The 57,671-nt window shown below is 40.3% G+C and carries 50 protein-coding genes (1 of these 50 running past the window's edge); 15 read left to right on the top strand and 35 right to left on the bottom strand.

Annotated elements, in window-relative coordinates:
- The 3 genes in view from ADS77_RS12900 to ADS77_RS12890 are tightly spaced (at most 4 nt apart) and all read right to left on the bottom strand, a layout consistent with a single transcriptional unit that may run on beyond the window.
- Positions 1-484 carry the 5' portion of a type II secretion system protein M gene (locus ADS77_RS12900; RefSeq protein WP_054454794.1) on the bottom strand. The gene continues 203 nt to the left of window position 1, outside the view, so 484 of the gene's 687 nt are visible here — the first part of the coding sequence; the start codon lies at positions 482-484; the stop codon falls past the left edge of the window.
- Complete coding sequence (locus ADS77_RS12895; RefSeq protein ID WP_152960621.1) at positions 481-1,083, bottom strand: PilN domain-containing protein; 603 nt, start codon at positions 1,081-1,083, stop codon at positions 481-483. The genes ADS77_RS12900 and ADS77_RS12895 overlap by 4 nt, the downstream gene beginning before the upstream one ends.
- A 4-nt stretch (positions 1,084-1,087) precedes the next feature.
- Positions 1,088-2,005, bottom strand: coding sequence for a hypothetical protein (locus tag ADS77_RS12890; RefSeq protein ID WP_054204852.1), 918 nt, complete (start codon positions 2,003-2,005; stop codon positions 1,088-1,090).
- Between the two features lie 86 nt (positions 2,006-2,091).
- Here ADS77_RS12890 and ADS77_RS12885 point away from each other — a divergent pair, with 86 nt between their 5' ends.
- Positions 2,092-3,000 carry a 1-aminocyclopropane-1-carboxylate deaminase/D-cysteine desulfhydrase gene (locus ADS77_RS12885; protein ID WP_054204853.1) on the top strand — a complete coding sequence of 303 codons (909 nt, stop codon included), beginning with the start codon at positions 2,092-2,094 and terminating at the stop codon, positions 2,998-3,000.
- A 48-nt stretch (positions 3,001-3,048) separates the two neighbouring features.
- Here ADS77_RS12885 and ADS77_RS12880 read toward each other — a convergent pair whose 3' ends face one another.
- The 3 genes from ADS77_RS12880 to ADS77_RS12870 form a co-directional block, all read right to left on the bottom strand.
- Positions 3,049-4,821, bottom strand: coding sequence for an EAL domain-containing protein (locus tag ADS77_RS12880; RefSeq protein ID WP_152960620.1), 1,773 nt, complete (start codon positions 4,819-4,821; stop codon positions 3,049-3,051).
- Between the two features lie 204 nt (positions 4,822-5,025).
- Entirely contained in the window at positions 5,026-5,745 is a 720-nt protein-coding gene (gene ssb / locus ADS77_RS12875) for a single-stranded DNA-binding protein (protein WP_054454790.1), read from the bottom strand.
- 20 nt (positions 5,746-5,765) lie between these two features.
- Positions 5,766-7,133 (bottom strand): MFS transporter, encoded by a 1,368-nt coding sequence (locus ADS77_RS12870; protein WP_054454788.1) that lies wholly within the window; start codon positions 7,131-7,133, stop codon positions 5,766-5,768.
- 164 nt (positions 7,134-7,297) lie between these two features.
- Here ADS77_RS12870 and uvrA point away from each other — a divergent pair, with 164 nt between their 5' ends.
- Entirely contained in the window at positions 7,298-10,123 is a 2,826-nt protein-coding gene (gene uvrA / locus ADS77_RS12865; RefSeq protein WP_054204865.1) for an excinuclease ABC subunit UvrA, read from the top strand.
- Between the two features lie 201 nt (positions 10,124-10,324).
- On the opposite strand, the gene ADS77_RS12860 is transcribed toward uvrA, so the two are convergent.
- Both ADS77_RS12860 and ADS77_RS12855 read right to left on the bottom strand, forming a co-directional pair.
- The gene (locus ADS77_RS12860) at positions 10,325-10,747 is read right to left on the bottom strand and encodes a hypothetical protein (protein WP_152960619.1); all 423 of its coding nucleotides are present in this window, start codon (positions 10,745-10,747) and stop codon (positions 10,325-10,327) included.
- Positions 10,748-11,170: 423 nt separating this feature from the next.
- On the bottom strand, positions 11,171-13,357 hold the full coding sequence (locus tag ADS77_RS12855; protein WP_054454786.1) for a winged helix-turn-helix domain-containing protein: 2,187 nt from the start codon (positions 13,355-13,357) through the stop codon (positions 11,171-11,173).
- A 274-nt stretch (positions 13,358-13,631) separates the two neighbouring features.
- Between ADS77_RS12855 and ADS77_RS12850 the strand changes: the two genes are divergently transcribed.
- Positions 13,632-13,904, top strand: coding sequence for a hypothetical protein (locus ADS77_RS12850; protein WP_054204868.1), 273 nt, complete (start codon positions 13,632-13,634; stop codon positions 13,902-13,904).
- Between the two features lie 121 nt (positions 13,905-14,025).
- Here the strand turns inward: ADS77_RS12850 and trpS are convergent, their stop codons facing one another.
- From trpS to rpe, 3 genes are read right to left on the bottom strand one after another with little or no spacing between them, the layout of a single operon-like run.
- On the bottom strand, positions 14,026-15,030 hold the full coding sequence (trpS, locus tag ADS77_RS12845) for a tryptophan--tRNA ligase (RefSeq protein WP_054204869.1): 1,005 nt from the start codon (positions 15,028-15,030) through the stop codon (positions 14,026-14,028).
- A 48-nt stretch (positions 15,031-15,078) separates the two neighbouring features.
- On the bottom strand, positions 15,079-15,744 hold the full coding sequence (locus ADS77_RS12840) for a phosphoglycolate phosphatase (RefSeq protein ID WP_054454784.1): 666 nt from the start codon (positions 15,742-15,744) through the stop codon (positions 15,079-15,081).
- Positions 15,744-16,427, bottom strand: coding sequence for a ribulose-phosphate 3-epimerase (rpe, locus tag ADS77_RS12835; protein ID WP_054204950.1), 684 nt, complete (start codon positions 16,425-16,427; stop codon positions 15,744-15,746). Before rpe ends, ADS77_RS12840 begins: the two co-directional genes overlap by 1 nt.
- Before the next feature lie 296 nt (positions 16,428-16,723).
- On the opposite strand from rpe, the gene ADS77_RS12830 reads away from it, so the two are divergent.
- Together ADS77_RS12830 and ADS77_RS21695 are read left to right on the top strand one after the other, a co-directional pair.
- Positions 16,724-17,014 (top strand): hypothetical protein, encoded by a 291-nt coding sequence (locus ADS77_RS12830; protein WP_054204951.1) that lies wholly within the window; start codon positions 16,724-16,726, stop codon positions 17,012-17,014.
- 4 nt (positions 17,015-17,018) lie between these two features.
- Positions 17,019-17,204, top strand: a complete 186-nt coding sequence (locus ADS77_RS21695) for a DUF2970 domain-containing protein (RefSeq protein WP_082355688.1) — start codon at positions 17,019-17,021, stop codon at positions 17,202-17,204.
- Here ADS77_RS21695 and ADS77_RS12825 read toward each other — a convergent pair.
- The 9 genes from ADS77_RS12825 to ADS77_RS12785 form a co-directional block, all read right to left on the bottom strand.
- Complete coding sequence (locus tag ADS77_RS12825; RefSeq protein ID WP_054204871.1) at positions 17,167-18,018, bottom strand: Dam family site-specific DNA-(adenine-N6)-methyltransferase; 852 nt, start codon at positions 18,016-18,018, stop codon at positions 17,167-17,169. The genes ADS77_RS21695 and ADS77_RS12825 overlap by 38 nt on opposite strands.
- A gap of 53 nt (positions 18,019-18,071) precedes the next feature.
- On the bottom strand, positions 18,072-19,451 hold the full coding sequence (locus ADS77_RS12820) for an AAA family ATPase (protein ID WP_054454782.1): 1,380 nt from the start codon (positions 19,449-19,451) through the stop codon (positions 18,072-18,074).
- Positions 19,451-20,521, bottom strand: coding sequence for a 3-dehydroquinate synthase (gene aroB / locus ADS77_RS12815; protein WP_054454780.1), 1,071 nt, complete (start codon positions 20,519-20,521; stop codon positions 19,451-19,453). Before aroB ends, ADS77_RS12820 begins: the two co-directional genes overlap by 1 nt.
- A 25-nt stretch (positions 20,522-20,546) precedes the next feature.
- Positions 20,547-21,065, bottom strand: a complete 519-nt coding sequence (gene aroK / locus ADS77_RS12810) for a shikimate kinase AroK (RefSeq protein ID WP_054204874.1) — start codon at positions 21,063-21,065, stop codon at positions 20,547-20,549.
- Between the two features lie 454 nt (positions 21,066-21,519).
- Positions 21,520-23,571 (bottom strand): type IV pilus secretin PilQ, encoded by a 2,052-nt coding sequence (locus ADS77_RS12805; RefSeq protein ID WP_405633184.1) that lies wholly within the window; start codon positions 23,569-23,571, stop codon positions 21,520-21,522.
- A gap of 22 nt (positions 23,572-23,593) precedes the next feature.
- A complete protein-coding gene (locus ADS77_RS12800; RefSeq protein ID WP_054454778.1) occupies positions 23,594-24,130 on the bottom strand; it encodes a pilus assembly protein PilP in 537 nt (178 codons plus the stop codon).
- On the bottom strand, positions 24,127-24,747 hold the full coding sequence (locus tag ADS77_RS12795) for a type 4a pilus biogenesis protein PilO (protein ID WP_054204877.1): 621 nt from the start codon (positions 24,745-24,747) through the stop codon (positions 24,127-24,129). Before ADS77_RS12795 ends, ADS77_RS12800 begins: the two co-directional genes overlap by 4 nt.
- Positions 24,744-25,310 (bottom strand): PilN domain-containing protein, encoded by a 567-nt coding sequence (locus ADS77_RS12790; protein ID WP_054204878.1) that lies wholly within the window; start codon positions 25,308-25,310, stop codon positions 24,744-24,746. Before ADS77_RS12790 ends, ADS77_RS12795 begins: the two co-directional genes overlap by 4 nt.
- Positions 25,298-26,377, bottom strand: coding sequence for a pilus assembly protein PilM (locus tag ADS77_RS12785; protein WP_054204879.1), 1,080 nt, complete (start codon positions 26,375-26,377; stop codon positions 25,298-25,300). The genes ADS77_RS12790 and ADS77_RS12785 overlap by 13 nt, the downstream gene beginning before the upstream one ends.
- A gap of 132 nt (positions 26,378-26,509) precedes the next feature.
- Between ADS77_RS12785 and ADS77_RS12780 the strand changes: the two genes are divergently transcribed.
- The gene (locus ADS77_RS12780; RefSeq protein ID WP_054454775.1) at positions 26,510-29,026 is read left to right on the top strand and encodes a penicillin-binding protein 1A; all 2,517 of its coding nucleotides are present in this window, start codon (positions 26,510-26,512) and stop codon (positions 29,024-29,026) included.
- 79 nt (positions 29,027-29,105) lie between these two features.
- On the opposite strand, the gene metL is transcribed toward ADS77_RS12780, so the two are convergent.
- Together metL and metB are read right to left on the bottom strand one after the other, a co-directional pair.
- Entirely contained in the window at positions 29,106-31,451 is a 2,346-nt protein-coding gene (metL, locus tag ADS77_RS12775) for a bifunctional aspartate kinase/homoserine dehydrogenase II (RefSeq protein WP_054454774.1), read from the bottom strand.
- Positions 31,452-31,457: 6 nt separating this feature from the next.
- Positions 31,458-32,720, bottom strand: coding sequence for a cystathionine gamma-synthase (gene metB, locus ADS77_RS12770; RefSeq protein ID WP_054204882.1), 1,263 nt, complete (start codon positions 32,718-32,720; stop codon positions 31,458-31,460).
- A 197-nt stretch (positions 32,721-32,917) separates the two neighbouring features.
- Here metB and metJ point away from each other — a divergent pair, with 197 nt between their 5' ends.
- Positions 32,918-33,238, top strand: coding sequence for a met regulon transcriptional regulator MetJ (gene metJ / locus ADS77_RS12765; protein ID WP_054204883.1), 321 nt, complete (start codon positions 32,918-32,920; stop codon positions 33,236-33,238).
- Between the two features lie 100 nt (positions 33,239-33,338).
- Here metJ and ADS77_RS12760 read toward each other — a convergent pair whose 3' ends face one another.
- On the bottom strand, positions 33,339-34,580 hold the full coding sequence (locus ADS77_RS12760; RefSeq protein WP_054204884.1) for a malic enzyme-like NAD(P)-binding protein: 1,242 nt from the start codon (positions 34,578-34,580) through the stop codon (positions 33,339-33,341).
- Positions 34,581-35,444: 864 nt separating this feature from the next.
- Entirely contained in the window at positions 35,445-35,657 is a 213-nt protein-coding gene (gene rpmE / locus ADS77_RS12755; RefSeq protein ID WP_054204885.1) for a 50S ribosomal protein L31, read from the bottom strand.
- Positions 35,658-35,891: 234 nt separating this feature from the next.
- On the opposite strand from rpmE, the gene priA reads away from it, so the two are divergent.
- From priA to ADS77_RS12730, 5 genes are all read left to right on the top strand, one after another.
- Positions 35,892-38,078, top strand: coding sequence for a primosomal protein N' (gene priA / locus ADS77_RS12750; RefSeq protein WP_054454771.1), 2,187 nt, complete (start codon positions 35,892-35,894; stop codon positions 38,076-38,078).
- 18 nt (positions 38,079-38,096) lie between these two features.
- Positions 38,097-38,627, top strand: a complete 531-nt coding sequence (locus ADS77_RS12745; RefSeq protein ID WP_054454770.1) for an SPOR domain-containing protein — start codon at positions 38,097-38,099, stop codon at positions 38,625-38,627.
- Positions 38,628-38,706: 79 nt separating this feature from the next.
- On the top strand, positions 38,707-39,225 hold the full coding sequence (gene hslV / locus ADS77_RS12740; protein WP_054204888.1) for an ATP-dependent protease subunit HslV: 519 nt from the start codon (positions 38,707-38,709) through the stop codon (positions 39,223-39,225).
- Positions 39,226-39,236: 11 nt separating this feature from the next.
- On the top strand, positions 39,237-40,565 hold the full coding sequence (hslU, locus tag ADS77_RS12735; protein ID WP_054204889.1) for an HslU--HslV peptidase ATPase subunit: 1,329 nt from the start codon (positions 39,237-39,239) through the stop codon (positions 40,563-40,565).
- 70 nt (positions 40,566-40,635) lie between these two features.
- The gene (locus ADS77_RS12730) at positions 40,636-41,010 is read left to right on the top strand and encodes a gamma-butyrobetaine hydroxylase-like domain-containing protein (RefSeq protein WP_054454769.1); all 375 of its coding nucleotides are present in this window, start codon (positions 40,636-40,638) and stop codon (positions 41,008-41,010) included.
- A gap of 989 nt (positions 41,011-41,999) precedes the next feature.
- Here ADS77_RS12730 and ADS77_RS12720 read toward each other — a convergent pair.
- From ADS77_RS12720 to ADS77_RS12670, 11 genes are all read right to left on the bottom strand, one after another.
- The gene (locus tag ADS77_RS12720; RefSeq protein WP_082355687.1) at positions 42,000-45,056 is read right to left on the bottom strand and encodes an efflux RND transporter permease subunit; all 3,057 of its coding nucleotides are present in this window, start codon (positions 45,054-45,056) and stop codon (positions 42,000-42,002) included.
- A gap of 73 nt (positions 45,057-45,129) precedes the next feature.
- Positions 45,130-45,753 carry an HlyD family secretion protein gene (locus tag ADS77_RS12715; RefSeq protein WP_054454762.1) on the bottom strand — a complete coding sequence of 208 codons (624 nt, stop codon included), beginning with the start codon at positions 45,751-45,753 and terminating at the stop codon, positions 45,130-45,132.
- Positions 45,754-45,773: 20 nt separating this feature from the next.
- Positions 45,774-46,433 (bottom strand): fumarylacetoacetate hydrolase family protein, encoded by a 660-nt coding sequence (locus ADS77_RS12710; RefSeq protein ID WP_054454756.1) that lies wholly within the window; start codon positions 46,431-46,433, stop codon positions 45,774-45,776.
- Positions 46,434-46,461: 28 nt separating this feature from the next.
- Positions 46,462-47,460, bottom strand: a complete 999-nt coding sequence (locus ADS77_RS12705) for a C-terminal binding protein (protein ID WP_054454754.1) — start codon at positions 47,458-47,460, stop codon at positions 46,462-46,464.
- Positions 47,461-47,481: 21 nt separating this feature from the next.
- Positions 47,482-48,273 carry a 2OG-Fe dioxygenase family protein gene (locus ADS77_RS12700; RefSeq protein WP_054454751.1) on the bottom strand — a complete coding sequence of 264 codons (792 nt, stop codon included), beginning with the start codon at positions 48,271-48,273 and terminating at the stop codon, positions 47,482-47,484.
- Between the two features lie 28 nt (positions 48,274-48,301).
- Positions 48,302-49,525 (bottom strand): acetyl-CoA carboxylase biotin carboxylase subunit family protein, encoded by a 1,224-nt coding sequence (locus tag ADS77_RS12695; protein WP_054454749.1) that lies wholly within the window; start codon positions 49,523-49,525, stop codon positions 48,302-48,304.
- 51 nt (positions 49,526-49,576) lie between these two features.
- A complete protein-coding gene (locus tag ADS77_RS12690; protein WP_054454747.1) occupies positions 49,577-50,782 on the bottom strand; it encodes an MFS transporter in 1,206 nt (401 codons plus the stop codon).
- A complete protein-coding gene (locus ADS77_RS12685) occupies positions 50,779-52,017 on the bottom strand; it encodes an ATP-grasp domain-containing protein (RefSeq protein WP_054454741.1) in 1,239 nt (412 codons plus the stop codon). The genes ADS77_RS12690 and ADS77_RS12685 overlap by 4 nt, the downstream gene beginning before the upstream one ends.
- Positions 52,018-52,086: 69 nt before the next feature.
- The gene (locus ADS77_RS12680; protein WP_054454739.1) at positions 52,087-53,265 is read right to left on the bottom strand and encodes an ATP-grasp domain-containing protein; all 1,179 of its coding nucleotides are present in this window, start codon (positions 53,263-53,265) and stop codon (positions 52,087-52,089) included.
- 146 nt (positions 53,266-53,411) lie between these two features.
- Positions 53,412-54,233 carry a hypothetical protein gene (locus ADS77_RS12675; RefSeq protein WP_054454737.1) on the bottom strand — a complete coding sequence of 274 codons (822 nt, stop codon included), beginning with the start codon at positions 54,231-54,233 and terminating at the stop codon, positions 53,412-53,414.
- 30 nt (positions 54,234-54,263) lie between these two features.
- Positions 54,264-54,443, bottom strand: coding sequence for a hypothetical protein (locus ADS77_RS12670; RefSeq protein WP_054454735.1), 180 nt, complete (start codon positions 54,441-54,443; stop codon positions 54,264-54,266).
- Between the two features lie 212 nt (positions 54,444-54,655).
- Here ADS77_RS12670 and ADS77_RS12665 point away from each other — a divergent pair, with 212 nt between their 5' ends.
- The 3 genes from ADS77_RS12665 (at position 54,656) to tnpB (ending at position 57,660) form a co-directional block, all read left to right on the top strand.
- Positions 54,656-56,662, top strand: coding sequence for a winged helix-turn-helix domain-containing protein (locus tag ADS77_RS12665; protein WP_054454734.1), 2,007 nt, complete (start codon positions 54,656-54,658; stop codon positions 56,660-56,662).
- Positions 56,663-57,016: 354 nt separating this feature from the next.
- Positions 57,017-57,316, top strand: a complete 300-nt coding sequence (gene tnpA, locus ADS77_RS12660) for an IS66 family insertion sequence element accessory protein TnpA (RefSeq protein ID WP_054454733.1) — start codon at positions 57,017-57,019, stop codon at positions 57,314-57,316.
- Positions 57,313-57,660 (top strand): IS66 family insertion sequence element accessory protein TnpB, encoded by a 348-nt coding sequence (tnpB, locus tag ADS77_RS12655; RefSeq protein WP_054206959.1) that lies wholly within the window; start codon positions 57,313-57,315, stop codon positions 57,658-57,660. Before tnpA ends, tnpB begins: the two co-directional genes overlap by 4 nt.
- Positions 57,661-57,671 lie beyond the last annotated feature (11 nt).

Raw genomic sequence — 57,671 nt, 5'->3', positions numbered from 1 at the left:
GCGCATCTTGCTCACCTAGCTTTGCAACATCAATCCCTTTTGCTGGTAGCACTTTAAAGCTCAATACTTTGACATTCGGATGACTTTTTAATAATCCTCTTAACATGTCAGGCACACTCTCAGCAGCTACAAAGCCTTGGCTAAACGCACTCAACCTCTCATCAGTATCTATTAATGCTTGTTCTGCATTGATTATTTGTTGACGAAGCGCTTTTGTATAGTCGGTATTTAACGCCTCCTCTAACATTGCAAACTGAACTTGAGACTGCTGTAACTCAACCTTAATGGCCTTTAACGAGTCTTGCTGTAATTTTGCCGACTCTTGCTGTGGAAGCACTAAAAACCAACAACCTAAATAAATAATCAAAAATAAACCAACAGCTAATACGGCATATTTTTCGCGTAACTGTAGTGCTTCAAATCGTGTTTGATATTTCACCCATAAAGGCCAACTACGTAGACTTTTTTTACTATTCGTCTTCATAGCGAATTCCCTTTAACAACTAACTCAGATGAAACATTAAATTCATTAATGCCATCCTCTTTTTTATTAAACTCCAATACTGAGAATTCTTTCCCTGCAAAGTAAGGTGATTGCTTTAAATTACTTAGCCAAATAGGTAGTTGACTTGATTCGGAGGTTTGCCCTTTGAGGGTAATTTTTTTCCCTGCAAATATCAGTTCAGTTAACCAAATGCTCGGCTCATGGTGACGCGCTAAATCAATCATTATTCGGCTATAATCAGTGCCCGATAATTCGTTAACTACTTTTAAATAACTGAATATTTGCTGCTTATGAGCTATTTCTTGCTCGATTAACTTTAACTTTGTAACTAACCGGTCTTTATTTTGTTTTTCTGCCAGCTTAATTTTTATTGCCTCAAGCTCTACATACAGACTATCTAATCGTTGCTGGCTTCCATCTTTTTCAGTTTTATTATGTTGTGTTTGTAATGTGAAGCCTCCCCAACTAGCTGTCACTATAAAAGCAACAATAGTCCATATAACTAAAACACCTTGGAGTGGCATCAAGTCACGACGCTTTCTTAATGATTTATGATAAAAATTAATCCTATTCTTCACCTGATTAATCCTTATTAGTCATCAATAGAGCCGCACCTAAAGCATAATAGAACTGCTTTTCAACACCTTTAGCCATATCTGAATTAGGTTGAAAGTCGACGACTTTAGTTTGTAATAACTCAGCAAGCTCTGCACGCACCGCTAATGAAGACAAACTGTCACACTGTAATTGCACACTACGGATCGGAGGTTGTTTTAATTGCGATTCAAAGAAATCCATTGAACGCTGTATTTCTAAAGCTAATGCATCAACAACTGCACTATCTTTATCTGTAATACCAATAAAGCCATTTAAGCGCCTAACCAAAACTAACTGACCATCTCGTACAATGAGTATTCTTGGTTCAGTATCTGCGTGTTGAACCACCAACATATGTGCATCTTTGTTTTTACCAAATAAAGCAAGCAGTACCATTTCTTCAGAAGTGAGCGAACGTAATACGGCGTCTGTATCTATAAAACAATTGATAAGCGGTATTATTTGCTGCTTATCAGTTATAAACACATTCATTTTTTTACTTTGCATCGGTAAAGCAATTGGATAATCAATAAAATCGGCGACAATATTTTCTGGGGCGATATTAACTAGATCTTTACTCGTCCACGGCAGTGACTGAATAATCTCTTCATCTGTCAGGTTAGGCTTTTCCATCTGCAAGATTTGATAAAAATAATGTGGTACTACCAAATTAACAGCACATGTTTGGCGACTTACTTCGTTTGTACAGGTAGTAATCGCCGTTGTATAATCACGAAGGTCTGTCACGTATTCTGTATGTGTTTTCTCAATTTGCCACAAGCCTTGTATTTGCTTCAAACAAACTGCATTCACGGTTTTAGCATATGTAGCAACACCTATTATGCAGTTAGGATCTATCCCTTGCTGCAACCATGGAAATAATGAAAAAAGCCTTTTTTTCATATAGCTACTTAAATATTAGTACGATTTTCTAAGTATTGTATATATTTCCTAGGTCGCAAGTATTGCAAAGAAATAAAGAGGCAATAATGTTAAAACTCAGCACGATAAATGAAAACTCACCGTTAAAACAAATAGATGGAGATAACTTAAAAAAAAGAAATTTATTTTTAAGTATTAAGCGTGACGATCTGCTGCACCATTCTATAAATGGCAATAAATGGCGTAAATTAAAATATAATTTATCTGCTATGCAGGCTCAAAAGAAAAACGAATTACTTACATTTGGAGGGGCTTTCTCAAATCATATCCATGCATGCGCAGCAGCTGGGAAGCTTCTAAACTTTAAGACACGCGGAATTATTCGTGGTCCTGAACTCGATCTAAATAACCCTACATTGCAGTTTGCTCAACACTGCGGCATGCAATTACATGCAGTTACCCGCTTAGAATATAAAGAGCGTAATAACACAGATTATATTACCCAACTTCAAAAACAGTTCCCAAACGCCTACATCCTACCGGAAGGAGGAACAAACAAAGCAGCCCTTCAAGGAGGAAAAGAATTGGCACAATCCCTACCAGTGGCCGACTATATTATTTGCCCTACGGGCAGTGGCGGCACTCTAGCGGGGCTCATTGAAGGCAGTAATAAAACCACTAAAGTATTAGGTATTGCGGTGCTAAAACAAGCGGAATATTTAATAAATGAGATAAAAATACTCAGCCAAGCCGCACGAGAACAAAATAACTGGCAATTACTAACTGAGTTTCATGGTGGTGGTTATGGAAAATTCACGCCTGAACTTTGGCAGTTTTGCCAGGCGATGCAAGTGCGGTATCAGCTACCTTTAGAACCAATTTACTCAGGTAAAATGATGTATGCGCTTTGGCAATTAATAGAACAAGATTTTTTCCCCGCAGGCAGTCGAATTATTGCTATACATACTGGTGGACTTCAGGGGTTAAAGGGTTTGCGCTATCGAAAACTCATTTAAATCATTTTTCGAATTGATGTACTTTTAAGGGTGTTCTATAAGTAACACCTAACTAGATGTTACTTGATTAAATTCTTGCAGTGGTTCAGTAAAATAAAAGCCTTGCGCCGCCACTACGCCTAATTTTTTTAATGTATTGAGCTCCAATTGTGTCTCAACTCCCACTCCATATACGGGTAGATTAATACGTGTACTTTGCAAAACAATTTGGCGAACAGCTTTTTGCTGTTTTAGATTACTATCTATATTATGGATCAGCTCAAAACTAAGCTTTAAGCCTTTCACTATTTTATAAGGCTCCAGTAAACCTATTTTATTACTGGTGGTCACATTATCAATTAATACAGTACCACTGATGGCTTTAATAGCGCTCAATGCAGACGTTAGTTTAGGGAGATGTTGGTAAAAATCATCTTCTAAAATCTCGAATTGAAGCTTATTCGAGCCTTTAAAGCTACGCATTTTTTTATCAAACCATAACCAAAATTGACGACTAAACCAATTAAGTGGGTGCACGTTAATACTTACCGTTAACGAGCTAGGCTCAGCTTCCAATAATTTAATTACCTGCTCAACAACCGCCTGATCCAATTGCACTATCGCTGTCTCATTCGTTAACTGTGGGATAAACTGTCGAGCAGATAGCATCCCTAAAGACTTATGTCTAATGCGTATTAAAGCCTCATGCTGTAACATTTCGCCTGTTGCCAAATCAAACAAAGGTTGAAAAAACAACATAAACTTTTTCTTCGTTATGTAATCAGGTAATGTATCCGCACCTTCAGCTAACTCGATTGAACGAGTATAATTAAATGGAATTCGTTGAATATGCTGCCACGCACTTTGTTTAGCCTGCACTAATGCAGATTTAGTTAATTGATAAACAATCGTTTGATCGGCACCATCACGGTAATTACACACACCTACTTTTACATCTTTACGGGACAAGTCACCACGGTATACCAGCGCAGCTTGGAATATTATTTGATGTAAGCGCTTCATATAATTATCAACATCTGTCTGGGAAATATTCTCTAAGGTAATAGCCAAACCGCCTGAAGGCAGAAGTTTTACTGAAATTTTAGACAGTTCTTTAAAGCCTTTTACAATAACGAGCTTAAAGTGGTTTTCTAAATCAATATTATGTGGAAATGGCTGACCACAGTAAAATAACGCAAAAAGATGATTATAATTATTCTGTATAGCATACAAGGTCGTGAGCGCGTTCTCTGGCGGAAGTTGTTTAAGCTCTTGATTACTTTTATCTATATGCGGTTCTTCAATTTTATCTTCAACAGACTTAGCTAATGTAAATGGTAAATCATCTTGAGGTGCACTCAAAACAGGCTTAAGCTTACTTTTAAATAAAACACACCACCAGCGATAACTCCATACAGCGACTCCTATTAATATTAGATTCAATAAGATAAATAAATAACTTTCAACAATCCATGAAGGCCAATGGTATAGCTTTAAGCTCACTGATTTATAACTGAACACCTCGCTTTCCTCTGCCATGAATGCAGAAAAGTGCAGTGGTGCCTCGTGTGGTTCGAGCATAAACCCATGATTTTCAGCAAGCGCTGCTATTACATCCCGTTCAGTAATAACATCTATTTTTAAATCATAAACTTGCTTTGCCAACTGCCCACCTGTGTGGTGAACTTTTTGATGTAAAACTTCCCCTAGCATAATATTAAATATGCCAAGTAACAGCGTAAAAGCAATCACATAGATGCTCAGCATACGCATTTGTGCATTCCTCGATTCAATCACTTTTATTATTTCGCTATTATTTTTAATAGCTAAAGTGTTGTTCAAGATCCTTATTAACACAAGGCTACAGCTGGATTTAAAGAAATTTCCTAGGAGATACTGTGGCAGGTTTATATTGCGGGGTTAAACCACAGTCATGTATTTGGGTTTACGCAAAGTGGAGCTCATACGGTATGACTACTTTCTAATAAAACTAAAAAAAGCCGCTTAATAGCGGCTTTCAATAAAACTTTTCAAGTTAACCATGATTTAGAACGGGATATCGTCGTCAAAATCGATTGGTGGTTCCATCGGATTTGACGCGCCGCCTTGTGGGGCACTTTGTGGTTTAGGTGCAAACCCACCTTGTGGCTGTCCGCCGCCTTGTGGAGCATATCCGCCACCTTGGCCACCTTGATATTGATTACTTTGCTGTGGTGCTGCTGCAGGCGCTGACTGTGGACGAGCCGCAGGTGCTTGCTGTGGAGCAGGTGAGTAGCTTTGTTGTGGTTGTGCTGCTGGTGCGTTTGCTTGTTGGTTATAACCACCTTGTTGTGGTGCATTTTGCTGCTGATAACCACCTTGAGATTGACCACCGCTTTGCTGACCACCTTGATAGCCACCACTTTGTTGGTCGCCGCCACGTGCGCCCAGCATTTGCATTTGGCCAGTGAAACCATCAACAACGATTTCTGTCGTGTATTTTTCCTGGCCTTGTTGATCAGTCCACTTACGTGTTTGAAGTTTACCTTCAACGTAAATTTGCGAACCTTTACGACAGTATTCACCTACAATTTCAGCTAGCTTGCCAAAAAATACTACGCGGTGCCATTCTGTTTTATCAACCATTTGACCGGTATTTTTATCTTTATAGCTATCTGAAGTAGCTAAAGTAATGTTCGCTACACCGTTGCCATTAGGCATATAACGTACTTCTGGATCTTGACCTAAATTACCAACCAAGATTACTTTATTTACACCGCGTGCCATGGACTACTCTCCTATAAACGTTAGATTAAACCAGCCATTTTTCGGGCTTGGTCTAGGTCAAATTTTTTGTCATCAATCTTTAAATAACTGCGATTTTCATCACAAACTACTGTTGCTTCAATTACGCCCGGCAAAGCAACTAAACGAGAAGCGAGGGATTGCGCTTGCTCCTCGTTACTTAATTCTGTCATTAAGCTTATCATTTTACTTTTTGGCGGGACTTGCATATTCCACGCAAGGATAAGCCATATTACCCCAACAACTGCGGCTGCGGCAAACACTGCTTGCGGGGTTGTTGATTGCGCAACGTAACCCCCTAAAATACCACCTAAAAATGCACCAAAAAACTGCCCCGATGAAAATACCCCCATCGCAGATCCTTTTTGATTAGCTGGCGCTAACCGCGAAACCAAGGCGGGCATGGTGGCTTCTAAAAAATTAAACGCAATAAAGTATGCCAACATACATAACGCCATGCCTATTACTGAGTTTACGCCAAACGCCATTGCCAACATGCTCAGTGCCAGTAAGGCGATAGAGCCAATAAACGCTTGTTTTTCTTTTTCTTTACGAATGGCAATAATCATCACTGGCGCCATTAATAAAAATGCTAATATGAGTACGGGAATATACACTTGCCAATGTGATTGTGCAGCTAACCCCTTGGCAATTAGTTGTCCTGGTAATGCAACAAAAATAGTCGTAAGCGTTAAATGTAACAACATAACCCCTAAATCTAAACGAGCTAATTGGGGGTGTTTAATCAATTTTTTAATATCAGTGAAGCTTGCCAATGTATCGCCCTTCGGGGCTTTATTTACGGCTTTTGGGACTAAAAACAGTACGATAAAAATACCCGCAACAGCCAAAATAGCGGTAAGCCAAAATACCCCTGCAATTCCCCAAGAAGCAGCAACCATCGGCCCAAGTAACATGGCTACAGCAAAGCTCATACCAATACTCATACCAATCACAGCCATCACCTTAGGACGTTGTTCATCACGGCTTAAATCGGAGGCAAAGGCAAGTAAAGAACTGGCAATAGCTCCCATACCTTGTAATGCACGACCTACGGTAACCATTTGCATAGAATCAGCCATGGCTGCGATAACAGAGCCCAAAGCAAATACACATAAGCCACCAACAATAACTTTTTTGCGGCCGATTTTATCGGAAAGCCAACCCATGGGAATTTGTAATACAGCCTGCGTTAATCCATACGCGCCAATTGCAAAACCAATCCAAAGCGGTGAAAAACCAGATAAATCTTGCCCATAAATAGCCAGTACTGGCATTAACATAAATAGGCCAAGCATACGAAATGCAAACACGCTCGCTAGGGAAACTGCGGCGCGTTTTTCTCGTGAATTGAGTGAAGATGCTGTCATGATTCGCGTGTTCTTGCTGTCTATTAAAATTCGAGCAGGGATTCTACCACAAGCTCGCTAATAAATAATCGCCTCTAAGCGATGATTTTTCATTGATCAAGGATTAATCTTCTGTCGTATTATGAGATACTCAGTAAATCAATTTGGTAATGAAACGAGATAGCATGGAAAACATTGAAGTCCGAGGCGCCCGAACGCACAATTTAAAAGACATCAGCCTAACCATCCCCCGTGATAAATTAATTGTTATCACTGGCCTATCTGGTTCAGGTAAATCGTCTTTAGCATTTGATACGTTATATGCAGAAGGGCAACGTCGGTATGTTGAATCTTTATCGGCCTACGCCAGACAATTTTTATCTTTAATGGAAAAACCCGATGTTGATCATATTGAAGGCTTATCACCCGCCATTTCAATTGAGCAAAAATCAACGTCGCATAACCCACGCTCAACCGTTGGTACCATTACCGAAATATATGATTACTTACGTTTAATGTTTGCCCGTGTTGGTGAGCCGCGTTGCCCTACACATGATTTACCCCTTGCTGCGCAAACAGTGAGCCAAATGGTCGACACTGTTTTAGCGTTTCCTGAAGGCAGTAAATTAATGTTGCTTGCTCCCGTAGTAAAAGAGCGTAAAGGCGAACACGTAAAATTACTTGAACAGCTTTCGAGCCAAGGTTACATTCGTGCCCGTATTGACGGTGAAGTATGTGACCTATCAGATCCCCCAACTTTAGAATTACATAAAAAGCACACGATAGAAGTTGTGGTTGATCGCTTTAAAGTAAAAGATGGCCTACAACAACGTTTAGCTGAGTCATTTGAAACAGCCTTGGAACTTTCATCAGGCGTTGCAACTATTGCCTCAATGGATGACCCTGATAGCGAAGAGCTGCTTTTATCTGCTAATTTTGCTTGCCCAACGTGTGGCTATGCAATGAGTGAACTTGAACCGCGCCTGTTCTCATTTAACAATCCCGCAGGAGCATGTCAAAGCTGTGATGGTTTAGGCGTTCGTCAGTACTTTGATCCTAATCGCGTTATACAAAACCCGGAACTTAGTTTGTCAGGTGGCGCTATAAAGGGCTGGGATAAACGCAGCTTTTATTATTTCCAAATGCTGCAAGCCGTTGCCGATCACTATAAATTTGATTTAGAAGTCCCTTTTCAAGAACTCACTAAAGATGCTAAAAAAATAATTCTTGAAGGCTCTGGCGATACCAAAATCGCTTTTAACTACCGTAATGACCGTGGTGATTTAATTACCCGTAACCATGAGTTTGAAGGCGTGCTCAATAATATGAACCGCCGCTACCGCGAGACAGAATCAAACTCTGTACGCGAAGAACTAGCAAAATACCAAACAAGCCAAGCATGTCCAAGCTGTAAGGGATCACGCTTGCGCCAAGAAGCGCGTAGCGTATTTATAGGTCAAACTAATTTACCAACCATTACTTCAATGAGTATTGGTGAAGCCATGGCCTTTTTTGAAGGGCTAAGCTTAACGGGTCAAAAAGGCCAGATCGCAGAAAAGATCTTAAAAGAAATTCGCGATCGTTTGTCATTTTTAATCAATGTTGGTTTAAATTACCTCTCACTTGAGCGCAGCGCCGATACCTTATCAGGTGGTGAAGCACAGCGTATTCGCCTAGCGAGCCAAATTGGTGCAGGTCTTGTCGGTGTTATGTACGTACTTGATGAACCTTCAATTGGTTTACATCAACGCGACAACGACCGCCTATTACAAACCCTTATTCACTTACGTGATTTAGGCAATACAGTTATTGTCGTAGAACACGATGAAGATGCTATTCGTGCGGCTGATCATATTATTGATATTGGTCCAGGTGCTGGTGTGCATGGAGGTTATGTTATAGCTGAAGGTACTCGTGATGATATTTTAGCAAGCGAAGAATCTGTCACTGGCCAGTTTTTATCTGGTAAACGTAAAATTGAAGTACCCGCACAACGCCACCTTATTAATGATAAGTGGTTAGAGTTATTTGGCGCTACAGGCAACAATCTTAAAAATGTAGATTTAAAAATTCCATTTGGGTTAATGACCTGTATTACGGGTGTGTCTGGCTCAGGTAAATCAACGCTAATAAACGACACTTTATTTAAGCTTGCACATACTGAGCTCAATGGTGCCACAACCGCAGAAGCCGCTGCATATAAATCAATTAGCGGCCTTGAACACTTTGATAAAGTCATTGATATCGACCAGAGCCCAATTGGCCGTACTCCGCGCTCAAATCCTGCAACTTATACCGGTATATTTACAGGTATTCGTGAGTTGTTTGCCGGCACACAAGAGTCACGTTCTCGTGGTTATAAAGTAGGTCGTTTTAGCTTTAACGTTAAAGGCGGACGCTGTGAAGCTTGCCAAGGTGACGGCGTAATCAAAGTCGAAATGCACTTTTTACCGGATGTTTATGTCCCTTGTGATGTATGTAAAGGGCAGCGTTACAACCGCGAAACTTTAGAAGTACAATACAAAGGCAAAAATATTCATCAAGTACTTGAAATGACTGTTGAAGATGCGCATGACTACTTTGATAAAATACCAGCAATTGCACGCAAACTAAAAACATTGATGGATGTTGGTTTATCGTATATTCGTTTAGGTCAAGCTGCTACCACACTCTCTGGCGGTGAAGCACAGCGAGTTAAACTCGCTCGAGAGTTATCAAAGCGTGATACCGGCAAAACCTTGTATATTCTTGATGAGCCAACCACAGGGCTACACTTTGCCGATATTGAACAACTGCTTGTCGTTTTGCATCGTTTACGTGACCATGGCAATACGATTGTTGTCATTGAGCACAACTTAGATGTGATCAAAACAGCAGATTGGATTGTTGATTTAGGTCCTGAAGGTGGCGCCGGTGGTGGTGAAATTCTCATTGCTGGTACGCCAGAAGAAGTCGCTGAATGTGAGCGCTCACATACGGGCCATTACTTAAAGCCCTTATTATTAAAATAAGGGTTTTAAAAATTGTGGCAGTCTTATTTTGACAGCCCATAAAGCAGGCCACAATAAGAAAAAATCACTCTATGTTTGTAGTAAACTACTTTCTTAAGGTTGGCCAAGTAACCAAATTTGCTTATTTATTTAGAATTGGCGATTGAGAGTTGACCGTCACAGCAAGGCGGTCAAAAAGAACACAACTGTCTATTGTCAAAGTTAAGGCCTATTTGTTTTAGCTTTAATTTCTGTAGCATGTCTTTTTGCTTTGAAAGGCAATGCAGCGACATACATTGATACTTGCAATAAAAGCATAGCAAAAAACACTATTACAAAATTTATTGCCATTTCGATTGGAAACGGCGTTACTTCAAAACCAAACCGCATAAATTTAGCAATTGAATGTGCATTATTGTGTATCAACACATCAAAGTAACTACCAAGTAAAAGCAGGAACAGGCTGATACTTAATGAAAAAAAAGATAAGAAAAATAGCTTTATCATTGACACTTTACTTTTAAGGTGTCGAGCAATCAGATGTATCCATAGCAAAAAAGATAAACTACCTATAAAACATATAGCACCAACGCCAGCACTTAAAACCATGGCAAAAAACCAAACTTGTTTGGACATCTCTTGCAAATTTAAATCATTAGGATCGTAGCTATTTGTGCCAAGAAAGACAAAAATAGCAATATATACAACAAGAGAAATAAGCGAAAAAGGTAAGTGGCCTAATACTTCAAGCCGTTCCTTCTTACGTATTTCTTCGTGCCTTCTGTTTTTTCAGCAAGTTTCTCTAAAGGATCCATAATTATACCAATCTGCATAAATATTTGAACAATTTAAGGAAGTCGTTAGCTATATGTTTCATCCAACCTTAACTACTATACTTTTCAGCTATTTCACATATGAGAAACAAAAGCACAAATCAAAGGGGCAGCCATAAATTTACTTTTGAAAAATACAAACTTTAGAGTGGGTGCCCTCTTCATTCTCTAACGTTATTCAACGGCAATTCCCTCATAGCAGCAAAACACGTAAAAACTGGCTGCAGGCGACGAGCTACCAACTCACTAACTTTATCTGTGTGTCTTTAACATCACGGCGGTTAAATAACAGCTCGTTATTGTCGTTTACGTTAAAAGAAAATGATTTAAAATTAACGTGCACTTCTTCCGTTTCACTATTCGCCAAATTAAATCGAGCCACGCGCGAGATGCCATCGCTTATATATAAATACTCTGTATTAATTGCGTGAAACGAGGTCGCTTGCTGTGCTTTGGGGATCTGCCAACGTTTATTATCTGCTAATCTTACTAATTCTTCATTTGTCACAGCAAAGCTTTTTCCCTGGTTATTATTGATCAAAGTGTAAGGGGCTATATCATTACGTTTATTTAGCTCACGCGTTAGCAGGTTAAACTGCCATAATTGATAGCTTGTAGCCTGCTGCTCAATAAACCATATTTTCTCGCTATTATCTGACCAAGCATAGCTAACAATTTTTAATCCTTTTAACTCCTCTACTGCATGTAGCTTATTAGTCTGAAGGTCGAAAAATGTTAACTCTTTATTGATCTTTAATAGTAAAAACTTGTCGTTCCCTGACATTCGCACAAAGCCAAAGCTAGGCGTGCCATGCTCAACAGTAAAATCACTTAGTTGGGTTTGTTGCCCTTGTGTATCTGACCATAACTGGGCGCTTCCTGAACGACTAGAGACGAATAATGTACTTGCATACCCATCCTTATTAAAGGGAGCCGCATTATAATTATTACCTTGTGATTCATATAACCGCTGTCCTTGCATCTTTTGCGAAAATAAATCGGTTACCTTGAAAATCGAAAATTGCTGTGTTTGTGATGGAGAAAAATAAAAGCTATTTAAAGATTGAGCTGCAATATAATAAGGTGAAATATAAGGTGATATCTTACGAACAGTTGTTTTATTGTCAGCTATATTGACAGTGGTTAATCTGTCATTTTCAGAGATATGTACACTTTCTTCATCAGGTATCCAATCAAATGCGAAGCTAATACTTTTCGCCTCTGCTTGGAACAAGCGTTTAGTCTCTGTTGTCTGCAAATTGTAGGCAAAAAGTGAAAAAGGTTGTCCTTGCGTAGCTTGAATATAGCCTACATATTTACCTGAAGGAGAAATGCGTGGAATCAGCACACCAAACATCACTTCAGAACTTGGCACTAACGTTGTTTCTTGTTTTGAAAAGGTGTTATATCTGTAAAGCCCCGCTCCGCCTTGCTTGTTTTTATATTCAGAATAATATAAAAACTTACCGCTTTCATCAAGCTGTGCATAACCTGTATAGCGTAAATCGCAGTCACGTATAACTTGTTTACTACCTACATTAGGAAACTCATGTAAATCGATTAACACCATTAAACATTGTTGTTCTGCTAATTTAGTCGCTTGTAGCAATACACTGTGCTGCTTATGCTGCCAGGATAATATAGACACATCGTAATCTTTGTAATCAAGTTGGATTTCTCGTTGATCCGTTATCCGCTTCACATATGCGCGAGATTGCTGAGTCATCATATCGCTATTGCTGTAACCTAAAAACTGCTTATCAAAGGACAGTAAAGGCACTGATTCCGCCCCTATATTCCAAGTACTTGGGGTGATTTTTGTGCTGGTGTTAATCACACTAAATTGCGCTATATCCTCTGATTTAACTGGCTTTTGTATTACAAACCAGCCTATAACGGTAAGAGTAAAGAAGATAATTAACACCAAGCCATACAGGCCGTATTGCTTACTTTTATTCGACTTCACAACATCAAGTGATTCTAGATTATTGTGCTCAGTAAGCGTTTCTATAACCGTGGATCCTACGTTTTTGCTATCTAAGGACTCCTTTATAGCTGTTTTTGAGGGCAGCCCTATTTTCGCTTGCTCAGTTGTCGTTAATTCCGTTGCCGTTAACAATGTCACCGCAACGCTCAAGCTATAGCCTTTACGATAGTGAGTTTTTAATAAAGGTGCTTTTTCTACAGGGTGAGATAGTTGCTTACGAAGCTCTGAAATAGCGCGGTTGATGGCATTATCATCAACAAAACTTTGCCGCCATACCTGCTCAACCAGCTCTTGGCGAGCAATAATTTGTTGTGGCTTACTAATAAAGTGCATGAGTAATTTAACCAGTAACGGATCTAATTCTCGTTCTATATTTTCTGCAACGACAACACAGCGACTTTCAATAAATTGCCAAGGTCCGATTTGATAATTCATAATCATTATTTCTTTTTTTGTATGCTGCAACCCTAGCACAGGGACGAGTAATTATGTAGTGAAACCTTATCTATAAATATAACATTTAAAAGTAACACCATGATTTTAAATGATAATAAAACAAAGAACCTTATCAATTAATTGCTTATATCTAGATAAGCGACTTTAGTAAACCCTAGCGCTATTCTTATCACCGTCAACAGCAAACCTAACCGCTAAACTATTCGCAGTTAACTTTTGCTCTTATATATTAAATAAACAATAGGATTCTATTATGAAAAATTTAATCAAAAAAACACTATCAGCATTAATTATCACGGCGGCATTTACTTCATCTGCGACAATGGCGGCGGGTAAGCCTGAGTTAGTAATGCAACAACTTAGCAGTGCTCACCTCCCTAAATCGATAACACAATACTCACATACAAAAGAACAAGCATTTCAAAGCAGCTTAAGTACAAAACTAGATATGAGCTTAGAAAAATCAATGAGCGACATACACAAAAAAATAAACAAAGAATTATCAGATAAGCTCGATAACCTATAATGCTGTTTAATAAAAGCTACACTGCCAATATGTTAGTGTAGATAGAATACGATTTGCTTAAAAATAAAAAACCGCTTTCGAAATAGTATTCGAAAGCGGTTTTTTATCGACTAAAGCGAGATTACGGGCGTGGTATAAATCCTAGTGCATTGTAAACTGCCTTTAACGTTACCTCTGCACGTGCGCTGGCTTTTTCGGCTCCTGTCCTCATGATGTTATCAAGCAATGTTTGATCTTCACGAATTTCTTTAAAGCGCGCTTGAATTGGCTCAATCATGCTAACAACAGCATCAGCGGTGTCTTTTTTCAGATGACCATACATTTTATCTTCGTACTCTGGCACTAACTCTTCAATTGAACGTTTAGTTGCTACTGACATAAGAGTAAGTAAATTAGATACACCTGGTTTTTCAGTACGATCAAAATAAATACGTGCCTGCTCGTCTGAATCAGTTACTGCTTTTTTCAGCTTTTTCTCAATCTTTTTCGGTTCATCTAACAACATGATGTAACCATTTGGATTTTCATCAGATTTAGACATTTTTTTAAGTGGATCTTGTAAGCTCATTACACGCGCGCCGAACTCAGGGATATAAGGTTCAGGAACTGTGAACACATCGCCGTATAAATTATTAAAACGTGTCGCGATATCACGCGTAAGTTCTAAATGCTGTTTTTGATCATCTCCCACTGGTACTTGATCTGCTTGATAAAGCAAAATATCAGCGGCCTGTAATACCGGGTAAGCAAATAAACCAACGTTCACATTGTTAGCATGCTTTGATGATTTATCTTTAAACTGGGTCATGCGATTCAGCTCACCCATTTGCGCATAACAATTTAATACCCAACCTAATTGTGCATGCTCTGGCACTTGTGATTGCACAAATAACGCGGCTTTTTCTGGATCAATACCACATGCGGCATAAAGCGCGATGCCATCTAATACACGTGACCGAAGCAACTTTGGATCTTGGCGTACTGTTATCGCATGCAAGTCAACCAGCATAAAGTAACTTTCGTGGTCTTCCTGTAGCTTAAGCCACTGGTTAATAGCGCCAACATAGTTGCCTATTGTCATACCACCGGTTGGCTGAATGCCACTTAACACTACTGGTTTACTCATGATGTTCCTTTATATTGCTAAAATTAAAATACTAAAATTAAATGTCGTTTACCGCTGATTAAGCACCGGTAGTATATCTAAGAATGTACCGCAGAGGTACTGCGGATTATAATCACTTAAACTCTCCCCTTGGTTATAACCATAAGTCAACGCAACCACATCTATCCTGGCTGCTTGCGCCGCTAAAATATCACTTTTTGAGTCACCGATCATAATTGCTTGGCTCGCTTGTACATTTAATTGCTGACAAGCAAACAACAGTGGCTCAGGTGACGGCTTTTTAGCCATATCATCACCACATACTATTACATCAAAATGACTTGTTAAAGCCAACTTATCAAGTAGCTTTTCAGTGAAGCGTCGTGCTTTATTAGTGATTAACGCTTTTGGCATACCGCGTAATGCCGCCAGACCTGTTTCTACATGTTGATATAATACGCTGTACTCGCCGACCTGCTGTTCATAGTGACCATAGAAAAGTGCAATCGCTTTATCTGCAAGCCCTGAGTCTAAATGCTCACTTATTTGCATATCGCCACTTAAGCCTCGTTTAACCAAAACATCAATGCCATTACCCACCCAACTTTCGACTAAACGCTGGCTTACAATCGGAAAAGCTAAGTCAGATAAAGTCAGATTCATCGCTATATATAAATCATACACACTATCGACAAGGGTGCCGTCTAGATCAAACAAAGCGGCTTCATATTTCATTATTTAACAACCTGTAATTGCTCACGCATTTGATCAATAACCACTTTATAATCTGGCTGATTAAAAATTGCAGAGCCCGCAACAAACATATCAGCACCAGCTTCTGCAGCAGCACCAATATTATCGACTTTAATACCACCATCAACTTCTAAACGAATTGCACGGCCTGAATCATCAATAATTTTTCGTGCTTGGCGTAACTTTTCCAAAGTATGAGGAATAAAACTCTGTCCGCCAAACCCTGGATTAACCGACATAAGTAAGATCACATCGAGTTTGTCAATCACATGCTCTAAATAGCTTAAGCTCGTAGCTGGGTTGAATACTAAACCCGCTTGACAGCCGTGATCTTTGATCAACTGTAAAGTGCGATCTATATGCTCACTTGCTTCTGGATGAAAAGTAATAATGGATGCGCCAGCTTCGGCAAATTGCGGGATCAAGCTATCTACCGGTTTTACCATTAGATGCACATCAATTGGCGCTGTAATACCGTAATCTCTCAACGCCTTGCAAACCATAGGGCCGATGGTTAAGTTTGGCACATAATGGTTATCCATGACATCAAAATGGACCACGTCCGCACCTGCGGCTAAAACACGATCAACATCTTCTCCCAATCGCGCAAAATCAGCTGATAAAATTGACGGAGCGATTAAATATTTTGGCAAAGTATCTAACATAAACAAACCCATAGATTCGATTGTGGCTAACTCTTTATGAGTCACAGCCTAAATTGCATGTATGTGCCTAATGTAACCCAAATAGCGAAGATCCCCAAGGATCATCCCAATATAGAACATATGCTCTATTGCAGATATCTAAAGAGCAATTAAAAAACAACTTTTTTAAAACATTACATTTACCTTAAGCTATTAATTATATTAAACATTTATATTTGTTAAGTATAAATTAAGGTTGTTATTTAAGCATTCTTTATGTATGCTTGGGTAAGTCATACCACTTTGGGTTAGATAAAATGCGTGCTTTTAAAACTGGGATCTTAATTGCTACTGTTGTCACTACTTTAACAGTAACCTATTTTTCTCAAAATGATGATGTAATCATCGCTGCCAATCATTGCCAAAACAATGCAGAGGTTATCTCTGTCGTACCTGTTCACTGTATGCACCTTGAACAAGAGTCTAGTTGGATGTCTTGGATCACTGGCGACAGCCGTAGTGCACAATTTCATTACTTAGATTTATTAGAATTGCTTACCAGCTCAGATGAACCAAAAAAAGCACGCTCACTTAGCCCGAACTTTTAATTAAATGCGACAACTACTCGATGCTCTACAAAGTGTCGTAGCGGCTTTTTTTGGTGTGCAATCTGAAAAAAAGCGCCAATCTGACTTCAAACAACACTCCCCATTGAGTATTATTCTCATCGCTATTGTTTTATTTGTATTTTTTGTAGCCGCTATTTATGGCGTGGTGACTTGGGTGCTAAATACATAGCCATTAGTTCATTTACTTTATTGCGTGAACCACCTTTTGGGCTGATAGTCCGCTTTACTTGAATTTCATTCAGCGTTGCTTGACTGTATATTTTTCGCGTCCAGACAGTATCATGGTTCGAAATCAATACCGGTGTCTTTTGCTCAAAGGCTGCTTGCTCAGCTAAGTTCGCTAAGTTCGCTTGATCATCTAAATTAAAGCCCCCTTTAGCATAAGAGGTAAATGACGCTGTTTTACTTAAAGGCACATACGGTGGATCGCAGTAAATTACCGCATTGCTGGGTACTAACTTAAACACATCATCATAACCTAGACAGGTAAATGTGGCTTGCTGCGCTTTCTCAGCAAAAAAGTACATTTCTTTTTCAGGAAAATAAGGACGTTTATACTTACCAAATGGAACATTAAAAATTCCCTTCAGATTATAACGACACAAACCATTGTAGCCATGACGATTCATGTACAAAAATAAAATAGCACGCTCATAAATGTCATTACTTTGATTAAACTGCACACGGTAATCATAGTAAGCATCAGCATGGTTATTAAGATCTACAAACAGTTTTTTTGCATCACTTATAAATTCATCTGGCGAACTTTTTAATTCGTTATAAAGATTGATCAGATCAGCATTTATATCATTTAAAATATAATGCTTAAAATCAGTATTTAAAAATACTGAACCAGCACCCACAAACGGTTCAACTAATGTGTCAGCATGCTTGCTCGCTAGATTCAAACGGGCACTAATATCTTCAACTAAGCTGTATTTTCCGCCGGCCCATTTAAGGAAGGCTCTGGTCTTTTTCTGCATCGGCTCTTTACTTCAAACGTGTGTATCGCAATTTTACACTAATCAGTACTAATTTACTGATCTAGTAATGCAATTTCTTGTTTTATTTTGGCAATTTTTTTATAAAAAGGCTGATTTTTACGAACTTGCTCGGGTAGGCTTGGTAACACAGCGCGCGCTGCTTGCATACTTGGATAATTACCATAGGTGACAACCCACCACAGCTTTTCATTGCGCCATGTTTGGTACACTTTAGCATTTGCTTGTAATTGCTGTTGGGCAATAAATTGCTCACTAACAGACTGCTGAGTAACGGCTAATAATTGAATAACTACATTGTTGTCCGTTTGTGATAAATACCACGCATTATCTGCTGGTAATTCTGCAATCGAAACGTCGATTACCTTGCTTGGTTGTTCAACAATATTTACTGGATCTTTCTTTTGCTCACTTATGGCTAAACTATCTAAAATAGCCGCTACGTTATTTTTATGAGTGGCAGAGGGTGACTCAATTGCATCAAGCTCAATTGATGTATCGTTGGCGATAGCATTAACTTTACTACTCTTTGTTTCAATACTTTCATCTACAAGCAACTGCTCACTATCCGTATTATCGGCCAATGTAATTACATCTGTGTTCTGTCTATCCTCAGCACCTGATTTAAACGTGTTAACACTTAATGCGGTAGGAATTGCTTGCTCAGGCTGCGCCTGATAAACGTCTTTCCACCAACGAGTCATATCTGACTGGTATAAAAAACCAATAATCAATAACATAATAATCAGCATTAATGTTACTAAATGAATTGGCCATGATGGCTTCGCTTTTGGTTCAACTTTTGCGCTATGCAGGGTCGGCTCCCAAGCTAAGAGTAAACTAGGATTACCGTGAGTTTCATGCAAAAAAGTTTGAAAAACAGGATCTTCATTTATCGGGAGATCTTTAAAATACCAGCTCATAAGCTGCTTACTTTCAGCAATTGATAACGCTTCAAGATGAATTTCTACACTACTACTAAATTGTGCCACAACCTGTGTGGCAACTAAGATATACAACGTAGTGGGACTTTGCTTTGCAAGTTTAACTAACTCTTCAGCCATTTCATCTGACAGGTGTCTTCCACCATCGAGAACCCATAAACACGCACCACAATTTTGCTGCTTCGCAAGCTGATAAAAATTCTCTGACAAACTAAGGTTTTGATCTATTAATGGTGCACGAAAGCTCTGTTCAAGTAATTCACCCATTAATTGAACGTCGGTCATTCGAGCCGATAGCTGAACAAATGCTTTATTAAAGTCGCTATATTTATCTGTAATGAAGGTTTCTAGAAGGTAACTTTTACCAAGCCCTGAAGAGCCTAGCAGAGCAATAAGACTTTGCCCGTATTCAAACTGAAGGGCAATACGATCAACCAAAGCCGCACGGCTTGGTAAGATTTGCGATTGCATTAGCGCCCTATTAAATCTCGGACTTGCTGATCTGAGACATCATCAACCAATGCACATTGGCCAAATTGAGTAGGTAAAATAAAACGAATAGTCCCTTTTTTATTCTTTTTATCTTTACGCATATGATGCAAAAAGTGCTCACTAGTCATAATCTCAGGGATCACAACTGGTAAATTATACTTGGTAATCAAGTCACACACTCTTGTCACTTCTTGCTCGGTTAAATCACCTCGCGTATGTGCAAGTTGCACAGCTAATACCATACCTGTCGCTACAGCTTCGCCATGTAGCCACTGTCCGTACCCCATTTGAGCTTCAATTGCATGAGCAAATGTATGACCCAAATTAAGTAAAGCCCGCAGACCTGCTTCTTTTTCATCTTGTGCAACTATTAACGCTTTGATTTCACAACAACGAAAAATAACATGCTGAATTGTTTCTTCATCCAAAGCTTGTAACTGAGCAACATTGTTCTCTAAAAAACCAAATAGCTCAATATCGTAAATTAAACCATATTTTATGACTTCAGCCATACCGGCTGCAAATTCACGAGCAGGGAGTGTATGCAATGATTTAGTATCGATAAACACAGCTTGTGGCTGATAAAATGCCCCAATCATGTTTTTACCCAAAGGATGGTTAACCGCTGTCTTACCGCCAACTGATGAATCAACTTGCGATAGTAATGTAGTTGGTACTTGAATAAACGGAACACCGCGTTGATAACACGCAGCAACAAAGCCAGTAAGATCACCTATAACACCACCACCAAGAGCGATTAAACAGGTATCTCTGCCACAATTATTTTCAAGTAGGAATGCTGAAATTTTCTCAAACCATTCTAGTGATTTATATTGCTCACCATCTGGAATTATAAAATTTAGCGGATTTAAATCAGCTAATAACGCCATTGCATCACTTAAGTATAAAGGTGCAATGGTGTCATTAGTGATAATGATAGGTCGACAATCACCAATATGATGAAGTAGCCTGTCAGTCTGTTGAAGTGCAGATTGACCAATATAGATAGGATAACTTCGCTCGTCTAAATTAACAGTTAATTCAAGCATCGCTAGCATCCTTTCTTATTGGTATTTAAAAATCTAATTTCTCAATGATTTGATTAGCAACAACTTTAGCGCTTTGCTCATCAGTGCGTACAGTAAAATCAGCAACTTCTTTATATAACGGTTCGCGTTCTTCAGCTAAGCGCTCTAATACATCACGAGGTGCTTCTTCTGTTTGCAGTAATGGGCGACGCTTGTCGCGCTGCGTGCGTGCAACTTGCTTTTCGATAGGTGTCTCTAGGTATACAACGATACCTCGAGCCGAAAGCTTATTTCGAACTTCTTTACTCATCACGGAACCACCACCAGTTGCAAGTACAATACCTTGCATTTCGGTTAAGTCACCAATGACGCCTTCTTCACGAAGTCGAAAGCCTTCTTCACCTTCAAGATCGAACACCCAGGCAATATCTGCACCGGTACGGCGTTCGATTTCTTGATCAGAATCGACAAATTCAAGGTGCAATTGGTCAGCAATGTGACGACCAATTGTGCTTTTGCCAGCCCCCATAGGACCAACTAGAAATATATTACGTTTCTCAGCCATATCTTTTAGTACAAACGAACTCTAAAATTTGAAATAAAACCCCGCCTAACGACCTGGCCCCAAAATTAAGGAGGGGATTATCTCAGTAATTGATTAGGTATTTCAAGTCAAATAGAACAAAAAGCCAACTAACGAGCAATTAAAATGAATAAATGCTCATTGATTAAGAAAAAACCGACCAAAAATAGGTTCGGCTAACATTTTGCGGTCAAAAAACATCCAACCCAAAGTGCTTTTATTATGGTGTGATACCTAAGCCATAACTTTTCTATGGCTTAATAACACAATATTTCCACCATTCTCTCTATTTTTACCCACATTTGCATTTCAATATGGGTAAAAACATTCTCATATTATAGCCGTTTAAAATCCAAGTTGGTGAGTATTTAAGTACTCATCAACTAAAAAATAAAACGCTACAAAAATATTAAACTAACACAAGTCGAGAGCGAAATTAATCAACCTGAATCTTAGGTGTTACAAATATCAACAACTCTTTTTTCTCATTAAACTCACTGGTACTTCTAAACAATACGCCTAAATAAGGAATATCGCCCAATAATGGTACCTTTTTGGTTGAATTAATGATCTGTTGTTGGAATATTCCACCCAGTACAATTGTTTGGCCATTTTCTACCAATACTTGCGTTTTAATTTGCTGTGTATCAATAGCAACCGCTTGGCCTGTTCCCGTCTGTACTGTATCACCACGTGTATCTTGGGTAATTACTAAATCGAGTATCACTTTATTATCTGGTGTGATGTGAGGCGTCACCTCGAGACTTAGTACTGCCTTTTTAAATGTTACGGTTGTTGCACCACTTGAAGCTGATTCGACATAAGGTATTTCAGTACCTTGTTCAATCCTCGCTTTTTGTTGGTTTGCAGTCGTAATACGTGGACTTGCGATAATCTCACCGCGATTCTCTTCTTCCAACGCCGTTAACTCTAAATCTATCAAAGTACCATTTGCCAGTTTAGCAACGTGCATACCAATACTGCCCGCTGGGTTCGCAATAGGTAAGTTGATATTTAAGCGATCGGATACACCTGGTATTGTGCCATTAGAAATTGTATTAGCGCCTTCTAAAGTCCCTGAAATACCATCACTGCCTTGCTGATCACTGAATCCCCAACGAATACCCAAATCTTCTTTTACATTATCACGCACTGTTACCATACGAGATTCTATTAAAACCTGCCTTACTGGGATATCTAGCGTTTCAACCATTCGGCGAATACTTTCAATACTACCAACCGTATCTTTAATTAGAAGCGTATTAGTACGCTTATCAACAGATACACTGCCGCGCTGACTTATAATACTGTTAGTATCCGTTTTTAATAAATCAGCAAACTCTTCTGCTTTTGCATAATTTAAACGAATGTACTCACTGTATAACGGCTCTAACTCTTCAACTTGTTGCTTTGCTTTAAGCTCTTTCGCTTCACGCTCTGCAAATTCTTCTGATGGAGCAACCATTAAGATTGAACCATCCATACGCTTATCTAGGCCCTTAACTCTTAAGACTACATCTAAGGCTTGATCCCAGGCAACGCCATCTAAGCGCAAAGTAATATTTCCCTCAACAGAATCACTCGTTACCAAGTTAAAGTCGTTGTACCCTGCAATAATTTGCAAAACGGCGCGTACTGAGATGTCTTGAAAATTTAGAGTCATAGGACGACCCTGATATTCCTTGCCACCATCTAAATATGAACGTTGAGTATTATCTTTTTCTACACTTAAAGTAAGAATGTTTTCTATTTGCTGGTAAGTAAATTTAAAAGCTGCATTAGGTGCAACCACCATTCTACTTACACTACCTTCTTTAAATGTCTCAATTGAGCTGACGACCGTACCAAAATCAAGCACATCCAATTCATACAAAAGCTCATCGAGAATATCTGTATGATGGAAGTCTACAATAATCTTACCACCACTTTCATGTACATCAATAGCCGCTTGAGTGTCCTTTAAGAAGACAAGAACGCGCGCCTCTCCTTTTTCGCCACGGCGAAAATCAATCGATTGAATACTGTTTATATAACTGCCATTGGCGTCACTAGCCTCACCTTCTGGAGTCGCCTCTATTGCTAAAGGGTTATCTGAAACATGCAGTGATAAAAGGTTATCTTTTACTTTAGTTTGATAAATTTTTAATCGCTCTAAGTGAACAGTAACAACTAAATTACCATCAGTGGCAACACTGCTAACTTTCACTATACCTGACTGGTTGATTTGCACGTCACCAAGATCATCGTCAACATCCATTGCGTTAAAACGCATTTCAATGCGAGCTGGGTTATTAAACACCTGAACTTTAGGTGCTTGTTTTAACTCTTCGTCAAATACTAGCTGTAATTCCGTTTCTCCAGCTAATAAAGGATTATAACGAATATCATATAACAGCGGTGCTGCGATCGCTGACTGTGTTATAAACAGGGCTACAACAACAAACATGACATGATGAATGCGACGACTCCAAGATACTCCCTTATACATTTTATTTTTACCTTTTTGATTTTTAACTCGCGTCATTCTTTGGCGCCTCTAACATTTCAAGCTTCGTCAGGCGCTCTTTCCAACAACCAGACCCATCGGGAATTAATTCTAACAATTCTATAAAATCACTTTTAACATTTTGAACTTCGCCATGATACAAACCTAAATAATCCCCAATAGTCACTCTATGCAAGGTTTCGTCTGCGGCTCTTATTAATGCCCACATTTCACCACTTGACCCTAATGTTCCTTTCATCGCTAAATTATCCAAAGGGTATTTTTCTAAAGGTTCACGCATACGCTTTGGATCTGGGTGTAGGCAGTTTTTTACTTGTATCATATTATTTTGAATAATTTCAGGCTGTGGTGCAACAAAAGGACTACGTAGTTGTCGCGAGTTATATTCAAAATGCTCAAACTGAATTAGCTTAGGGATTGCCTCAACTTTTGGCGTTGTACTGGCTTTAACCTGATCAATAAACTCTTTTTGTTCAGAGGTATCATCATTACATGCTGTGATCAGTGCGGTGGCAAAAAAGATAAGCGCTAACTTTTTCATTTTTTAGCCCCTACTTTTTTGGGTTCACTCTCGTAGCGGTATGTTTTCGCTACAACACTAAATATTAGCTTTCCTGAGCTAAAACTATTAACAGAAAAGTCATGCAGGCTTACAATACGCGGCAGTTGAGCTACCTTTCCGACAAAGTCTCCAAATTCATGATAAGTCCCTACCACTTCAATTTTAATCGGTAACTCGGTATAAAATTCTTTTTCAACTTCTGGTAGCCAACCAATTTTTAAAAAGGTTAAACCACTTGTAGTGCCTACATATGATAAGTCATCTAGCAAACCAGGCGTTTCATTCGAGGTGGGTAATCGCTTTAAAAGTAGAGAGAACTTCTCTTCCATTTCAACCATTTGTTGGCGATAAATTTCTAAATTGCTGGCTACAGCGTACTTAACACGATAAGTGCTTCGTAGCTCAACTTCTTGCGAAACAGAGCTATGATAACTGTCAATCTCATCAGAAACCAATAAGCTGTAGCTAAAAAACAAGACTAAGGCAGCAATAAATGCACAGCAAATTATTTTCACTACAATTGGCCAATCACCAATATTTTCTAATTCGATCTCATTCCATTCGATTTCTGTCAATGCTTTGATATCAAGGCTCATTGCTTAACCTCTCCAATTTTATCAAAGGCTTTTACATAAAATTCCATATTAAAATCACTCAACAGACGTGATGACGTTTCACCCGCAACAATACCTTGCATGGTGGGCTTTTCTAATAAATAGGAGCCTTGCACTTCGCGTAGCATGGTCGATAGACGATTATTAGATTCACTACGCCCAACCACATGAATTGTATTACCGCGGCGCTCTAACTTCGTTAGATAAACTCCGGCTGGTACAATTTTGGCAACTTCATCCATAATTTGGGTGCCAAGATTTCGGTTACTCTGCAACTCTTCAATTAGTCGCATACGCTGCTGCAAGCTTTCTTTCTTTTTATCTAACTCTCGTATTTCACGAATCCGCATGTCTAACTGAGTTATTTCAGTACTTAAATAATTATTCTTAATATTTTGACCATCTCTAAGATTGCCATAATACGTGCTCAGCATATACATGCTCAAAAAGCTCACAAACACCACCAAAAATAAGATCGTAGCAAACTTGTTTTGTGATTGCTTTCGTTGCTGTTCACGCCATGGCAGCAGATTTATATGTGGCATGATGAAAAACTCCTTAATGCCAGTCCTGTTGCAATTGCAAACTGCGTACGATGACGCTTGAGCACATTGCGGTCAACTTTAGGTGAAACATCCATATTTTCAAAAGGCTCAGCAACAATAGTATGTATACCTAACTCTTCAATTAACAATCTATCAAGACCATCTATCATGGCTGTGCCACCAGTCAAGACAATGTAATCTATTTGATCTTTGCCACTGGTGGTTAAAAACATTTGTACAGCACGTCGAACTTGCTGTAACAACGAAGTTTGAAAAGGCGCTAGAACCTCAAAGGTATAATTAGGTGGTAAATCACCCGTTGTTTTACCTATCTCGGCCTCATCAAAGCTTTTGTTATAGTAAGCTACAATACTATTTGTGTATTGATCACCACCAAAAACCTGGTCTCGCGTATAGATTGTTTCACCGCCGAGCACCACGCTGACCAACATCAACACTGCACCTATATCAACCACAGCAACACATTTGTTAAATGCATCACTTGGTAGTTGTTGATAATAAACGTCCATAGCACGGCTTAACGCGTAGCTTTCAACATCTACAACCTTGGCAATCAAACCTGCGGTCTCCAGAGCACCAACCCTCGCTTCAACACTCTCTGTTCGAGCTGCTGAAAGCAATACGTTCATTTTTGATGGGTCCGCTTCATTAGTTGCCAGTTTTTCAAAATCAAGGCTAACTTCATCAAGTGGATAGGGAATAAGGCTATCTGCTTCTATTTCTATCTGTGATTCCAGTTCGGCATCACTGAGCGTAACATCCATAAAAATCACTTTCGTGATAACGGTTTGCCCAGATACTGCAACCGCCGCAAATTGAACCGTCTTAGGCAATTTACGTTTTAATTTATTTATAATGTTCCCAATAGCTTCAATATCTTGAATGCTACGTTCGGACATTGCGCCTTTGGGCATGGGCTCAATTGCTAACGCCTCTAGCCGATAGCCACTGTCCGTTTCATTCAGTAACACCGCTTTGATAGCGTGTGAACCGATGTCTATCCCTATCATCACAGATGACGACTTATTAAAGAATTGGCTTAACATGTTTGCAACTTTGCCTTTGTTTTAATAATAAACAAGTTATAATTTTTGTCTGAAAAAATATTATTCATTTTTTAATCAATATATACTATCAGTCTACGATTCTAATTGGGAGTCCATTTCGGGAAAATATACGTGATTTTATTCAAACGAACTTTACAATTTTTTATCATTTGCACATTTCTTGGGCTTATTACTTTACTAAGCCTTTATTATTACGTTAAATCTGACATCCCCAGTGTGCAAGTTTTAAAAGATGTACAACTGCAAACACCGATGCAAGTTTTTTCTCGCGACGGGCTGCTCATCAACCAATTTGGTGAAAAACGACGTATTCCCGTTACGATAGATGAGATCCCTCAACCATTAATTGACGCACTTTTGGCTACTGAGGACTCCCGTTTTTACGATCATATAGGCATTGATCCTATCGGTATCGTACGCTCAGCGCTAGTGCTTGTTTCAACTGGCGAGAAAAAACAAGGCGCAAGTACTATTACAATGCAGCTTGCTCGTAACTTTTTCTTAACAAGAGAAAAAGCCTATATTCGTAAAGTTAAAGAAATCTTCATTGCACTGCATATTGAGAACTTACTAACCAAAGATGAAATACTTGCTTTGTATCTTAATAAGATTGAGTTAGGCAATCGTGCTTTCGGTATTGGTGCTGCAGCTCAAGTATACTACGGAAAAGAACTGAAGGAATTAACTTTAGCACAAATGGCGATGCTAGCAGGTTTACCAAAAGCCCCTTCTGCCTTAAACCCTATTCGTAATCCTGAACGTGCTAAAGCTCGACGAAACGTTGTACTTGGCCGAATGCTTGATGAAAAACACATAACACGTGAACTCTACGAAAGTACGATTAACGAGCCAATTACAGCCCGTTTCCATGGTGCTGAGATTGAGTTATACGCACCTTACATCTCTGAAATGGTACGCGCAGAAATGGTCGAACGCTATGGCTATGAACGCGCTTACAACACTGGTTTTAAAGTTTATACCAGCGTTGAGTCTGATGTACAAAAAGCAGCTCAAACAGCAATTGTTGATAATTTACATGCTTACGATATGCGCCACGGCTACCGAGGTATAACGCAGTTACTGTGGGATTTTGAGGCTCAAACCGCATTAAGCCACGCTGATATTATAGATAAACTCAAATCAGTAAAGGAAATTGGCCCATTACTGGCAGCAGCCGTACTGAGCGTTGATGAAAAAACAGCAACTGCGTTACTCAAAAATGGCGAACAAGTGACGCTTGATTGGGATGGTTTAAAATGGGCGCGTAAATACATTACGCGCTACCGCCAAAGTTTTCCGCCTAAAAAAGTAAGCGATATATTCAACCCAGGCGCGCAAATTTGGCTTCGCAAAAATAAAGACAATAGCTATGTACTTAGCCAACTTCCTGAAGCATCAAGTGCATTAGTGTCTTTAGACCCTAATGATGGCCGAATTAAGGCCATTGTCGGCGGCTATAGCTTTGAACAAAGCCAATATAATCGTGCAGTTCAAGCAAAACGACAAGTCGGCTCAAATATTAAACCTTTCATTTACTCTGCTGCGCTTGACAGTGGTTATACGCTGGCCTCAATTTTAAACGATGCGCCAATTAATCAGTGGGATAAAAGCCTAGGTGTTGCATGGCGACCTAAAAATAGCCCTGCGATATATAATGGTCCTATTCGTATTCGCCGCGCCTTAGCACAATCTAAAAACGTTATTTCAGTGCGTTTATTACGTGGTGTTGGTTTGCAGCGTACAGCGGATCATTTACTTAAGTTTGGTTTTCAAAATACAGATATCAATCGCAGTGAATCTTTGGCATTAGGCAGTGCTTCAATAACACCGATAGAACTTGCCCGTGGTATGAGTGCATTTGCAAACGGTGGCCATTTGATTTCACCCTATTTTATAAGCGAAATCCAAGACTTTACTGGTGAAGTACTATTTAAAACTGAGCCTTTGTTAACCTGTGATGCTATAGAAAATGAGCTATTTGCAGATCAAACGTTAACAACGACACAATTAAATCAACACGACCAAAATAACGCAGATATACCCGCCCTCCCCCGCTGTGCTCCGCGTGTCATTTCTAAACAAAATGCATTCTTAGTTGCTGACGCTATGAACAGCGCTATATGGGGTGGTGGCAGTTGGAGTCATAAAACAGGCTGGAGTGGTACAGGTTGGCGCGCACAAGCATTAGATCGACGCGATTTATCTGGCAAAACTGGTACAACCAATGACTCTGTTGATACTTGGTTTAGTGGTTTCAATCGAAACGTATTAACAACCGTTTGGGTAGGTTTTGATAATCCAGGCAATCCACTTGGACGCTCAACTTACAACAATAACTTATCCAGTGCTCAAATCTCCGGTGCTGAGTCTGGTGCAAAAACAGCACAGCCTGCATGGGTTGATTTTATGCGTGTAGCGCTTGATGGTAAGCCTGAGGCGCCGATCGAACCGCCTGAAGATCTAGTATCGGTACGTATCGACTTAGCAACAGGACTATTAAGTAAAAAGAATGACTACACTAGCCGCTTTGAATATTTTGATAAAGGTACTGCACCTACTAAATATGTACTGCAAGATGTAGAAAATATATTTGAAGAAGACACAAAAACGGAAGAAGAGCTATTTTAAACAGAATATAGTCTCTTTTAAACTAAAAAAGCGCCAACTTGGCGCTTTTTTGTTATGTTTCTCATAACTTAACTTGGCATCACTTTAAGTTTTGTACTAACCAATATAAATCAGAATGCACACCCGCAGCGGTGACTTCTTTACCTGCGCCGGGGCCTTGAATAACTAACGCATTATCGCTATACCACTGGCTGTTAATCACAAAAATATTATCGCCTGGTGTTAAATTAGCAAGTGCATCGCCTTGTGTCGCATAGGCTAAACCAACTTTAGCCGTTACTTTGCCATCAAGAATTGATAATGCGCCAGTGTAGCGCAGTACTTTATTATCTTTGGCCGCGTCTTGCGCTTTTTCAGCAATAAAATTATCAAGTAAGTGTTTTTTATCCAAGAATGACTGCCAATCCCCTTGTGCTAACTCTGCAGGCATTAACGGTGTTAATGCGATATCATCTAACTCAAGCGTAAGTCCAAGCTCACGCGCTAAAATAAGTAACTTGCGCTGCATATCGCGACCAGATAAATCTTCGCGCGGATCAGGCTCAGTAAAGCCCATCTTCTGCGCTTCTAATACTAAATCTGAAAATGCTACACTACCGTCATAGCTACTGCACAACCAAGATAAAGTACCCGAAAAAACCCCTTCGATATGAGTAATACAATCGCCACTGTTTTGTAAATCAGCTAATGCGAAGTTAATCGGTAAACCGGCACCCACACTGGTGTTATAACGCCACAATAAGTTACGCTCAGCTAAGTTTTGACGCAAACTTTGATACCAGTCGTTATTTGCTGTACCGGCATATTTATTAGCACTAATCATATGACAATCTAAATTAACAAACGCAGGGTAAAGCTTACTAAACGCTTCACTCGCTGTAATATCAATCACTACTTTATGTTCGTAATCTAATTCACCAATATGTGCTAACAGATCTGCTTCTTGGTAGTCTACAGCCTCGTTTTGCCATTGCGTTTGCCACTGTTCAAGTGTTATACCACTTGGGCTAAATAACATAGAACGTGAACGCAATAAACCAACGAGCTTGACACTAAAATGCTGCTGTAAGCGATTAAGCTGCTGACTTAATTGATCAATAAATACCTCACCTACATTACCAATACCAGCAACAATGATCGCGAGCTCTTGACCTTTATTTATTAACTTGTCATGCAGTAATGTAAGTACATCGCTATCAATAGATTGATCGGTAAGCAGTAGTAAATAATCATTATCTTGATGACTAAAACGCGGCGCTAAACTTTGCTCACTCAGCACCTGCGTTGCTTGCTCAAGTAACTGAGTTACATCATTGCGTGGCGCAACAACCGCACAACCATGTAAATTTGATTCTATAATATTAGCTCGCCCTTGCAGGTGGCTGACGACTTGATGCGTCGCTTCTGCTGGTACTAATAGGTATGTATCGCCATTTTGAATAAAATGATGCAGGCTATGTTGAATTAACTGACTTAACTCTCCCACTTCACCAGCACGAAGCTGATCAATGCGCAGTAAATCAATATTCTCCAACGTCGTAATAAACCGTTTAGCTTTACTGTAACCTTCTTTAACAATTTCTGTGGCACTGGCATCCGTATCATAACTACTGCGTACCACTAGTTTTATGTCGGTATTTTTCAAAGGTGATAACGTCTTAGCATGTAAAACAGGGTTACCTAAACGCGCAAGTAAATTAGCTTGACCACGACAGACCTTAGAATACTTAAGCGCTTTTTTAACTTTACGCGGATCAGTACTAAATACACCTTGCGTGTCGGTCCAAATTGACACCTGATTAGCATGACAGTAACTCCCTAATAAAGTGGCACTGTAATCACTGCCATTGCGCCCGAGAGTAATCGTATTACCCTGACAATCTGACGCAATAAAACCGGTTACAACATTAATACAGTTAGCCGAAACCAAGTCTGCACATGCTTGTTGATTTTTTTGGTGCAGCAACTGCCCGTCATTAAGTGTAAATAGCTGGCGCGCATCAATATCTTTCGCCTCAAGTCCTAGTTGCTGTAAATAAGCAGCCAATAAACGGGCTGACCATACTTCACCGTGAGCAAGCAATGAAGCTTCCTGTAAGCTTTGCTGTTGAGCTTGCTGTGCTATTAAGGCTAACTCTTGCTTTAACACATCAATTGCGTCGTATTGCGCTGTTGGGCTTAATAGCTGCTCAATCAAAGTACGCTGATGATTATCAAGCTGTAATAAAATATCACTTACGGCTTGTTGATCACCTTGCTGATAACTTTGCCATAACTTAACCAACGTATTGGTTGTTTTACCTGCTGCCGACACAACGACACAGTCACCTGCTTCGGTGTGTGCTAAAATAATATTTGCTACGGCTTGATAACGCTCCGCGGAGCTTAAGCTTGAACCGCCAAATTTATGAACTATATTTACCATTTTCTATTACCACAAAGCCGTATGTGCAGGCGTTAATTTGAATGAATTTGTTTGCTCTGTACTTTGCTGCGTCGAGTTACTCTTAGTAGTCGTCGAACTACAATTACCTTGGCCTGGCTTAACTTTGTTAAACACACGTTCTAAATCAGCAACTAAGTCTTTTACATCTTCAATACCCACCGAAATTCTGATTAACGTATCACCCACACCCGCCTCTAAGCGAGCTGTTGCATCCATACCAGCATGAGTCATCGTTGCAGGGTGACATATTAGGCTTTCTACACCGCCTAACGATTCCGCTAAACTGAATTCTTCTAGGCTCGTTAAAAATGCTGCTGCATCATTTACATCACCAGCAATATCAAAACTTACCATGCCACCAAAACCACGTTGTTGTTGTTTTGCTAACTGATGTTGTGGATGAGATTCTAAACCAGGGTAATATACTTGGCTCACATAGGGTGAACTTTCTAAATATTGCGCAATGATAAAGGCATTTTCTTGGTGCTGACGTAAACGTACATTTAAAGTCCGCAGGCCACGTAATGTTAAATAACTATCAAATGGTGCACCTGTAATACCAATATTATTTGCCCACCAAGCAAGCTCGTCACCCAGCTCTTGTGTTGCTGCAATGACAGCGCCGCCAACAACATCGGAGTGGCCATTAATATATTTAGTGGTTGAATGCACAACAATATCAACACCAAATTCAATTGGGTTTTGTAAGGCCGGTGATAAAAACGTGTTATCTGCGCCAACTAAAGCGCCGCACTGCTTTGCAATTGTCGTAATCGCTTTAATATCAGTTAAACGTAAAATTGGGTTGCTTGGTGTTTCAATCCAAATTAGCTTAGGTTTAATCTCAAGTATTTTTTGATGGTTTTCAGCGTTTGTTAAATCTAGAACCACTAATTTTAATAAGCCGCGCTTTTCAAGCGAAGTAAACAAACGGTAGCTGCCGCCATAACAGTCATGTGGAATGACTAACGTATCATCACTATTTAGTAATTGTGTTGCTAAATGTACTGCCGCCATGCCGGTAGCAGTTATAATGCCTTTGGCACCGCCTTCAAGCTTTGCGAGTGTTTCGCCAAGTAAATCACGATTAGGATTACCGCTACGGCCATAATCATATTCGCGCTTAGTATCAAAATCGGCAAATGAATAGGTGGTCGATAGGTGGATAGGAGGCACAACAGCACCGTGATGTTTATCAGCATCAATGCCATTACGTACTGCGATTGTCGCTTTATTTTTTTTGCTCATACCGTCACCTATATTAACTGGATGTTTAGACGTCTAAAAGGTTAGATGATCAAATTTAAGAAGTCAAAACATTTATACCCCTAGATGGCTAAATAACTAGTATTTGACTATCTTTTTTAAAACGATAGAATTTCCGCATCTTTGCGCTACAAAATGGTCGCGCAAACAATTAACAACCTGAGGCAACGATACATCTTATGGCTAAATGGAATGGTGAATATATTCACCCATATGCAGAACACGGGAAAAAATCAGAACAAGTTAAGAAGATCACCGTTTCGATCCCGTTAAATGTATTAAAGGTTTTAACTGATGAGCGTACTCGCCGTCAAATTAATAACCTTAGACATGCAACAAATAGTGAATTACTTTGCGAAGCATTTTTACACGCATTTACTGGCCAACCATTGCCAAACGATGAAGACTTACGTAAAGATAATCCAGAAAAAGTACCAGAAGAAGTTAAAAAGATTATGCAAGAGATGGGTTTAGAAGTGCCTATCCTGAATGAAGACTGATCTTCACCTGTAAATAACGTGCACCTGTTTCAGGCAATGATTTGGATACAAAAAACCTCAATTCAGTGAATTGAGGTTTTTTATTGCCAAATAGTGCCTATTACGCCATATAGTTTTCAGGCATATCAATTTGTGCAACACCTGAATCAATAGCCGCTTGCGCCACTGCTTTTGCAATGCGCGGTAATAAACGCGGGTCCATTGGTTTAGGGATAATATACTGTGGTCCAAATTCAAGTTTATCAACACCTGCTGCTTTTAATACTTCAGCAGGCACTGGCTCTTTAGTAATACTGCGAATTGCCTCAACTGCGGCAATTTTCATTTCATCATTTATTTTGCTCGCACGTACGTCTAATGCACCACGAAAAATAAACGGGAAACACAACACGTTATTTACTTGATTTGGATAATCAGAACGACCCGTTGCCATAATCAAATCATCGCGCGCACCATGAGCAAGCGCAGGTGCAATTTCTGGATCTGGGTTTGAACATGCAAAAACAACTGGCCTATCAGCCATCAGCTTAAGATCTTCCGGTGCAAGCAGGTTCGGTCCTGATACACCAACAAATACATCAGCATCAGCAATAACATCTTGCAAAGTGCGCTTATCTGTATTGTTAGCAAACAACTGTTTATATTCATTTAAGTCATCACGACGCGTATGAATAACACCTTTACGATCAAGCATATAAATGTGCTCACGCAATGCGCCACACTTAATTAATAGCTCCATACATGCAACAGCGGCCGCACCGGCACCCAAACAAACGATAATCGCATCTTCAATGCTTTTACCCTGCACTTCAAGTGCGTTAATCATACCTGCAGCAGTTACAATAGCTGTACCGTGTTGATCATCATGAAACACTGGAATACTACAGCGCTCAATCAATGCTTTTTCAATTTCAAAACACTCTGGGGCTTTAATATCTTCTAGGTTGATACCACCAAAAGTATCAGCAATATTTGCAACGGTATTGATGAAATCTTCTGTGGTTGTGTGTTTTACTTCAATATCAATTGAGTCAAGGCCAGCAAAGCGTTTAAACAACAAAGCTTTGCCTTCCATAACTGGTTTTGAAGCAAGAGGTCCTAAATTACCTAGGCCTAAAATAGCAGTACCATTGGTAATTACTGCAACCATATTACCTTTGCCAGTATATTTATAAGCATTAGCTGGATCTGCGGCAATTTCACGCACAGGCTCAGCCACACCAGGGCTATAAGCTAGAGCGAGATCTTGTACGGTTTCGGCTGGCTTAGTAAGCTCAACACTGATTTTTCCTGGAACGGGGTGCGAATGGTAATGTAAAGCTTGTTCACGAAAGTCTGACATAACGCGATTTTATCCTGCAAGTAAGTTAAAAGTGAGAGTAAGCAGTTCTATTCTATAGTCTGTATCTTGGAACGATACCTATATTACAATTAAATTCAAGCAATATCAGGTCTATCCTGTTATAAGCTAGATCTGTTAATTTTATGCGTTTTATCGACCAGTTTTGTAAAAAAACCTCAAAATCCAGCAATAACACGCCAAGAAAGCATCAAAAAACCTGTTCTAAAATCATCTAAATAGTACTTTATTACACCTAAAATACACATTCCCTATAAAAGATATAAATATACGACGTTAGCGTCATTTAGGCTCATTAAATGACTTTTTATCAACATAACATCAATTAATTAAACAAAATATATTACTGAATATAGTTAAAATCTAACTGTTTGTCTGTTATTTAGTGGCTATAGTCACTATAAAAACTAAAAATGATGGTTACTTTAGGCAGGGGTAAAAAAGGGTGAATTTAACCGCTGATACTTGGGCGTGTTATCCTTTGTGGATTGAAATTTGTTCAATCTAGGGGCGATTTAATCGCGGCGCGAGGTTTGAAATCGAGTGGGCTAAGTAAAAACCGAGCAAAGCTTCCGCGTCCTGCTCACGCCCCTTGCCTACCCCCATGTAGGTAACAAAGAGTTAATCGCCCCAAGGAATAACTCTTTGGGCAGCGCATGTTTGGCATTTATACTGCGTTATCGCCTATTTGTGGGGAACACCACACTACTATAGGCGCTGCCTTGCTTAAATACCAAACATGCTGCAAAATTAATCACGAAAGGTCACACGCCCTAACCAGTTTTAATTAAATTGCAGGCATAAAAAAAGCACCCTAAGGTGCTTTTTCCGACACAACAGCAATAATTACTTGCTGCTAAGTGCACCGAAACGCTTGTTAAAGCGATCAACACGGCCACCAGTGTCTAAAATCTTTTGCTTACCAGTGTAAAACGGGTGACACGCAGAACATACGTCTAGGTGAATGTCTTTACACAAAGTAGAACGAGTTTCGAACTTATTTCCGCATGAACAAGATGCTGAAATTACTTCGTACTTAGGGTGAATACCTTCTTTCATAGAAACCTCTAGTTAAGGCCGCATCGCTCTCCAAACCCGAAGTCTGGCACCATACGTCGTTAAAATCAAAATAATTAGGACGCGTATTCTAAGCAACAACCCTGCCTACGACAAGCTTTAAATACATTATTTGCTAATAATATAAACAAAAAAAATAAACAGCCTATTTGCTGGTAGGCTTTTTTCTGCAATTTTAGTACATTATCACTCTTACTTGCTTTTATTTGAGTTGTTATGAGTTTTGTTGAAGTTGCTATAAAGGTGCCATTACATCGCACCTTTGATTATCGCCTACCTGAGCAACTTGATGGGTTGAGTTCACAGCTACATGTTGGCTCACGCGTATTAGTCCCTTTTGGTAATCAACGAAAGGTTGCGGTGGTTTTAGCACTTAAAGACACAACCGAGGTGCCTTTAAATAAAATAAAAAGTATTTTTGAAGTTATTGACGACGCGCCAATATTAACCACAAGCCACCTAGATCTATTACGATTTACTGCTCGTTATTATTGCTACCCACTAGGTGAAACAATCCATATAGCGTTGCCAAGTGCACTACGCCAAGGCCATTGCCCTGATAAAACGAGTATTTCGATGGTCGCGTTAACTGAAAAAGGTGCCAAACTTCCTTCGTTAAAAGCAAAAAGCCAATTAAATTTACTTAAACAATTAGCGCAATCAGGTAAATCATCCTTAACAGAATTAAAAGCGTTAGGGTTTAATAAAAAAACCATTGATAGTCTGATCAGCAAAGAGCTCATTAATCAAAGCATTGAGCACGACAACTTGTGGCAGCAGCAAGCACCAACAGTCGGTACTAAACCAACGCTGAATAAAGAACAAGCAGTCGCCTGCACAGCAATAAATCAAAGCACTGGCTTTAATAGTTTTTTACTTGAAGGCGTGACCGGCAGCGGGAAAACAGAGGTTTACCTACAGTGCCTTGAAGAGGTGTTAAAACGCGCAGAACAAGCACTCGTCTTAGTGCCTGAAATTGGCCTAACACCACAAACAGTCAACCGGTTTCGCCGTCGCTTTCCCGACACGCCTATTATGCTATGGCACTCAGCATTAACCGATAACGAACGCCTGCAAACCTGGCGATTTTGTGAAAAAGCCAGCTGCGCAATCGTAATTGGTACTCGTTCGAGCATTTTTTTGCCTTTTTTAAAACTTGGGATGATCATTGTTGATGAAGAACATGATAGCTCTTTCAAGCAACAAGACACCTTACGCTATCACGCTCGCGATTTAGCTGCGTATCGCGCTTTTCAGCATAAGATACCGCTCATACTCGGCTCTGCTACGCCAGCTCTAGAAACATTGCATAAAGCGATTAATAATAAATATCAATTACTAAGCCTTACTCAGCGCGCGCAAACCAGTACCGACAATAAATTTCAATTGCTTGATATGAAAGGCCAACCAGATCAAGCAGGCATTGCACATGCAAGCCTTGCAACCATTCGCCAACACTTAAAGCGCAACAAACAAGTCATGGTGTTTTTAAATCGCCGTGGTTTTTCGCCCACGCTAATCTGCCATGAATGTGGCTGGTTAAGTGAGTGCACGCGCTGTAGCACTAGCGCAACCTTTCATAAAGCAATTGGTCAGATGATTTGCCACCACTGCGGTGAACAACACCCAGTACCCCATCAATGCCCTGATTGCGGGAGTACACAAATATTCCCTAACGGTAAAGGCACTGAACAAATTGAAGAATTTTTAACAGGTGAATTTCCAGATACACCGATAAGCCGCATCGATCGCGATTCAACACGGCGAAAAGGCAGCCTAGAAAAAGCCCTTGATGAAATTAACTTAGGCGGCTCACGCATCTTGGTTGGTACACAAATGCTCGCTAAAGGGCATCATTTCCCGGATGTAAGCTTAGTGCTGATTTTAGACGTAGACAGCGGTTTATATTCCTGTGATTTTCGTGCTACAGAACATTTGGCACAGCTAGTTACCCAAGTAGCTGGGCGAGCTGGACGCAGCGGGGAGCCTGGGCAAGTATTACTACAAACTCATTTTCCTGAACACCCACTATTACAAGATTTGGTAAACAATGGTTATCAAGATTTTGCCCGCTTTGCGATACAAGAACGTGAGGACGCACTATTGCCCCCCATTACCAACATGGCAATTGTGCGAGCAGAAGGACACAGCATAAAACAAGTCGTCGATTTTTTAACAGATTTAGTTCCAGTGCATGGTCTAACTGGTATACAATTGCTAGGTCCAATTCCTGCTCCATTAGAGCGAGTAGCAGGTAAGTATCGTTTTCAATTACACATTCAAGCGCACGATCGCCCTCTTTTACACCAATATCTCGCGCAGATGGTCGATTATTTAAGCACCAGTAAATTAGCACAGAAGGTGCGCTGGAGCTTAGATGTAGACCCAATAGATATGATTTAAGGTAAGAAACAAAAAGCCATGGCACGACACGATTTTATCAATAAAGAACCAGGCAAACGTTCCAGTAAAAAACAAGCCCCACCAAAAAAGCCATTTCCAGTATTGTTAGTATTGCTAACTATGCTTCTTGTTGGTGGTTTTAGTTTTGGCCTGTGGTACGTAAAAAATAATGCAGATCCAAAACTTGTAGAGCAGCAGGCAAATCCAACGCAACCCACAGTAAAAGTTGAGCCCGCAAAACCGCGTCCGCCTGAGTTTATTAAAGAAATAAAAGAACACGAAATTCAAGTTGAAGTAAAAGAGCTTGAGCAAAAAGGTCCTTATGTCATGCAATGCGGATCTTTTAGAACCCATGGTCAAGCTGAAACCCTCAAAGCTAAAATTGCCTTTGCAGGTTTAATTGCTGAGATACGTGAAACCACTGGCACCAATGGTATTTGGTATAAAGTACGTTTAGGCCCCTATAAAACCAAGCGCTTAGCTGAAAGCGACAAAAACAAACTCAAGCGTAGCAAAATAACTGGCTGCGGAATTTGGCTTTGGACTTGAATTTAGCCCATTAACCCATATTAACTCATCATCAATCGCTTTTAACGAGTCGCCCTGCGGCTCGATGATGAGGAATAACATGACCACTATTGTAAGTGTACGTCGCGGCGATAAAGTCGTCATTGGTGGCGATGGCCAAGTTTCGCTTGGCAACACCGTAATGAAGGGCAATGCCCGCAAAGTTCGACGCCTTTATAATGGCAAAGTGATCGCTGGTTTCGCTGGCGGCACTGCTGATGCCTTTACCCTATTCGAACGTTTTGAAAGCAAACTTGAAATGCACCAAGGCAACCTAACCAAAGCCGCAGTAGAAATGGCTAAAGATTGGCGAAGTGACCGCGCGCTGCGAAAATTAGAAGCCCTCCTTGCTGTTGCAGATTCAACCGCCTCACTGATCATTACAGGTAACGGTGATGTAGTGCAGCCAGAAAATGACTTAATAGCAATCGGCAGCGGTGGTAATTTTGCTCAATCCGCCGCCACTGCATTATTAGAAAACACCGATTTAAGTGCCCATGAAATTGTAGAAAAAAGCCTAACAATTGCCGGCAATATCTGTGTATTCACAAATAACTTCCAAACCATCGAAGAATTGTAATAGGAACTGCTATGTCTGCTATGACTCCCAGAGAAATCGTCCATGAACTTGACCAACATATCATTGGCCAAGCAAAAGCAAAAAAAGCCGTGTCTATTGCACTTCGTAATCGCTGGCGCCGCATGCAATTAAATGAAGATTTGCGTGCTGAAGTAACACCAAAAAATATTTTACTTATCGGCCCAACCGGCGTAGGTAAAACTGAAATAGCACGTCGCTTAGCTAAACTTGCCAACGCACCTTTTATTAAAGTGGAAGCAACGAAGTTCACTGAAGTGGGCTACGTAGGTAAAGAAGTAGAAACGATTATTCGTGACTTAGTTGACGTATCAATCAAAATGACACGTGAACAACAAACCAAAAAATTTAAGCACCGCGCTGAAGAAGCCGCAGAAGAACGCATTTTAGATGCCCTACTGCCACCAGCAAAAGATTCATTTGGTGAAAACCAGCGTGATGAAGGCTCGTCGACTCGTCAAGTTTTTCGCAAAAAATTACGTGAAGGTCAGTTAGATGACAAAGAAATCGATATTGATGTAGCGCAAGCACAGCCCAATGTTGAAATCATGGCACCTCCTGGTATGGAAGAAATGACCAATCAATTGCAAGGCATGTTCCAAAATATGTCGGGCGACAAGCGCACTAAACGCAAACTTAAAATTAAAGAAGCGTTTAAGCTGTTAATTGAAGAAGAAGCTGCAAAATTAGTTAACCCTGAAGAGCTAAAAGAACAAGCTATTTTTGCCGCAGAGCAAAATGGCATTGTTTTCATCGATGAAATTGACAAAATTTGTAAGCGCGGTGACTCTTCAGGCCCTGACGTGAGCCGTGAAGGCGTGCAACGTGACTTACTGCCGCTAATTGAAGGTTCAACCGTTAGCACTAAGCATGGCATGGTTAAAACAGATCACATGTTATTTATTGCCTCAGGCGCATTCCAAATGTCTAAACCATCTGACATGATCCCAGAGCTGCAAGGTCGCCTGCCTATTCGCGTTGAACTTGAAGCGCTAACCGCTGATGACTTTAAACGCATTCTAACAGAGCCACACGCATCGCTTACTGAGCAACAGCGTGAGCTACTTAAAACTGAGCAAGTTACAGTAGAGTTTAGCGACGACGCAATAGAGCGCATAGCTAAAGCCGCATGGCAAGTAAATGAGAAAACCGAAAATATCGGCGCTCGCCGCCTACACACTGTGATGGAAAAGTTAATGGAAGAAATTTCATACGACGCATCAGAGCAGGCCGGTACAAGCATTGTTATTGATGCCGCATATGTTGAAAAACACCTAGGCGCATTGGTTGAAGATGAAGACTTAAGCCGCTTTATTCTTTAATTTCCTCTCTTATTTTAAGATATACTTTAAAGCCTCCAGTTGGAGGCTTTTTATTTACGCGAGTTTAGCCATGAAACAAGTCACTAAAGTTCATTATCACAGTGTTAGTAAAAACCTTGATGTTTATTTTGACGATAACAGCCATTGTACTTTTAGCTGTGAGTTTTTACGTGTTCACTCCCCTTCAGCAGAAGTGCAAGGCCACGGCAACGAACCGATGAAACTCGTACTTAATAAGCAATCCGTCGGTATTAAACACATAGAACCCGTAGGCCACTACGCACTGCGCTTAGATTTTGACGATGGCCACAACAGCGGCTTATTCAGCTGGGCATACTTCAGCCACCTACAAGCCCAACATGATGAATTATGGCAAACCTACCAACAACGCATCGCAGAGCATCAAGCTAGCAAAGACAGCGTACCGATAAAGTTTGTGCCTTAATGAGCTATAAGTTTTAAGTGGTAAGTTTTAAGCTGCTCGGCGTTAAAGTTAACTATGTGGTTCTGGTTGAGTACAACGAAGATAATCAGAAGGCGCTAGGTAGCTAGATTCTAGGTTTTCATAAGCTCTAAAATAGTCTGGACAAGTTTTAGATTAATAAGCTTCAATCAAATCTGACAGTCGCGTTTGTGTCAAAAGCGGACTATGGTACTAACTCGTTTATGCCCCAAAACGAGTTGGTGCTAGCAATGGGATAATCAGCATAACCTTACTATTTATAATCGATTATCACCGCCTTACTTGTCGTCTGTAGTGGGATGGTTACAGTCATAGTGGTTACATAGACAAAGAGAATATTTTTAAACCAACCGATCAATGGAAGGGCACTATCTCATTAGAGAGAGATGCAAGCAGAAATGCATCTGGAGCATCGAAAACCGATGCCAATCGCGATGATTGTATTGTGAAAGTTGTCAAAAATAGAAGAGGCCACAACAGTCTAGAATCAACAGGTATAGACGGTAATTTTCCAGCAGGACTAAAAGCCAACACATCCCGTGCAGCAAGAGAGGGACTGATTGTTGGTTCTCACCTTAAAATAAAAGCAAACATGAGGGCATTCAGCAAATCTTTACAGGCCAGTAAAATATATACCAAATTTGAACCTGTCACTGTTTAGCTCCAAAGAATAGAAGCTTAAAACAGGCAACTGGCTGTGAACGCCTTTAGGGGGCAAAGCAAACTACAAATACGATAATTAGGTCAGTCCAGACTGCAGAGCCCCAATAGATCACTTACAGGTAGAGTTTCGTCAAACTGCACTAAAAAGGATTTAAAAAGTTCCGCCTCGTTACCTTGCTAATAAAGAGATATGGCGACGCCATTTTCAGGTGGATGTTGTTCCGTGTAAAGTTGTCAAAGCCACCCAATAAGTTGAGTGGGAAGCCTTCAATTAGCCACAGCTAGTTGAAGGCGCTTAATTTGCTAAACTAAGCCGGTTTACGAGATGATAAATCGACAGGTAGCTCTTCTTTTCTATCCCAGTTTTTTAGACCAATAAGTGCAGGGACAACTAATAATGTCAGTAATGTAGCAATGGCTAAACCTAAAACGACACTAATACCCAACGGTTTTAAAATATCTTGGCCAGCTCCAAAGCCAATCGCTAATGGCAACATCGCAACAACGGTAGTGAGATTGGTGACAATTAGCGATCGCATTCGACGTTTAAGTGACTCACACAGCGCATCCATTACCGTTTTACCTGCATGTTTTTCACGTAAAAAGAAGTCTAACAGTAATATCGAATTGTTCACTGTCAACCCAACTAGGATCAACATTCCCAGCATTGAATTCAAGGAAAGTGTGCTGTTGAAAATGTACAATGCATGAAAGGCGCCACTCAACCCAAGAACGATGACGCTACATATAATCATTGCATTAGTTAGTGTTCTAAACTGATACAGAGCGACTAAGAACACAACGGCAACCGACAGGAAAAGAGCGTTTTTGATAGATGCCACACCTTGACGCACTTCTTGCTGCATGTCTTTAACGACGATAGGTAGACTCTCTTCAGAATGCTCCTTCAGTAAATGTGCTTTTAAATCTGTCATCAAATCGACATTCATTTGTTGATCATTAGTTGCCATCCAAACCTGCAACCTAAACAAAGGTTTCGAATTTCGAGAGTAAAACTCTCGCCAACTAGCTACTTCCTCAAACTTTACAAGATCCTGTAAGAAGAGGTTATGCCCCGCAAAATAAAGAGGCGTTTGCTCGATGTCTTGTATGCTGTATTTGTGGTTTGAGATCTTTAGCTCTAACGGAAAATAACCATCTTCTGTTTTGACCTGAAAAACTTCTTGAGGTGAGGCTGTATAGTTCACAAATCTAGCAAGGCTATGAACATTCTGGCTGTAATCATGTTCAACCAACAATTGATTCAAAAAATCTTCTCTAACGATGAGTTCTTGAGTTGATATTTTGGAAGCCTTTGGAGCAGCCTTGCTTTTATATACGCGCTCATCTCCTTTTATAAACTGATATGCAGAAGCAAGTAATTTGCGGTTTACCTCTTCATTTTCGTGAGTGAAAAGAATACTGAAGCTTGGATGGTCCTTAATTTTTAACGCTGACGTAATCCAAGGTGAATAGCTGGTTTCTTCCTTAACATCAGCTAGTGATTTTTGAAGACCTGAAAAGACATGTTCTAAATGCTTGTATGACTTTAAATGAATCGAAAGATACGCGCTATTCGCTCGGATATCACTGTATACATATTTGATAGAGTCATTAAAGTCATCGTGAATTTTCTGTCTAATTGGCGCAAGAATCCTTACCTTTTCGTCACTTCCAAGCCCTTGTTTCGCGAAAGATACGCCAACATCGATAATTTCAGCTTTGGGCTGAGCGATGATTTCAGCTTTAAGCTTACCAGGCAATTCTCCTAGTACATAGCCAACATATAGAGCAACGACAGCAAGAATAAAGACACGTTTCCGGTTACTTGAGAACAGCCAACGGACTACCTTGTCAAATTTAGATGTATTTGTTTTGTTAGTAGACTGCGTCGCTGATTTATATTGGATGGCCTTGCCACCGAACACCACTAAATACAATGACGGTAAAAAATAAGCACTGATAAAGAAAGATGAAATCAATACAGCAACAATAACCAATGCCAAGTCATTGAGTATTGCCGCCGTCATCGGCGAAGTAAATGCCAACGGAAAAAACACAAAGACACTGGTCAATGTCGACGTAATCAAAGAGCTTCTAACATCGTCTACTGCATCAAAAACGAGGCGATGTGTCACTGTGCGGTTATGACATTTAACTTGGATGCTATCTAATACAACAATCGCACCATCAACTACCATTCCAATACTGATACTCATTGCGCCGAGCGACAAAATATTTATGCCAACTCCCGCAATTGACATCGAAATAATAGATGTCGCTAACGCGATAGGCATGCTAATACTTATCAGTATTACCGTCGAAAATTTACGATAGACCATCAAGACGACTATGGCGGCCGACAACATGCCCACCATAAGAGCTATCAATATATTGAGAATAGCATCATCGATAAATTTCTTAGGATCATTCAGGACGAAAACTTGTCCTAAGGATTTAGTTTCCTGCGCAACTAGTCGCTGAAACTCAGTAGCAACTGTGTATTGATTAGCATCAGGGGCAGGCCAAATAGCAACGACTACCACGTCATCTTCATTGTATTGGAAAAAACGAGCATTCTCTTTTTGTTTTAGGCTGACTTCGGCCAAATCAGAAAGGCGAATCGTAACACCAGGTTTTGCGTTAACGCGAAGGTTTCGCAGTCGATCTAGATTAGTAACACCCGAGCGAAAGTGAATGCTCATATCACCCTCATGTCGAGTTTCAAGAGTACCAATGAGCTTATCAAACTCATTTCGATGAAGCGTACCCATAATGTCATCGAGGTCCACGTTATGCTCGATCATTGCGTACGGGTCCAATTCGACGCTGACTACTTTTTCATACTTTTGCGAGATTAACGTTCGACTTACGCTTTCAATCTCTTTTAACTGTGGCTCCAATGATCTAGCAAGTAGCTCACTGAGTTCACCTGCTCCGTATGTGTCTGATTTGATAGCTACATAGTTTTCAGATCCCGGATCATAAAAACCCAGTTTTAATGGTGGTAAATTTTTAGGAAGTTGGGCTTTATATGAAGCACCTATGGCGGCGACATCTCGCTTCGCTTGTTCAGGAGAGATATACCAGTCAAACGAAACAATGAATTTTGTTTTACCTTGTTGATACTTGCCTTCAACCTCATCAACTCCTTCAATCGCTTTGAGTGAGTCTTCTATTTTTACGCCCCAATTCCGATAAAAGCTCTGAACTTCTTGATGGTAATAGAACGTCAGTTGAATACTTGGTTTGTTTACCGACGGATAGAGTGATACAGGCAGTTTGAAAATTAACATCGATCCGATGATGACCAATGCAACGGTTAAGCATATATACAGCTTGGTATGGTTAATATTATTTCTCATAATTCGTATTACGTACGTGTGTTACATAAAAAAGACTTCTTAGCCCTACATTTAGGGCTAAGAAAACAAAAGGCTAACCTTGTATGATGACTTTGCTCAACATTCGTGGCTTAAGGTAGCGGCGGCAACTGACCTGAGATTCACAAGATGCTAAATCTAACCGAATCTCCACCTTTGCGTGCGAACTGTCTTTTTCCAAGTGATGGATGCCCGAGACCTGACCATCTACAGTCAACGCCGCGTTATCAGGGTCGAATACGATTTTTACATTTTGACCGATATTGACATTACTTGCTTGCGGATAAAAAGCAGGTGCAACGACATGTAAATGCTCAGTATCAACGAGGCGCATTATTGGCTGAAACTTTTCCACTTTGTCGCCTTCTTGCAGATAAACCTCAGCCACCCTCAACGCACTTTCCCCGTTGAAAAATTGCTGCTCTTTGATGCCAAACTCCAAACCAGTAACACTGGCGAGTAACTGTTGCTTATCAACGTCTTGCCCTCCTCTAATATGAAGTCGACTCAATACCCCCTCGACATTTGAAACGACGAGTTGATAACGCTCATATTCGAGTTCACCAATGAGTAGAAGTGGAGGCTCCTTTAACTCGGTATCAGCGAACGCTTGAAATGCTCCTAGCAACATTAATAAAAAACTAGCCATCAATAATTTGGCCAATAATAGATGTTTCATATCATTTAGTTACCTATACCTTAAACAACAGTGGTATTCGTGGAGATGAGGTCACCTAATGACGCAACCAGCGTATCTCCGGGTTTCAGCACCCCAACCCCTGCAGGAGTTCCGGTTAGCAAGATATCACCAGGAACAAGAGAAAAATGTGTACTGGCATATTGAAGTAGAGAAACAATATCAACGATCATTTCCGACGCAGTCGCTGACTGTCTAAGCTCATCATTAATTTCTAGTTTCAAAGAAAGACTATCTAGATCTAAATTCGGATGTGTGACAAATTCACTGGTTGGGCAGCTGCCATCAAATGCCTTAGCTTTTTCCCAAGGGTGTCCCTTTTCCTTGAGTTTACTTTGTACACAGCGATACGTCAGATCTAGTGAAAGGCCGACACCACCGACCGCTGCCTTTGCTTCCTCAGCAGTAGCGTTCTTTAGTGTCTCTTGAATCAAGATAGCAATCTCTAATTCATAGTGCAGCGGATAGGGAGATCCTGTCGAATCTATTGGGTTCAAGTAAGGAACTAGAGTTGTTGCTGGCTTAATGAAAAGAATAGGCTCACTGGGTACAGGATTATTAAGTTCCTTTGCGTGCTCCACGTAATTACGGCCAACACAAACCACTTTTCCCAGTGGTAAATCCAAAGTCTGTCCATTTATATTTCTGTGATGATAATTCATAGTGTGTTCCAAAATTTTTGAAAAGTCGTTAACGGCACATCAAACTAGGGCCGTACTGCGGAAAGTAGCCATCAATCAACTCTTGGTTAACGACGTTCTGTGCCTTTCCACCACCAATGACGCCGAGGGCGTTTAATGCTGCTTTTTTCCGCATTTCAATGCCTGCAGCTTGAGAGTAGTAAGACGAATGAGGATTAATAAACAGTCGTTCTGATACGCCAATCTCGTTTGCTTTCCATTTATCGATCAATGGATGTGCTGTCGGAGGCTCTTCAGGAAGAACATCAAGGAAAACATTGGCTAGCGTATTTTTCTCAAGCCCATGCTCAATAGCGTCGTAGCTCTCCAATACACCACCTCGAGACGTATTAACAAGTACGCTTCCTTCTTTCATTGACTCAATAAACGTCGTATTGATCATACCTCGAGTTTCCCTTGTCAAAGGGACATGTACAGAGATGACATCACAACTTTCTAGCAACTGTTCTAGCGATTCGTAACGTGTCGCATTGAGCACTTTTTCGTAACCTGCAGTTGCGTATGGATCATAGAAACTTGTTTTAAATCCGAGTGCTTTTGCCTTAAGCAATACGTTACTTCCGATGCGTCCAGCACCCACAACACCTACAGTCAAATTCGAGTCACGCTCGATAGTTTTGATGACATTCTCTTGCCACCCTTGTTTGTAGTCTTTTGCCTCGTGGTTATACTGTGAGATTCGACGAGTTCCGTTAAGGATCATCCCTATTGCGGTATTACTCACCTCTTCAGTGCAGTAATCAGGACTATTGCTGACAGTGATGCCTTTTGATGCGGCATAATCGATATCAACTTTGTCAAAGCCCACACCATAGCGAATAATCGCTTTGAGGTTTTTGAATTGATCAATATACGCTTTATCCACGACCTGATGCCAAACCAGTAAGACCTCAGCGTTCAAATCTTTTTCTAATGTTACGTGGTTTTCAAGAATATCAGTCTCAACGGTGAGTGCTTTAATTCTGTCCGTAATAAATACCTTTGCCATATTTGTTATCCTTAAGTTGATTTAGTCGTCACGGTTATAGTCAATGACTAACATGTCTCTATACCCTGTACAGCGATTGTCTGCGCAGTAAACCTCTGATACGTCGTGCATCACTTTTTCATCGTTCACAACAATACTGTCTAACGGTGCCGTTAATGTTGTCTTGAATAGTGATTCCTTTTCGGGTGTGTAAATACCCGATATACCGCCAGAAACATTTTCTCTGCGGATTAAGTGCTGACCCACGTATAAATGTCCATCTCGATGAATCCCTTCAGGTGTCGCTTGACCGACTTCATCAGGTCTTGAAATCACTCGGAACAAGTGAAATGAAACGTTAACTCGTCTTAGGCCAACATCACTTATTACTCTCAAATTACCCAGCAATAATTTCTGAAACGCCGGTTCGTGGTAAAAAGAATTGGGTACCGTGTCGAAAAACCGCTTCACACCGCCGTTCGCGGAATTAATCGATTTTGATTGGTAGAACATTTGATTATCCGATACTGAAAATCGATTGTTTTCTATATCGATATGGACGTGGCCAATCTTTCTCTTTCTATAACGCCCTTCGTCATGAAGATAATCATCCGTAGGTAAATCATTCCAATATTTAGCCAAACTACCTAGTTCCTCTTTTGATATGTCAAAAGCCTCACTGATAGTGTCACTTGCTATACTGGCGTACCCCTCTTTAGCTATCATTTCAGTCGCTTTTTCCAAAGCGTGTTGAATTTGGCTAAATGGGTTATTTTCTGGATGAAGATATTTCGCATAATTAAATACCTCCCGCGCTCTATTTTTTACAGTCACTATGTAAGAATCCCTTTAAAGTGTATCGTTAGGCACAGCTAACAGCATGAAAGTCGATGAGTTTGTGAAAGTCTTCACGCAAGGTATCGAAGCATTGATTGGTCGCTAAAATAGAGCCTGCGATGTCTCTTAAACTGCCGGCTGAGTCAAATTGCTGTCCTTGCTGAATATTCCAGCTCATGTCGTAACCTGATTGCAATTTGGGTTCAATAAGCTCGGTGGCAGTCCCTGGAAGAACAGGGAAAATCCCAGAAAAACAATGTACCCTTGCCGTCTTTGAGAGGTTAGGTACTTTACCAAGCTCCATCTCAAGGTTGATATTTAGAAAATTGAAACCGAACTGACGCTCATACATCGGTACTACAACCGCGCCAGGCGCTCGGCAAGCGACTTCAAGAAAAACGAGTTCCTCCCCTTTCTTGAAAACCTCTAAATGATTAACTCCCTGCTCCATACCCAATTCTTTAAGCACGGCTTTATTGAATGCGAGAATTTCTTGTGAAATAGTCAAATCATCAGGAAGTGGCATGCTAATTACAGATTTTCCCTCCTGAAAATGCATATTTTCATTCGTGTATTCGCACGCAGAAGAAAAGATCACTTCACCATTACTGACGATGCTATCGCAATGGTAAAGTTTGCCGGAAATGAACTCTTCATAGCCATACTCTACAGCGGGTTGAGCGTCATCTAGGTATGCTGTAAAGGCTTCAAAACTCTCTATTTTCGATACACCATTAGAGCACGCCATCATTGTTGGCTTAACAATAAAGGGTAAGCCGACCTCGGCAACAATTTCCTCAAAGTAAATATTGTGGTTTGGTTTTGACAGTTCAAGCTTTCCGAAATAAGGAACGCGGATATTCGCTTTTTGTAAGATATTCTTCATCTCGCCTTTATTGCGAAAGCGATATGTTTGTTCGAAGTTCATCCCTGTTAGATTGAACGCCTCTCGTAACCTCGCAGCAACCAATAAGAGATCTTCTGCCATTGTAACGATGTAAAACGACTCTCCTTCTTTTTGGGTGATGAGCTTTGAGATATACGACTTGGATTCTTGGAAAAACTCCTCTTCAGAAGTACCTTGGATACCAAATACGTTAGGAAACGTCTCCCCAAAGTCTCGCTCCACAGAAAGTCGTTCAGATTCACGAACAATAACAAAGAAGTTAACGTCTTCCATTTGAGAAAGTTGCTCACGGTTATAATGAGACAGCTTAGTGTATGTCGATGTAATAACTACGTTTTTCAATTTACTACCTATCTAATGTAAAGGGTTAATATGATGTCTTGAAATCGTGAATTATGAATTCAAGCTATTTTTGATTGTTGTCTCACGGGCCTGCCAAGTGCAGTAAACACAGGCTAAAGACAGCAACAGTGTTGTCAACACAGACAGACCTGCAGCATGACTAAATCCGCTATCGTAGAATGCTGAAACCAGAATCACTGCAAGAACAGCTAGAGTTGAGTTGAACATCAACCTAAGCGAGGAAAGCTTTCCTCGAATGTCTGGCGGAGATAGCTTTTGAAGTGTAGAGCTCCAAGACACAGCAGAAACGGTGGTCATAAAGCCCACTGAAAAAATAGCGAATAAGGTGATATAACTTGGTAATGCCAGCCAGTAGCTGATGAATACTATGGTTGCGCAAAGACAAGATAACGAAGTATAGATAACGCGGTTATCACTGTTTAATTTCGCTTTAGCAACGATGGTCCCAGCACAGATAGCACCGATGGCAAACGCTAAATCAAGGAATAGCAACCAACGTGCGGCACCATCATAATTATGGTTAACAACAGGCGCCAACAGCAGGTTAAAGAGCGCGACGATAATGAAATCAAACGTGGTAAAAATTAGAACAAACAAGAACTGTGGAGTTTCCTTCAGTAGCTTGAAAGTTGCAAGCCAACCGGTCGTTGAGGTATTGCTATCTTGGCCGGTTGAGTCCTTTACTTCGCTGATTGAAAACATCAACGTCAATGCAAATGAAGCGAGTAGAAAGCACCAGGCCACTGTAGGTAAGATGAGGTACTCTAGTGAAAACTCGAGTAGCAAGCCTCCAATAGCTAAACCGATGATCTGCCCCGACTGAACAGCGGCGGCAAGTATGCCATTGAGCTTTTCAATCTCTTCTTCTGCGACCACTTTGGGCACCAATGTGAATACACCATTGCGGATGAACGGCTTGGATGCAGTAAGTGCCGCTGAAACACAAAAGAGTATGGTCAAGTTTAACGGTAGAAAGTATTCCGTAATCGACAGAGTCAAAAGGGCAGCAGACATCAGGCTCATACTGGTCAATAGTACACGTTTAGAACCTAACTTATCGGTTATGCTGCCAGCGAACCCTTGTAATAGTAATGACAGTAAAAACTCAAGAACAAACACTGCAGCAAAAGCCCATAGCTGACCTGTCATGTCATAAAGAAGTTTACCGATAGCTAATGTGAAGATACCACGAGCTATGTTGATGCTTAATTCACTGGTGGCAAACAGCAGTTTCATGACGATTGCACCTCTTTTAGAGACAAACATGTGTGAAACTGCAACTGTGCTAGGCCCGTTGCCGCATTAGACAACGCATCGTTGAGTGATTCGCCCGCACTGATAACGAAAGCCGCCCTGTCAAAGCTATGTAACACCGGCCCTAGTTCGGCACCAACCTTTTTCAAAATATTGACATCAACAACGCCAGTTTTGCTGCGCGCCTCAGCAACACCGTCGACTCGCGTTAATTTCGCTCTATCACCAAAAGAAGGGGCAGCATAGCGAATCGCAGCAAAACTCTTCTTAGGTAGGTCAGTTGGGATTTCATTGAGGATGCTCTCACCTAGCATTTGACGAACGGACAAATTCATCAGATCTATGCCTGTAGCGATTTTCATCAAGTCCCAAATATTGTCGCCGCCCGGGCGCGTATGCGTTTCAATAAGTCTTGGGCCGTTGACAGTAAAGATAACTTCGCTATGGGATGGGCCATCTATTACCCCCACAGAGTCCAGCACCTCTTTAACGTAGCCGACAATTAACTGCTCTTCGACACCGCTTAGTTCGGCTGGAATGGCGTGCCCAAGTTCAATAAAAGTCGTCGGGTCTTTAATCTTATGGGTGATTGCGATTACTCGATGCTCACCATTTTCTGACAAAGCTTCAACACTATATTCAGGGCCCTCTAGATACTCTTCGATGATTGCAGGAAAAACATCCTCTGCTGTAAGACCTAAGCTCGACATTTTCGATAGTGCATTCTCGCCAGTCTCAAGCTTCACAATACCTTTACTTCCCGTACCATTTACGGGCTTCAAAATATGGGCAGTGCTGGCTTGCGCACAAAAATCGAGTACTGCATCAATATTGCTAACTAAAGCAAATCGAGTGTCATCAGTACCTGAAGCTGTCAATTGGTGACGAGTTCTATCCTTTGAAACCGTCAGTTCTAGTGAGTCTAGAGAAATGGGAAAGCTTAACCCCAACGCCTGACTCACGGTAATCGCTTGTTTCTGGCAGTTGTCATTGAGGCAAGAAACGGCATCAAAAGGTTGATTTGCATGTAATACAGTAGCTAAATCTGCATAGTCTTGTTCTGTCGCGAACTCTTCAAACATATGAATTTGTTTGTATGGGAAGTCCAAGTCTGTTGGTAAAACTACCTTTTTATTGATAAAAAGAACGACCTCATGGCCTAATTCAATGAGCGCGCGATGGGCAGCACGAACTGTCCCTATAATTAATACTCTCATAATGTGTTACTTCGCTATTGTAGTGTTTGTATTGCCGTCCTATCTGACTCAAGACGGCAATGGGATTAGTTAACTAATGGCTATTGCCCCTAGGGCATTTTCGGCGGTGGATATCGCATCAAGGGCCGTGTCACCTGTTGTGACGACAAACCCTGCTCTATCAAATGACGACTTGACGGGTTTTATGCACTCCCCTTCAGTCAAGTTGATTTGGAGGTTCGCTACACCCGGTAAACGTGCAGCAGACTCAATATTTTCGATTTGACTGACTTTCTCTACAGACGTAGTAAGGTAACGCACTGCAGCCGCTTTAGCCTTAACTTCTCTTTTAGGGACATCTAATGCTAAGAGGTTAGCGACAGTCTCTTTAAAAATATCAACACCCGTCGTTAGCATGTTCATATGCCAGATGTTATCGCCTCCTTGACGTGTTTGTGTTTCAATCACAAAAACATTGCCATCCTCAACTTTTACCTCAGTATGTGCAGGCCCAGTAAGATGTTTGATTGCATCGAGTAAACGAAGTACTTTGTCACGTATCAATGCCTCTATATCTGCGTTTAGACGAGCCGGTTGCGAGTGCCCTAGCTCTACGAAATATGGAGCGCCTGTAGTGAGCTTTTCCGTTATCGCAAGGACTTCGTGATTTCCATTTTTTGATAGGCTTTCGATACTATATTCTGTCCCACCTACGAAACTTTCTGCGATGATTTCCCCCATGTTGCAGCCTTTAGCATGTAAAAACGCCCGTTCAGCTTCTTCAACAGATTCGACCAAGAAAACACCTGAGCTTCCTGCACCTTGACTGGGTTTAATAATCACTTTGCCCGTCGTATTGTTGAAAAAATTCCTAACATCTTCGGCACAATTAACTTTTGCGTAAGCAAGGTTATCGAGGCTTTCTTCTTTCAATCGTTCACGCATAGCGAACTTATCGCGCGTGACTTCAATCGTTTCTAAATTGCAGTTCGTTGGAATGTTAAGAGCGTTGGCAATCAATGCCGCAGTTTCCATACCAAACTCCGCAAATGAAATCACCGCTGAAAATGACTTTTCCCGGTGTAACGACTCCGCGATCATTAGCGCTTCAGCACTGTTCGTGTAATCCATTTCAATCAGTCGAGAAGCGTTCGCTTGTTGGAAATCAGTAACACCATTCGCTTTTTGAATAATGGTGTAATCGATGGCCAGTTCTGAAAGGCAGCGAATCGAAAAATCCATGCCTCCGATAACGAGAATATGCGGCATCAGTTTGTTCCTTTGTATTACTTCAGCTCAAAAGGGCTGTTTTCGATAAGGAGTGTCCGCTGAATCAATCGGACACTAAAATTAAGAGATGTGATGGCCTCGTCCGTTTTAGAATCGCAAGCGATAGCAGAGAGCCCGGTGCGTGTCTATGTCTCTAGCGTGAAGAAACCATTTTCAAGACTTGCGCTCATGCCAACCATCGTCCTTTGGTAAGGGGTGATTTCGCGCGTTGAAACACCGTGAAGTGCTAGCGGGTTGATTGGATACATCACAAGGACATTCTGGTCGTATTTGACGGTATCTATTTTTTCGACATATTTGTCTTCAATGTCGTAGCGAATACCTCTCAATTCAGGATGGTTTTCAGCAAAATGAAACTTGTGATCACTACCTTTATACTTGTAGATATCTAGATCGCCGCCTTTCGAGCGGTCTTCTGGATCTCGCATGTACAGTAGGCCACCAAAAATAAAGTGTGGTTTATCAATATGAGGGCCTCTGAATGAGGAGGGCTTACCAAATACAGGAGAATATATATTCAAACTGCAATCCAATAAGATATCTTTCTGGTCAAAGTTATCGAGGCGGTGACGACCAATATTGGCGTCGCGTAAGCTATCCACTCTGTCACGAATTCCAGGCGTGATATCTAAGATATATTCTTCAAATAAATCTAAAAACTCATAAAAGAACTCAGGCGAGCTGTGATAACTGACAAAGTCACGCCAAAGGGTTTCAACCTCTTCATCTTGCTTAAAGTCTTGAGGCGAATAAATGTATCGCTCATTAGACGCAAGCTCTTGTCCTTTGCTCACTTTCTTCAGTGACGGCATAGTTGAATATAGCTTTTCAAACAATGCTTTTGGTAAAGCGTCTTTAATCACGATATGTGGAAAAGGCTCTAACCTCACATCAGCTTTAGTTACGTTTTGCAACACGCTTAAGTTGTTTTCGATATTTTGTATCATCTTTTGACCTTTATACTTGTATGTATGTTATTAAATCTTAATTTCAATTGTTCGGTCTTTGCAGAAAGGGAAAGGTGAGCAAAGAATAATGATAAAATCATCCTCTTCAGCTTTCTTCTCATCACTAAAGTTTGTCGCACTCGCTTGTGATGAAGTTGCAAAGAAAAATAGCGTAATCAATAGACTTAAAATTTTTTTATTCCATAACATTTTTATAACTTCCTTAAAAAACTTGGTGGGCATCTTAAGGATAAACAACAATTAATTCACCACTAAATTAATCAAATAAAATCAAAGGATTACAACCCCAAAAATCAACTATCAAAAAAAATCAAAAAAAATCAAATTATTGATTTATATAACTTATTTTTCGTGTAAGATGAAAAACAAAATAAAGTTAAAAAATAGTAAAGACATTTGTAATGTTTTATAGTTTTAAAAAATGGAAGCTTGATGCTAAAAATCATGAACTCACACATAGTGAGAGTGGAACCAAAAAGTTAAGAGAACAGACAGTAAAGCTTTTTGTCTATTTATTAGACAAAAATCATGAGATGTGTACTTATGGTGAATTACTGGAAAACCTGTGGGAAGGTAAGGTTGTAAAAAAAGAAAGCGTAATCAATGAAATATATGAATTACGCAAAGCCCTTGGCGCTGATAAGCACCTCGTAAAAACGCATCGACTTAAAGGTTTTTCGTTCAATTTTCCAGATTTGGAAATAACTGAACACCAAATAGTCCCCCCGCTAAGTAATTTGGACAAATTAAAGAAGGCAAAAGTGTATCTATATGCCTTTACCATACTTACGATATTGATTGCGGCATCAATTTTCGGTATCCCCGATGAAGTAGACGGATACCCTTTAGCATCTGATGTAATCAATGTCACCTATGACAAGGGAGAGGAGCTCTATCCAACGACAAACCCCGCAGAAGAGCTAATGGCGTATGTCAGTTATACAGATAACACTTTTACCGTAACAATTAGGGATATCAACACTAGCCGCTCGATATCACTACCTAGCAACACGAGCTCCCCCTATTGGCATCCTCACAAAAATAGACTGTTTTTCCAGTCTTTTGAAAACGGCCAATGTCTATTAAAACACGTTGATGTTAATGAAGACCTTAGGCTCTCAAATATATCCGATATTGTGTCATGTGGCAGTGAGCTAAGCCTTAGCCCTATAGCACTGGCCCCCGAAGGAGAGTGGCTATACTTTTCGTTTAAAGAAGATAAGCATGTCCCTTATCAAATTAACAGCATTCACTTAGGAACCAAGACGGTCAAAACACTCACTACACCGACAGAGAATACTTATGGAGACTACAGTTTAAGTTTAAGTCCGGACGGGCAAAGGTTAGCGATTTTAAGCAGCGACCAATATAAAAAAGTAAACCTTAGGATTCTAGACGTTCAAAAAAGAGACTACTTTTCCGTACAAACCTTCCCATTCTATATTTACAATGTGACTTGGCATGAAGGTAATGACAAGCTCTTCTACATTAACGATAGGAGGCAAATCAACGAATTAGATTTATCTTCGGGGACGACGCGTCTCGTTTACTCTTCCGAAGAAGATCTCAGAACACTCTACTACAAAGAAGGTTATGGCTTTTTAACATCTAAAGGTAATTACCAACAAAGTGATTTAAGTGCTTTAACTATCGAGGACAAGAGTATTGAAGTTCTCCAAGGAAGTGACGCCAACGAAGTTCAATATACAGCGGGACAATTAAATAAAGATTACTTCTTCGTCTCTGACAGAACCGGCTTTCCTGAAGTATGGCAACAATCACCCGATAGTCTCAAACAGATTACGGACTACGGTAAACACAAAGATATTCAATATTTAGATACGCGATCAGGCTCAGGTGAATTACTCTTGTCGATTGAGCAAAAAGCGAGTTTGAACATAGGTGGTGCTGTCACCACTATTGATTGGTTAAGTGATAAACTCGTCAGGAACCTAAAATGGTCCTGTTGGAACCAAAATGAAGTGTTTGCAACCACACTTTCCAATCAAATATGGTCACTTGCCAAATTTAACTTGAAAGATAAAACCGAAATTCCAATACTGAGCGCGGTCAGTAGCTTTAAATTAGACTGTGATAATCAACAGCTGTACTTCACAAAACTCGACAATAAAGGTGTATTTAAGGCCCCTCTTCATAACCTTGCCCAAGCCACAGTTATCGCGAAAGACCTTTATTTCGAAGATAATAGCCAGTGGTTATTACGCGGCAACACCCTTTATTTTATTGACCAAGGTAAACTATACACCTTCGATACAAATACATCTCAAATCAATTTTATCGAAGTTGATGGACCTGTTTGGGCGGTGTATGACGGGAGTGATAATAGCCAGTTAATATACGAATCTAGGGTCTCTCACGGGATAAATATCGCCCGAATTCCTTTGTAGCTCTCGAACTTAGAGGTTTGACTGCCCAGTAAATATGTATTGCTCTTTATCGGCTGTAGAGAGCAACTTTCCCCTTGTTCCTGACTTTAATCGGTATGGTCAAGTGGTAATCCCCCCATTTTTAATGGAGGCTAGCTGTAGAATTTCCGTTGTTTAATTTTTCCAGTTTTTGTATAGGTGTTATACCACCTATGCCCATGTTAGAGCGTTCATTATTATAAGTCCATAGCCAATCAGTCGCTCTATCTTGTAACTCACTAATATCACTATAAATATAAGCGTCTAGCAAAGTTCACCTGCCAGTAATTCGTCAAACCGATTAAGCTATTCCTGAATTTCAATTAGGAGATAGCCATGAGAAAAATACGTAGCCTTGAGCAGTGGCGTAACATTATCGAAGAACAACAAGCCAGCGATTTAACTATTACTGAGTTTTGTCAGCAACATGCTTTATCAAAAACAAGCTTTTATGCGGCACGAAGTAAGCTTAATACTGAATCCAGTCGTTTTGTTCAAGCAAAAGTCACTAAACACGTCGCCCCCACTGAACAGCAACTGCCGATCATGCTTACTATCGGCAGCGTGAAAATTAGCTTCCCACCCACAATGCCTGTCGCTTATTTGAGTCAATTGTTGCGTGAGCTTGCCTTATGAAAATGTTTGTTGAACCCGCGCGTATTTACTTGCATCGTGACGCCGTGGATTTTCGAAAGTCCATTGATGGTCTGGTCGCACTCGTTGAAAGCGAGCTTGAACGTGACGCTTATACTGGCGCATTATTTTTGTTCTGCAATAAATCGAAAGATAAACTCAAGCTGGTTTACTGGGATAAAACGGGGTTTGCTTTGTGGTACAAGCGCTTAGAAAAACAAAAGTTCAAATGGCCAAGCAAAGTCAGTTTGCAAGAATTTGAACTCAGTCCTGGGCAATTGGATTGGTTGTTGTCGGGATATGATGTACTTGGTCATGAAGAATTGCAGTATCAATCGATGATCTAATCGATCATATT

The organism is Pseudoalteromonas porphyrae, assembly GCF_001298125.1.
GTDB classification, from domain to species: Bacteria; Pseudomonadota; Gammaproteobacteria; order Enterobacterales; family Alteromonadaceae; genus Pseudoalteromonas; species Pseudoalteromonas neustonica.
This window is presented reverse-complemented; position numbering and strand designations above follow the sequence as displayed.

Bases quoted from the DNA above. Each gene is read 5' to 3' on its own strand.
- ADS77_RS12890 (WP_054204852.1), bottom strand. From the start codon at position 2,005: ATGAAAAAAAGGCTTTTTTCATTATTTCCATGGTTGCAGCAAGGGATA.
- ADS77_RS12885 (WP_054204853.1), top strand. From the start codon at position 2,092: ATGTTAAAACTCAGCACGATAAATGAAAACTCACCGTTAAAACAAATA.
- ssb (WP_054454790.1), bottom strand. From the start codon at position 5,745: ATGGCACGCGGTGTAAATAAAGTAATCTTGGTTGGTAATTTAGGTCAA.
- ADS77_RS12870 (WP_054454788.1), bottom strand. From the start codon at position 7,133: ATGACAGCATCTTCACTCAATTCACGAGAAAAACGCGCCGCAGTTTCC.
- uvrA (WP_054204865.1), top strand. From the start codon at position 7,298: ATGGAAAACATTGAAGTCCGAGGCGCCCGAACGCACAATTTAAAAGAC.
- ADS77_RS12855 (WP_054454786.1), bottom strand. From the start codon at position 13,357: ATGAATTATCAAATCGGACCTTGGCAATTTATTGAAAGTCGCTGTGTT.
- ADS77_RS12850 (WP_054204868.1), top strand. From the start codon at position 13,632: ATGAAAAATTTAATCAAAAAAACACTATCAGCATTAATTATCACGGCG.
- trpS (WP_054204869.1), bottom strand. From the start codon at position 15,030: ATGAGTAAACCAGTAGTGTTAAGTGGCATTCAGCCAACCGGTGGTATG.
- ADS77_RS12840 (WP_054454784.1), bottom strand. From the start codon at position 15,744: ATGAAATATGAAGCCGCTTTGTTTGATCTAGACGGCACCCTTGTCGAT.
- rpe (WP_054204950.1), bottom strand. From the start codon at position 16,427: ATGTTAGATACTTTGCCAAAATATTTAATCGCTCCGTCAATTTTATCA.
- ADS77_RS12830 (WP_054204951.1), top strand. From the start codon at position 16,724: ATGCGTGCTTTTAAAACTGGGATCTTAATTGCTACTGTTGTCACTACT.
- ADS77_RS21695 (WP_082355688.1), top strand. From the start codon at position 17,019: ATGCGACAACTACTCGATGCTCTACAAAGTGTCGTAGCGGCTTTTTTT.
- ADS77_RS12825 (WP_054204871.1), bottom strand. From the start codon at position 18,018: ATGCAGAAAAAGACCAGAGCCTTCCTTAAATGGGCCGGCGGAAAATAC.
- ADS77_RS12820 (WP_054454782.1), bottom strand. From the start codon at position 19,451: ATGCAATCGCAAATCTTACCAAGCCGTGCGGCTTTGGTTGATCGTATT.
- aroB (WP_054454780.1), bottom strand. From the start codon at position 20,521: ATGCTTGAATTAACTGTTAATTTAGACGAGCGAAGTTATCCTATCTAT.
- aroK (WP_054204874.1), bottom strand. From the start codon at position 21,065: ATGGCTGAGAAACGTAATATATTTCTAGTTGGTCCTATGGGGGCTGGC.
- ADS77_RS12805 (WP_405633184.1), bottom strand. From the start codon at position 23,571: ATGTATAAGGGAGTATCTTGGAGTCGTCGCATTCATCATGTCATGTTT.
- ADS77_RS12800 (WP_054454778.1), bottom strand. From the start codon at position 24,130: ATGAAAAAGTTAGCGCTTATCTTTTTTGCCACCGCACTGATCACAGCA.
- ADS77_RS12795 (WP_054204877.1), bottom strand. From the start codon at position 24,747: ATGAGCCTTGATATCAAAGCATTGACAGAAATCGAATGGAATGAGATC.
- ADS77_RS12790 (WP_054204878.1), bottom strand. From the start codon at position 25,310: ATGCCACATATAAATCTGCTGCCATGGCGTGAACAGCAACGAAAGCAA.
- ADS77_RS12785 (WP_054204879.1), bottom strand. From the start codon at position 26,377: ATGTTAAGCCAATTCTTTAATAAGTCGTCATCTGTGATGATAGGGATA.
- metL (WP_054454774.1), bottom strand. From the start codon at position 31,451: ATGGTAAATATAGTTCATAAATTTGGCGGTTCAAGCTTAAGCTCCGCG.
- metB (WP_054204882.1), bottom strand. From the start codon at position 32,720: ATGAGCAAAAAAAATAAAGCGACAATCGCAGTACGTAATGGCATTGAT.
- metJ (WP_054204883.1), top strand. From the start codon at position 32,918: ATGGCTAAATGGAATGGTGAATATATTCACCCATATGCAGAACACGGG.
- ADS77_RS12760 (WP_054204884.1), bottom strand. From the start codon at position 34,580: ATGTCAGACTTTCGTGAACAAGCTTTACATTACCATTCGCACCCCGTT.
- rpmE (WP_054204885.1), bottom strand. From the start codon at position 35,657: ATGAAAGAAGGTATTCACCCTAAGTACGAAGTAATTTCAGCATCTTGT.
- priA (WP_054454771.1), top strand. From the start codon at position 35,892: ATGAGTTTTGTTGAAGTTGCTATAAAGGTGCCATTACATCGCACCTTT.
- ADS77_RS12745 (WP_054454770.1), top strand. From the start codon at position 38,097: ATGGCACGACACGATTTTATCAATAAAGAACCAGGCAAACGTTCCAGT.
- hslV (WP_054204888.1), top strand. From the start codon at position 38,707: ATGACCACTATTGTAAGTGTACGTCGCGGCGATAAAGTCGTCATTGGT.
- hslU (WP_054204889.1), top strand. From the start codon at position 39,237: ATGTCTGCTATGACTCCCAGAGAAATCGTCCATGAACTTGACCAACAT.
- ADS77_RS12730 (WP_054454769.1), top strand. From the start codon at position 40,636: ATGAAACAAGTCACTAAAGTTCATTATCACAGTGTTAGTAAAAACCTT.
- ADS77_RS12720 (WP_082355687.1), bottom strand. From the start codon at position 45,056: ATGAGAAATAATATTAACCATACCAAGCTGTATATATGCTTAACCGTT.
- ADS77_RS12715 (WP_054454762.1), bottom strand. From the start codon at position 45,753: ATGAAACATCTATTATTGGCCAAATTATTGATGGCTAGTTTTTTATTA.
- ADS77_RS12710 (WP_054454756.1), bottom strand. From the start codon at position 46,433: ATGAATTATCATCACAGAAATATAAATGGACAGACTTTGGATTTACCA.
- ADS77_RS12705 (WP_054454754.1), bottom strand. From the start codon at position 47,460: ATGGCAAAGGTATTTATTACGGACAGAATTAAAGCACTCACCGTTGAG.
- ADS77_RS12690 (WP_054454747.1), bottom strand. From the start codon at position 50,782: ATGAAACTGCTGTTTGCCACCAGTGAATTAAGCATCAACATAGCTCGT.
- ADS77_RS12685 (WP_054454741.1), bottom strand. From the start codon at position 52,017: ATGAGAGTATTAATTATAGGGACAGTTCGTGCTGCCCATCGCGCGCTC.
- ADS77_RS12680 (WP_054454739.1), bottom strand. From the start codon at position 53,265: ATGCCGCATATTCTCGTTATCGGAGGCATGGATTTTTCGATTCGCTGC.
- ADS77_RS12675 (WP_054454737.1), bottom strand. From the start codon at position 54,233: ATGATACAAAATATCGAAAACAACTTAAGCGTGTTGCAAAACGTAACT.
- ADS77_RS12670 (WP_054454735.1), bottom strand. From the start codon at position 54,443: ATGTTATGGAATAAAAAAATTTTAAGTCTATTGATTACGCTATTTTTC.
- ADS77_RS12665 (WP_054454734.1), top strand. From the start codon at position 54,656: ATGTTTTATAGTTTTAAAAAATGGAAGCTTGATGCTAAAAATCATGAA.
- tnpA (WP_054454733.1), top strand. From the start codon at position 57,017: ATGAGAAAAATACGTAGCCTTGAGCAGTGGCGTAACATTATCGAAGAA.
- tnpB (WP_054206959.1), top strand. From the start codon at position 57,313: ATGAAAATGTTTGTTGAACCCGCGCGTATTTACTTGCATCGTGACGCC.